The organism is Paenibacillus sp. FSL H7-689 (assembly GCF_000517905.1).
Classification (GTDB): domain Bacteria; phylum Bacillota; class Bacilli; order Paenibacillales; family Paenibacillaceae; genus Paenibacillus; species Paenibacillus amylolyticus.
This window is the reverse complement of record NZ_ASPU01000059.1, coordinates 115,344-167,811: the sequence shown is the minus strand read 5'-3', so window position 1 is coordinate 167,811 and position 52,468 is coordinate 115,344. Positions and strand designations below refer to the sequence as shown.

Genomic DNA, 52,468 nt, shown 5'->3' with positions numbered 1-52,468 from the left:
CAAGGCTTGTCTCAAACTTTCGCGTTCATTCTGCAAGCAGAATGTTTACTCACTCGTTGTTCAGTTTTCAAAGATCAAGCTTGTTTTCGTTACCGAGTGTTGTTCTCCTCAGCAACTTTTATATCATAACACTTCCGAACCAACTTAGCAAGCTCTTTTTTTAAGTTTCTTTCGAAGCTTATTTGTTTTGCCTGCGGCACTTTGTTTTTTGTGTTTTTTTGGCCGGAAATAGAATATATCATATACACAATACAATTACTACTTGTAAAATATCCCATCTGAAACTGATTATATAATCGATTCAGTCTCTTCATAATCTCTTTTTCCAATGGCAATATCCTCTTACTATACCCTATATACACTCACCGGTCTAATCTATCTCAATATAGGTTGTGAACAGACTCATTCAACATCATTACAATCGTTCTATAAATTAAGAAACATAATGCCTCTACTCAATAACCCTGCTATCTGTTATGTCGGTATCAAATCTAATAATTAAACTCCATAAGCTGTGGGCTTATATAGTTTGTGCTTTTCACTTTTTATACTATTAGTCTTTGAACCTGCCCATCACTATCGTGTCGTGATACTGTCCATCCGTGTGTCGCCGATCCTTTTTCAAAGTCCCTTCGATCTCGAAGCCACTAATTTGGTATAACTCGATTGCCTTTTCATTGGATGCCAGCACGTTCAACGTCATCTTCTCTACACCAGTCTGGTCTGCCCATTCTATCGACTTCTCCAGCAAGTTCTTGCCAATCCCATGTCCCCAGAACTCTCGGGCTACACACACGCCGAACTCAACCTTATGGCAAAAGCGCTTCAACTCTGTACCTTCACATCGGGAGTATCCCACAATCTCACCCGCTACTACAGCAACAAGGAACAGATTCCGTGACTTCTCAGTGTCTAAATGGATGATCCGCCTAAACCCGGCTGCGTCGATATACGCCTCGCCCTCTTCACGATCCATGTTCTCGGTTTCCCCATCGATTTGTACACGTAGTGAAGACAAGGCCTCAGCATCCTTTTCCTCTGCCGATCTAATGGAGTAAGACAAGCCTTTAATGTAATATTCCTGCTGATCGATCATCATAAGAACCGTACCTCCTCTTCCACTTTATTTAATTACTGTAACTGTATCGCTCTACCCCACCTCAGACGGACTCTTGCCCGTAAGCATTTTGAACACCTGGCTAAAATACGTTGCATTACGGAACCCCGTCATCTCGCTCACCTCATATACCATGTAATGTCCCGACTGCAACAGTTCCAACGCTCTCTGAATCCGGTACCCGTTCAAATAACTCACGAAATTCTCACCGGTCACCCTTTTGAAAAGTTGACTCAGATACTTCGGATGTACAAACAGCCCCTTGGCGATCGCTTCAAAACTAATCTCTTCGGCGTAATGAAGCTCTACATACTGTTTCACCTGCTCGATAAGTTTATTGCTTTTCTTCTCGCCCATCTCCTTACGTATCTGTTCCAGCCAGTCGCAGATAATACGATCCATCCAGTTTACCAGATCATGCAAAGCATATTTCGATTGAATTTCACGCAAAAAATCACTCATCGCCAGCGGCGGCGCTAACATAGGATGAAGTCGGTTCCAGCTATGCATCAACGTGTCAAACAGACTAACGGCCACAACCTGTACATCCTGTATCCCAACACATTTCCCCTCTTTCAGCAAAAGGCAAATATGATGCCATACCTCTTCGGCCAGGTCAGGTCGAATATCCGCCCAAGCCTCATTCCATTGACGAAGCAATAATGAATAATCGGTCACACTTGGTTCTGTTTCCTCTGATGTTTCATAGTGGTAGATACGACTTCCACCTTGGAACTCTGCTGTTTCCACCGCTTCCCTGCTCTCGAGATAGGAATCTATCACCTCACATGGGTGACTTTTGGATCTTCCGATTCCAGCACTCACTTCAATTTTCAGATACGTAAAGATCTGATCGATCATCCTCTCCACGAGTGGCAGGCATTCCTCCAGATGATCTTTATCTCCTAATAGAAGCAACACAAATACCTGATCCGAATAATCAACAATCTCTAACTGACCATTCATGCGCGCCGCTTGCTCCTTCACCGTCTCCTGAATAATATCGGCTGCACCATAACGGAGAAGCTGCCAATCCCGTTCTTTCATCCGTGTCAAAAATACGGGGCGATTCAGTTGCAGACTAATGGCGCGTGTCTGGGAGGACATGTGAATGCCTATATAGTCCATGCGTTCTTTGGGCAGCTCGTCTGCCCGATATCGCGTAGTCAGCAGTTCGTGAAGAAATTGTTTGCGCAAATACGGAAGTACCCGTCCGACCTCCTGCTTGTATGTCCGCTCCAGCCGCTCATGCCGCTCTCGCACATCTTGTTCCAGTAACACCTCCCGCAGCACAGACTCAATCTCCTCAACCTCTGCCGGCTTCAGCAAAAAGTGATTCACCCCCCAGCGCATGGCTGCCCGGGCGTTCTCGAATTCGTCATATCCACTAAGAATGATGATCGGCAAGTGGGGATGATCACGTCGCAACGTCTGTGTGATCTCAAGCCCGGTCATCCCCGGCAGGTAGACGTCAGTCATAACGACATCTGGATGCATGCGGCGAAACAGCTCCAGCGCATCCAAGCCATTGGAAGCAGTGCCTGCAATGCTGAGGCCCAGAGAAGGCCAATCGATATGATCCGTTAATGCCTTTACAATATGAGGATCGTCATCAACAAGCATAATGGTCTTCATCATTTTTCACCGTCCAGCCATAGATTTAATTGCTCGTCGGTCTCAATACGCGGCAGCGTAATGGTCACTTCCACGCCACCTGACTCTCTATCGCTCAGTTGAACGCCATACCTCTTCCCGCAATAAAGCTGAATGCGCTGATGTACATTCCGCACACCGATGCCACACGTCTCTTCGAGTTTCCACCCCTCCGGCAAACCCCGCCCATTATCCGTGATACGAATGACGATATCCTGATGCGGGGCTTCCACTTCGTGCATATGCACCTGAATTCGAAGTGTGCCTTCTTCAGGGTGCCCGTGCATAACGGCATTTTCGATAAAGGGCTGCAAAATGATCTTGGGAATGTAACAACCGCGAATATGCGGATCGATCCGCTCCTGATATTGAATGGAGAACGGTAGCCGCTCTGACTGGATGTTAACGTAGCAACGGGCATGTTCCAACTCATCACGAACCCGTATAAACAGTCTCCCTCCACTCAGTCCGATCCGTAACAGCTTACTGAGCTGTACAATCATGCGACTGATATCCTTGGCTTCGTAATCAAGTGCGCGCCAGTGGATCATGTCGAGGGTATTGTATAAAAAATGGGGTTTGATCTGGGCCTCAAGCAATCCCGTCTGGGCTTCACGCTTGGCCCGGCTCTCATCCTTCACCTGTTCCATCAGCGTTGTGAGCTGTGAAGCCATGTGATTAAAGCCATAAGCCAAGTGGGCATATTCCTCCGTAAACGAAAGTTGGACCCGGGTATCGAAGTCCCCTTTCTCCAGTTGTCTCATTCTCTTGATTAATTGTCGCAAAGGTCGGATGATCTGCCTTACAAACAGGTACGCCAGCACAGCCGAGCATAATAGTCCCAGCACGGCGATGCCGAGGATCTGCCAGCCTGCTTGTCTGAGCGGAGATAACAGTGTATATACCGGAATAGTCTGTACGAGGCGCCACTGAAGCATCGCTGGCCTGGAGTACAGCACCAATTGAGCACCTCCGGGTTGGCCGGAAACTACTTCGTACCCGTCTGCACCATGCTGGACATGTTCCTGAATCCATGCACTATCTATAATAGAAGAAGATGAATTTACAGCTTCACCCGTTTCCTGTACTTTACTCGCTTCATTTCTTCGATCCGCTCGTTCCTTCTCCCCTGTTGGATCAACTCTCCCCATCTGCATTACGACATTACCAGCCGTATCCACCAACAGAACTTTTCCATCAAGCACCATGGGTACATCGGCAAACCTGCGTACGATGTCGGCTCTACTCAGTCGAATGAGTACATAGGCAACCGTCCCGCCACGACTGTCGAAAATCCGTTGGGCGTATCCGACCAGGGATTGGCCTGATTCGTTCTCACGCAGCGGAACCCAAGCCGCATCAGCCTTTTCCAGCGTAGCAAACCAAGAGTCGTGTTCGATGGTGTCCACCGGAAATATGCGATCAGCCATAGTCACTGTCACTTCATTAAAGGCATCCGTATACAGTTCGATGGAAGTGATGCCTTCACTCACGACCATGGTATGATCCAGAGTTCGAGAGACCTCTCTCCGCTGGTGAATCTGTGCAAGCCTGCCCGTATCAGCCGTTTCGAGCAGACTGGACAGTTCCCGATTGCTTGCCAAGGCATAAGCGGTTCCAGTTACCCCTGTGATAAAATCAAATCCCCGACGTGTGCTTTCGTTCAGAAGAGCCAGGCGTGCTTTGCTAATCTCGGCAAAGGTGACTGCTGAGAAAGACTGATATGCCAGCCACACCACAACTGAGACGAGCAGGAGGTTAAACGCAATAAAGCAAGTCACCATCAACGTGGAGAGCTTGCTTTGTTGCAGCTTTTGATTAATGAATAAAGACCATCTTCCTTTCCTCATGGAAAAATCAACTCGTTTCGTCTTGGAATTACCCTTTGAGCCCAGAGGTCGCGATTCCTTCCACGAAGTACTTTTGACACACGATAAATACGATAAAACATGGCACCAGCGACAATACCGACATCGCAAACATCGGACCCCAATCGGATTGAGAGCTGGAATCAAGGAACAGGCGTAGACCCAGCGGCACGGTATATTTGCTCACGTCACTCAGGTAGATCAACTGACTGAAGAAGTCGTCCCATGTCCACAAAAACGTAAAGATCATCGTAGTGACCAGTGCCGGAAAAGCAAGTGGGATGATGATTTTGGTGTATATTTTCACAGGACCGCATCCATCAATGGTAGCCGCCTCATCCAGCTCTTTGGGCAGTCCCCGGAAGAACTGTACCATGAGAAAAATGAAGAAGGCGTCGGTCGCCAGCCATTTTGGCACCACAAGCGGCAGATACGTATTCACCCACTCCAGGTGGTTGAAGAGAATATACTGCGGGATCAGCGTCACATGATGGGGCAGCATGATCGTCATAAGCATCAGTCCGAAGCAGATGGCTTTGAAACGAAAATTTAGTCGGGCGAAGGCATATGCCGCCATAGAGCAGGAGATGACATTGCCCAGTACGGCGCCAAGCGACAGGATGACAGAGTTGGTCAGAAAGCGGGAGAACGGATTGCCCTGAATACCGGACCAGCCATTCATGTAATTTTGCCAATTCCATTCCTGTGGCCAGAACCAGGTCTCTGTAAAGATCATATGTCCCGGTTTGAATGAGCTGCCCAGCATCCAGAGGATCGGGTAGAGCATGACAAAGGCGATGCCTGAGATCAACACATGTTTGCTGACGACCCATGCTGTAGAGTTCCGTTGTCCAATCATGATTTCCCACCATCCTCATAGTGCACCCACAGCTTGCTACTGCGGAATACGAGCAATGTAAATACGCCAATCAGGATGACCAGCACCCAGGCCATCGCAGAAGCATAGCCCATCTGAAAGAATGAAAATCCTTTTTTGTACAGATACAGAGAATACATTAGGGTTGAGTTCACTGGCCCTCCGCTACCATTACTGATAACAAAAGCCTGCGTGAACGATTGAAAGGACGTAATCAGCTGCATGACAAGATTGAAGAAGATAACGGGTGACAGAATCGGCAACGTTATATAGAAGAATCTCCGCAGAGGACCTGCACCATCTACCGCTGAGGCTTCATCATACTCGGGTGGAATCTGCTTCAGGCCTGCCAGGAAAATAATCATCGACGATCCGAACTGCCACACGGATAACAGCACGATGGAGTACAGAGCATATTTCGGATTCGCTACCCAATCGGGCGCCTTAATGCCCACCATGGCAAGCACACTATTGAGTAGCCCGTCCCCACCCAGCATTTTACGCCACAACATTGCAATCGCCACGCTACCTCCAAGCAATGTCGGGATGTAATACACCGTACGGTAAATACCGAGTCCTCGAATCCCTTTGTTCAGCAACATCGCTACAAGCAGCGCGAAAATCAATTTGACCGGTACGGATACAGCGACATACGTGAAGGTGACTTTGAGCGACTGGGTGAACAGTTTATCCGATGTAAACATCGTGGTGTAGTTATCCAGACCGACCCAGGAAGGGGCGGCCAAGATACTGTAATCGGTGAACGAGATGTATAACGATACCAACATTGGACCTAGGGTAAGGAATAACAATCCGACAAGCCATGGGGCGAGAAATAGAAGCGCGGCTCCATTATGCGCATATCTCCGTTTGACCCGCCGTGTAGTTACACGCTCGATTCGGGCTTGACTGACCTGTGATGTCGTCATCTTCGCAACCTCCCCGCAGAATTAGAAGTGTGAGACAGTTTCAATCATTATTGACTCGATCCAAGCGTAGCCTTGGCTCCTTCAATAAACTGGGCAATGACATCTGGAGTATCGCCTTGACCGAAGGCGATCTGCTCGCTTGCGCTCTTGAAACTTGTGTCCACTTCAGCAAATCCTTGCGGGTATGGCGGGTCAATCTCGCTGGAGTTCTTCGATACAGTATCGATAAATTGGAAAATGGTTTGCTCCGCTTCCGGCAGCGTAGGCTGCATCTGTTCACGAATGCTGGAATTGACCGGCACCCCACGTTCAGAACCAAGAATAGCGGTTGCTTCTGGATCATTGACCATGAAATCAATGAACATGGCAACTTCCTTTGGATGTTTGGTTTTACCATAACCGGAGAGGAACTGGCCTGGTTTCAGATATTCACCGATTTGATTTTCACCTACACCATGCGGAAGCACTTGTATGCCAAGCTTATGATCCTGGTTTTTGTTCACCTGCTGGAATGTCAGCAATTGATTGGACCATGCAAAGTCCATGGCGGCTGTGCCCAGTGAGATCGGTCGTGTCTCCAGCGCATTGGTTGTGGATGCGGTTATCTCCGCTGTAGTCACTCCACCATTCTCGCGTAGTGCGCTCCACATATCGAACCATTGTTGAAGCTCCTCGCTGGTAGCTGTCATTGTGCCACCATCAAACAATCCTTTCCCGGATTGCCGAATAAACACTTCAAACATGTTCGTTGTACCGGAAATGTCTGCCGATCCATAGAACCCCTCACCTTTGGCTGCGGCGATCTTGGTCGCAATATCCCCAAAATCCTTCCATGTCCAGCTCTCTTGTGGTTCTTCTATACCTAATTCCTGAAATACGGTGGCGTCATAGATGACACCTGGTGCGTTAACTCCAAGGGTAATTGCATATAATTTATCGTCAATCGAACCGGCTGTAATCATGCTCTGATCATGATCCTCTGTCCGCAGCTCTTTGCTCTCTGCAAACGGAGTCAGGTCAAGCAAGGCACCACGCCGGGCAAAGTCAGTCAAAAAGGCGTAATCCATCTGGATGATATCTGGTGCATTTGAACCGGCTACCTGTGTAGTCAACTTGTCAAAGTAACCGTCCCAACCAGAATATTCAGGTTTAATGGTGATTCCCGGATGTTTCTCTTCAAACAATTGGATCACTTTGGTCGTCAGATCATGTCTGGTCTGTGATCCCCACCAGGTCATGCGCAGTTCAATCTTGCCTGATGAATCTCCTTCACTTCCACTTGCTTCCCCAGAAGAAGATGATGTATCGGTGGCCCCTCCAGAACAGGCTGTAGCGAACAATAACAGGGACAGACAGAACAGGGTTACCCACTTTTTTGTAATCATCATAAATGAATTTCCTCCCCTTCTTGCATTTATAGAATCGCTTACAAAACCTATTGTATCGGTCTATTACTGTACATGACATAAACAAAAGTAAGCTTTCCTGTCAAAAAAGTAAGGAGTTACAGGAATCAAAAACCACCAGGAATGATATTCCCGGCGGTGATGATCCCGTCTCAAATATGATTACGGATATACAACCGTATTACGTGGAGCAGAAGACTGTTGTATAGAAACGATAGTATGAAAATCAGACCTCGGTGGTCTGTCAGGAATGTGAGACGGCAGGTGAAGACACCCTGTGCTCAGCCAGATGTTTCTTCATTTTTGCTACTTCAGTTCCTGCCAGCATCATAATGCCTATTCCGTGATTGTCATTGGTGACGGTACGCAAGTCCTGATCATAATACTCTGCCGTAAACGCATATCGTGATCCGCTGCACACGCCATGGACATTCCCTTGACGATCAATGGCTTTGCAGATGAGTCCTTTCCAAGCCCGCTCGGCAGCCGTGACGTAAACTTCAGGGTCTTTGAACCAGCCAAAGCGTACACCTCTCGCAAAACCATAGGCAAACATCGCCGTGCAGGAGGCTTCTTCATACGTCTGTGGAACATTCAACACCTGATGCCATAACCCACTCTCCCCTTGAAGCGCTGCGTACCCTTCACACAGCTCATTGAAGAATTCTATTAAAGCTGGACGCTCGGGATGCTCTGCTGGCAAAGCTTCCAATACCTCTGTCAAGGAAAACAGTGTCCAGCCATTTCCCCGTCCCCATGGAATCTGCGTTGCCTGTCCGTATTTGAAATCATACACATGGGACATGATCTTGAACTCAGGCATAAACAGATACTTCCGATACAGTGAAAATTGTCTGGCGGCTTCATCCAATGCGGCAGAGTTGCCTGTCACCCGTGCATAACGAACGAGAAACGGCGTGCTCATATAGAGGTCATCTGCCCACATGGTATTCTCGGCATACTCCCCTACACATGTGCGATAAAATGCACCATCCTCCTGCCGTTCCAGGCGGGAAAGCATGAAATCTGCAATCCGTTCAGCAATCGGAAGAAACGTTGGTTCATGACACTCTGAATACGCTTCTAGCATGGCCGAACCAAAAGAACCACAGTTATCCAGCATTTTCAGCATGACCAATTGTTGATTGACTGCCGGGAAACCATACTGCTCCCGATCCCATAAGGAGTACTCATACATCTGGGTACATGCCTGAACATGCTCAGCCGCATAACGTGTAATGTCCGGTCTTTGCAAATAACGCCCCGTCCGTAATAGACCATATACAGTGACACCCAATGGATAATCCCAGCGACCATAATTGGTCACACTGCCCACTGTCCATTTGTTGCTTAACATCGCGTTCTCATAATAAGGTCTGATCCAAGCATCCGGTCGATCTAAGCGCCAATACGTCAGTTCTAGACCCGTTTGATACACTCGGTCCGTTCGAGTCAGATCCGCCAAGTCCGGTTCAACCTCCGACTCAAAAGGTCCAACATATAACCAAGACTCTCCATTAGCTCCGTGCACACGCTGAGGAAGTTCCAGTGAGAGCGGCTTGCCCGACACGGTTGCGTTCAAATTTAAATGCCAAGGTCCCGCCGTATCGTCATATTCACTTCGGACAAGCAGGTCACTCCGCCCAAAAGAGGCTGGTACATTCACTTCGAACGGACCCGCTTCTTTCACTTGCGCCACAGGCTTGCCGCTAATCCATATACTTAGAGAACCGGAAGATTGACCTGACAATCGCACTGCATTCCCGGTTGAATCGTTATTGTTCAGATGGGTCCAAGCATAAGCATGCTTACCAGTAAGATTTCCGAATATTCGTTCGAAAGCTGGCTTGGTTTTATCTACATCAGACCAGCCTGTCTCAGGCAGCCAATTCAAGCTGACGTCTGATTCTTTTCCAAGCAGGTCTGGTTGCTTACTGGCAGCCAGGTTCGGTTGGGAGAACACCCACCCCGCTTGCCCCTGTCTCTCCTGAAATGGAGCAAATACATTCAAAATGCGCACTTTTCCTTCATCTGACCCAAATTGGCAGCCAAATCCGGCAGGGGTGTTTTTCATCTCCAGCCAAATGGTGTTCCAACCAGGCTTGATATCGATGCTGAGCTTCACCGTTGCGTCTGGACTAATCTCATCCATTACGGTTGAGCGATAGACCATCTGCTCATTGAAATAGAAACGAACAGGCCCATAACAGCGGACCAACACGTCCAGATTCCGGTCCTCGTCCCCCCAAACCAGTGCAGCTGCGTAGGATATATGGTCTTTAGGTGCATCAGGAAAGCGTTTACCTAAATTCAGATCATAAAGCCCTTTTTCATTTTGCAAAATACCAGACTTCTGGAATACCCGATATACAAAATCAGCCTGTGCATTGGCTCCAATATACCTCTCGGCCAGTACCTTTAATACCTGATCCTGATCTTCTCCAAATCGGTAATACATGCTCTGTGGTTCACTGAAATAGGTCGTCATCGATGGCACACATCCTTCTCTCGTTGAAATAAAGTCTTATATCATAGCATTCATACCGTCCACACTAGAGCACCAAACTAATATGCAGTGATTAAGTATAGCGCTTAACCTAGGTGGGTAATCCCCTTACCGGGAAATAGGTATGTCCCTTGGTTATCTTCTGAATAGCCGAATAATAATCCCAGTATAACTGACATGTTCGGTGGTGGCTACAGATTTTTGATTACGCTTACAAAAAATCAGAAGATTTGGTTTTTACTTCGCCAATTACACCTTCATTGGGACATTAATTCAAAAAAACGGAAAATGTTACCGATATAGAAACTATATATGTTGAACTAATCATTTACACAGAAACGTAGAGGACAGAAAAAACTGAAAAAGCGAAGCGTTCGCCTAAAAGATTTCTGAAAGAAAGCTGCATCGTAAGCATACGCTATCACCGGATTTTTCCCTTGAGAAAAGGGAATCAAAAAAATCTGGGGATAACAGCGATTGGAAGGTTATTCTGTCATCGGAGTGTACGTGTGAATATATCTTTAGTTCAACTTATATAGATTGAAAAATTCCACTTTTTGTATCGGGAAGGAAAGATGCACATTGAATACTCTTGAATCTCTGGTAAATGCTATGCCTTTTGTTAGCCAAATGTTCCGTGACGACATATCCATATCCATTAATGATCATGAGAAAGTATTGTATTTTTCCGAAGCAAAAAGTCTGGAGATTGGCGTGAAGGTTGGGGATGAGCTGCATGATGATTATAAACATTTCAAAATGCTGACTAACAGAGATTCCCGTACCGTGGCACGCATGCCTGGTGATCTGCAGGGCAGACCTTTTGATGCCATTCTAATCCCTATTAAAGAGAACGATCAGGTCGTGGGTATATTGGGTGTGAACTACGCGCTGGATAGTCACATGACACTGGAAACGCTGATCCGTGAAAATGAAACAACCATTAATGCGCTCGTCGGCGGCATTCAGCAGATTGCTGCACATTCCGAGGAACTCTCTGCGACATCGGAAGAGATTCTGCGCAACTCCAAAAAAGCTTCAGAGAACTCGGTCAGTGTAAGTAAAGTAACAAACGTCATTCGTGAAGTATCGGAACAAACCAACCTGCTTGGACTCAACGCCATGATTGAGGCAGCTCGTGTTGGCGATCAGGGGGCCGGATTCGGTGTGGTTGCCAGTGAAGTACGTAAGCTGTCAGATCATACGAAGCAAGCAGCAGCTGATATCGAATCATCCCTAGGCAGCGTGCAAGATTCCATGAAACATATGGAGCAGGAGATCGGTCAGATTACAACCGCAACAGTGGATCAGGCCAAGCTTGTTACCGAGTTCATGGAAAGTATCGAACAGCTTAGTGAGACAAGCGCGAATCTGAAAAAGTTCGTACATCAGATGCTGGCGCTCGAATAACAATAGAGTTCCACAACAGAAAGAACAAACGATATGAAATGTACATAACAAATGATTTAGAATGTGAAAAGCCTCCGGCCACTTCCCTTTCCAGGAAGTCAGCGGAGGCTTTGTTTCGTATTTGCGGTGATATCACCTTTATGGTTTGTGGTCACACGGCTGTTATATCTCTACAGCGACGCCAAAATGGTCAGACACGACCGGTCCATTTTTACCGTTCAAGACCACGGTAGAAGATTTAGCCTGAATCGGACGATTGGAGAAAATATAGTCGATCCTAAGATCGCGTTTGTTATCTGCCCAGCCGGCAATGGCCTTCACCACGGTTGCTCCTTCATCCTTTTGCAATGCTGTGGTGTACAGGTCATTCCAGCCCTTGCTCATCATATAATCATAGCCTTCACCACGCACTTCCGCGACATTATTGAAATCACCCATTATATATAACGACTGGTCCATGTAGGGGGCAAGCTTGCTCTCCGTCAACTCCCACTGTCCCTTGAAAGGTTCCTGCGCATCATCCCACCAGTTATAATGTCCGTTCACAAACCAGGTTGCTTCACCTTGGACGACCGTCTGAATTCCCACAATCTTGCGTGTACGATAGTTGTTATAATCCCGCATGTGAGACACGTATTCCCCAAAAGCCTGCTTAATCGGCGTCCGGCTAAGGATCGCCAGTCCTTCATCGTATTTTTGAAACCCAACATGCGCGGGAATCCACGTCCAGTAATATTGCTCTGTCAGCTGCTGAAGCAGGACGTAGGCATAGTTGTCTTTTTTAATCACTGCATCGGGTTCAGTAGCATAATACATCTTCAGTTCTTCTTCAGAAAGCACCGCTTCCTGCATGGACTGGTTAACCTCTTGCATGGAGATTACATCGAATTGATGTGTATTAATAAAATCAGCCAGCTGACTGATCTTGCTCAGTTGATCCTCTTCCGCCCAAGCGTGTGTGTTTAACGTAAGTATTTTCATATGCTCTCTCCTGTTGTGTGTAATATGGCCGCTTCCCCGGCCTGCATCGTTCCTGAAAGGAATACATACCATAAGCATACACAATATGGTGCAATCATGCATTCCGTCCGCCAGCAGAACCGACGTGTTCATCCTGATTCCAGTTGGTCTAAAATAACTTCAAATTCTTCATAACCCATGCACGGATTGGCTCATAACTGATATGATGGATACAACAAATTTACAACATCACGTCATAGACGTGGTGATTACTGAACCTATGTTTACCCCAGGAGATGGAATGATGAACATACCGAATAACATGAGGATGGATGATGCGCAGTGGCAACAGTTGATCAGGCAGGTTGCAGAGCATTTTAATAACCTGACGATCATGCGCGGATTCCAATATTATAAACAGAAACGTGTCGGACCATTAACCTATTCCGAACAACAAGGGATCTCGGCCGTTGTACAAGGATCGGAAGAGTACGAGGTCACACTAAGCATGCAATCCCTGACTACAAGTCATTGTACCTGCCCGGTGAGTTCCGTATGCAAACATATGACGGCTGTATTAATGAGTTATGCCGAGCAACTGGAGCGACCTGTGCATGCGATTGTGAATGCACACTCCAGTACTGCACTCAAACAAACGACCAAACCCGTCGGGGCCATGTCCGCAGGAATATCCAGCTATGCAGATGCCGATGAACAACAGGATATGGACATTCCGGACAACCAATACAGCCAGATCAAGGAACGTGCAACAGAGCTTGCTGATCTCGAAATCTCGGAATGGCACGAACTATTCCACTCCTGTCTGAGACGGCTGGGTACTGGCACAGCAAGCACATCCTACGTACAGGAAGCAACGGACGAGCTGTATGCCATTAAACCAAGGCTGTCCGCTGCAATGGACCAACTTTTTGAACTACATGTGCAGCTGCACCTCATCCGATTCTGCGTGCCGCCGGCTCGTAATTCAATCACTCATACCCCCGTGTACTTGAGCTACCCTGCCCAGCTCGCGGTGGATGCACTTCAGAAAGACATTGAACGGATCTTTAACCATCCGCTAGACCTGTCAGGTCTAAAGGGAAACAAGCTTGAACAACTTTGGAACAAACTGTCTGAAACCTCAGCTTATTTACGTAAACAGATGATGCCTGAGACAGCCAGCATGATGTTCTTCACTCCGATCTATCGACAACTGTGGTTGAACTGGATCGTACCTGAGCTGCAAGGGTCGCGGGACATGTTAGTGTCGGAACAGGCCATCTTAGATGATATAGAACGCAATATAACCGCCGCTTCGTCACCTTCCCAGTCAGGTGGGAGTGTCTTGGGTAGCGCTCAAAATAATGGAAGTAGTAGTGATAGACCAGGCAAAGCCGTAACACTGCCTTTACCACTCATACTCGCGCAGAGCTGGATGCACTTCCATCTGGGGCAAGATGATCAGGCATGGCAGCGACTCATCCATGGAAGCTCGGCCTACGGTTTCCCGCCAGAACAACTGTTGCATTTTCTCCATGTACTCGCAGATTCGGCTGAATGGAAGCGACTTGGGGATTGGTTGGTACAACTTGGCCCCCTTCTGGCGAATCGGCGTAATACACCTTTGAATGATTACATGCATCTATGGGATACGGCCATTCAACATCTGCCCGATGCAGAGAACCGTATGTGGGACACACTTGTCAGTATGCTTCCCCACTCCCGCCCTGCCTACGAGGATGCTATGCATTCGCGTGGACAGTGGCGCAGATGGATTGATTTTCAGCTGAGTACGGGAACGGAACCTCTCGAATTCCGCGTAGCGATGCTGCAACCAATCGAAAAAGATGCACCTGAGCTGCTGCTTCCCTTCTATCATCAGGCAGTGGAGCGTTATATCGGACACAAAAACAGGGACGGATACAAAGCAGCGGTGAAGCTGTTGAAACGTCTGTCCAAAATCTATAAAAAAATGAAGCAAGAAGCGCACTGGGAGCAATTCATCACCACACTCGCCGTTCGTAACAGTCGGCTGCGCGCCCTGCAGGAAGAGCTTCGGAAAGGTAAACTGATCTCATGAGCTTAATTCATCCTTACACTGAAACGATTGAGGTTCACGTCGCTTTAACCGGATATGGCGATGCTTTGTTTTACGGAGCACTCAACACACACCACTTTGTACCGGGACAGTCGCTTAAGCAGCGATTGTTCGCTTGGCATGCGCCTTCCTTCTACGGGACCGAACTGGAAGTTCGGCAGATTGAGGAGATTGAGCTGGTTGTTCTGCCTGCGGAAGAAGTGATTCCCTTTTTTGCCGAGATGCATACGCTGCTTCATATTGAATGGAAGTGGGACGAGCAAGCGGAACATCTGATTCGACTAGCTCCAGCACTGGAATCCTCCATAGAGAAACGAAAATACGTACCTAGCTTCGAGGCATACCGTGCAGGACAGCTTCAGTGGACCTGGGACCCGGATAGCTTGAAAAAGCAGGAGCGGGCATCGCTTACCAAGGCGATTCAACAAACGGACGAGAGTTATGCCGAAGGACTTGGGGCGGCCTACTCCGCCTTCGTATTCCAACGCTGGTACAGTTCGGAAGAAGCGGCAACCGATCTGCGGCGTGAATTCCCGCAGTTGTTCCCAGAGCGCGGCACTCTACCCAAGACAGCCGGGATGGATGCTCAGTCCTGGCTCGTATCCATTGGCTGGAAAGCAGATGCCGCACCATTCAGACCCATGCTGCAATTGCAGGAGCCGGACGAGGATGAGCCATCTTGGCGGCTGCGATTGGTGTTGCAGAACAAGCTGGATGCCGCTGGATTGGTGCCCGTCATGCTGGATTCACGGGGCAGACTTGAAGGCGAATGGCCAGAGGTATGGACACCGTTCATTCTGGATCGCTCCGCCGGATGGCTGGATCAGCTGCGTGCACATCTGCCCCGTCTTGGAAGCTCCATTAGCGGTAGGCGGGATGTGCTGAGTGATCCTTTGGGAGATCAGGAAGCCTGGCAGTTCCTGACGCAGGATAGCGGCAGGTTGCTCGCAGCGGGCTGGCAAGTTCTGCTGCCGGGTTGGTGGGAAGCAGCCCGTAAGAAGAAACCAAAGCTGCGTGCTAAGGTGCAGCCGGAGGAAGGCAGTGAACGGGGACAGTCGTTCTTTGGACTGGACTCGATTATTCATTTTGACTGGCGCATTGCGATTGGTGACACGGATCTTAGCGAAGATGAATTTGCCGACCTTGTTGCCCGTAATGAACGACTGGTTCGCTTCCGTGGAGAATGGGTTCCTCTCGACCCCGACCTGCTGGAACAGATACGTCGTGCCATGGGCGGTGTAGATCGGGAACAGGGACTCTCATTCCAGGATATTCTACACCTGCATCTGCTGCATAATGAGCAACGAGAATATCGCAACCAGAAATGGAAGGAAGGACAACAAACCGAGGAAGAGCAGCCACCACAGGATGATCAGAACATTCGGCTGGAAGTAGAACTGAATGAGCACCTGAATCGGGTTATTGCACAACTCGGGGGCGGACAAGGCGGCGCACCTTCCCTTCCCATTCCGACAGGGCTTCATGCCGAACTGCGATCGTATCAGAAGGAAGGTTTTGCATGGCTTGGTTTCCTGCGCAGATTCGGACTTGGGGCATGTCTTGCCGATGATATGGGTCTCGGGAAAACCATTCAGTTCATCACGTATCTGTTACACATCAAGGATCATGAACCACGCAAGCCGGGACAAGCCCCGGTACTTCTGATCTGCCCAACTTCCGTACTGGGCAACTGGCAAAAGGAAATTAGCCGCTTCGCACCCTCCATTAATGTCAGTCTGCATTATGGCGCACGCCGATTAAGTGGAGAAGAATTCCGGGAGCAGACCGAGCAGGTGGATATTATTATCACGTCCTTTGCTACGGCTACACTGGATCAAGAGATGTTACAAACCTACACCTGGGCATGCATCTGTCTCGATGAAGCGCAGAATATCAAAAACGCCCAGACCAAACAGTCCTTGGCGGTCCGCAGTTTCCCGGCGAAACACCGCATTGCCATGACAGGTACGCCGATCGAGAATCGGTTGTCCGAGCTGTGGTCGATCTATGACTTTATCAATCCAGGATATCTGGGCAACGCCCGGGCATTCCAGACTCGCTTCATCAGTGCCATAGAGAAAGACAAGGACGAGCAACGGATGCAGGATCTGCAGCAATTGGTGAAACCATTCATGCTACGCCGTAAGAAAAAAGATCCCAATATCCAGCTTGATCTGCCGGACAAAAACGAGATGAAAACCTATATTCACCTTACGGGCGAACAAAGTGCATTGTATGACCAGTCCGTACAGGCCCTGATGGATAAAATGAAAGAACTGGAAGGCATCAAGCGTAAAGGTGCAATTCTATCGGCGTTAACCCAGCTCAAGCAGCTGTGTGACCACCCTCTGCTGTTGACCAAAGAGGCTTTGCCGGAGGAACTTCCCGAAGACGGTGCACTGACATCTGCTTATGACATGTACAGTCCGCAAGATATGGCGATGCTGATTAGTCGCTCCGCGAAGCTGGAACGACTGATGGAACTTGTCCGCGAATTACGGGACGAGGGCGAGCGATGCCTGATTTTCACCCAATATATCGGTATGGGACAGATACTGCAACAGGTACTGCGTCAGGAGTTGCAGGAGCCTGTGCTGTATCTGCACGGGGGCACATCCAAGACGGCAAGGGATCGTATGATTGAGGAATTCCAATCCCGTACATTGCCTGAGGACAAGCAACCGTCCGTCTTCATTCTGTCCATCAAGGCAGGCGGTGTGGGGTTGAATCTGACCGCAGCCAATCATGTCTTCCATTTTGACCGCTGGTGGAACCCTGCTGTTGAGAATCAAGCCACCGACCGGGCTTATCGGATGGGTCAGACCAAAGATGTTCAGGTGCATAAGTTCATCTCTCTTGGCACATTGGAGGAGCGGATCGACGAGATGTTGGAGAGTAAACAGCAGCTCAGCGATAACATCATCACAAGCTCTGAGAACTGGATTACCGAATTGTCCACGGATGAGTTGCAGGATCTGTTCACTCGGCGTCGTGACTGGTCGGGCTAACTTGGATTAGATGAGATATATCATAAAAAAGAGAAATACAAAAAGAGCGAAGTTTCGGAATTTGAATTCCGACTTCGCTCTTTTTGTATTGTTGCAGCAGATAATCATCCGTTCTTAACGCATGTTACCGATGATGGATGATCTTGAATCCTGCATTTTTTTGACAAAGTTTGTCATGACATCAAACGCTTCATTGCGCTTGTTGGACATGGACTGCAGACGAAGCATGTCCATCTGTTGCGAGTTGCTTGCAGCATCAATTTGACCTTTCAGCTTTTGAACAGCTGCTTCATCCCCGTTTTGCTGGGCTACCTGCAATTGAGAGTTCAACTCCGCGATCTGTTGATTACGGTTCTGTACTTCCTGGATTTGCGTTTGCAATTGCGCATCCAGCAATTTGGCGCGTTCGCTCTGGACCATCATCAAAGCCGTTTCGATATCCATACTGCTAATGTTGATAGGTGTTACGCCAGAGATATTGGAGACTGAAACTGTGCTCGCTGAAGCTGAAGAGACGATGGATACTGCAGCAACAGCAGCAACCACTGTTGAAGCGAAAAATTTGCCTGAACGTTTCATGAATGTTCCTCCAAGTATATATGTAATTTGTACCAGTTTTTTGTTGGCATCTTCCGCCATTCTAAATCAAAAGAACTAGTTGTACAATCAAATTAACTTCAAATTTGAATTAATTTCGTTTCCCCTTACACACGCCTACCTCCGCTTACAATTTGAGTAAATTAAGCAGGGCATAATAAGTAAAAGTGCATTCTTACAGGCATATTTACTACGACTAGATTGTTCTATACTCCTACGCTTGAAAGTCACATTGGAGATCGACGATATGCTCATGATTTTACTTTAGAAAATGGTTATGTTATATTCAATAATATATTTTACACAATTTAATTTTGTGATATTTATTATAAATTTATGTTATATATTTTACGGGAGGTTTTAATATGAAAAAGATACTGGTTGTTCTAACAAATGTAGATAAGTACGCAACAAAGGACGAGCCTACTGGCTTGTGGCTGAGCGAAGCAACTCATTTTATTGAAGAGTTTGACCATAATGACAATGTTCAGATCGATCTGGTTAGCCCTAAAGGCGGGAACGTACCTCTTGATCCGAAAAGTCTGGGCGACTCTCTGGATGAGAGCACCAAAGCCTATTTTGAGAACGAAATGTTCATGAACCAATTGAAAAATACGTTGAAACCTAGCGAAGTAAACGCGAGTGACTACGATGCAATCTACTTCACAGGAGGTCACGGTACAATGTGGGATTTCCCGGACAATGCCGAACTTCAAGAGCTTTCTCGTGATATCTATGAAGAAGGTGGCGTTGTATCCGGCGTGTGCCACGGGGTTACAGCCCTGTTGAATGTGAAGCTGTCCAACGGCCTGCTTTTGATCAATGACAAAACCGTTTCCGGCTTCACGAATGAAGAAGAAACATTGGCTCAACAAACCGAGTATGTTCCTTTCCTGCTGGAAGATGCTTTGAGAGAACGAGCTGCACAATATGATAAAGCTGCTGCCTTCAGTTCCTATGTCACAACAGATGGCCGCGTGGTCACAGGACAGAATCCGCAATCTAGCAAAGCTGTAGCTGAAAGTGTTAAACAACTGCTGGGTCTGTAAAATAAACCGATCGATCCCTCTCCTCCCCCAGGAGATCATATAGATGTACAAAGCAAAACAGCACGTGATCCGTCATAATCTGACAGAACACATGCTGTTTTTTTCTAGTGATTTGTCGAAGCAGAAGCTTCCGTTGCTGTTCCTCCAGCCAAACGCTTCACGATGTAAGGCACGGTCACCGACGTCAGGATCACGGCAAACGCAATCTGAGCGATAGCTGTGTCTACATATGGTGCATACGCCGGATTGAACCCGGCAGCCATCGAAGGCACCACCATGGATAATCCAGCAACCGAACATGTCGCAGCCGCTGCGTAACCGGGCCGTCTTAATATCGTGCGATCGATTCCAATGAGCGGCAACATGCAGATCAGCAAAAATAACACGGTGACCAACAAACCGGACAGACTGGACTGAAATGCAATACGCAGATCAATATTGGACCCAAAGCTGGTACCTAGAAAAGGTAGTAGAATCAGTGTTCCCGGAGCGAACATCTTCTGTATGTTGCTATCCAGGTTACCAAGCAGTATCCCGATCAAAAAAGGTACTAGTGTAGCAAGTACACTGAGATAATCGATACCGACACCGCTTGCCGAATTCAATATCATGACCGGAATAACCGGTACGGCGATCAGATTCAGAATGCCAAACGCAGCCCGATCCACATCATCTCCATATGTGTTCATCAAGGCCAGATATAATCCTGGATTACAACTGGTCAGAACGGCAATGAAGGCTACCGCAGAAACTCCCCCGACCCCACTTATGCCAAAAAAGTGCACAAACGCCCAGCCGAACAGACAGCTGATGAGGATACGTGAAATACAGAGCACCCCTGCTCTCTTCAAGGTCACCAGAAGCTGTGACAAGTTAAGCTGTGTTCCTGATATCAGTAAAATCATACCGATCAGCACCATGGTACCTTTCGATGTGAACAGCGCTGTTGTTGGATCTCCGATCTGAAAAAATGATGGAAACACCGTGTTGATGACCGCGGCGGCCAGCATAGGAACAATCAGCAAGCCGCCGGGTATTTTTTTGATACGACCCAAAATGTTCATGGTGCGTTACAGTTCTGCTCCGTTGGTACGGATCACATTCTGATACCAGAAGAAGGAATCCTTACGATATCTTTTCAGCGTACCATTGCCGTAGTCGTCCTGATCGACGTAGATAAATCCGTACCGTTTGCTCATCTCGGAGGTCCCTGAACTGATCATGTCGATTGGTCCCCACATCGTATATCCCAACACCTCGACCCCATCAGCAATGGCGAGTCCCATCTGTTCGATATGTTTGCTCAGGAAATCAATCCGGTAAGGATCGTTGATCGTTCCGTCCTCATTCAGTTTGTCGTAGAAGCCTGAGCTGTTCTCCAGAATAAAGACAGGTTTTTGATACCGATCATAGACGAGATTAAGCGTATACCGCAGGCCAATCGGATCAATCTGCCACCCCCACTCGTTAGCGGGCAGATGCGGGTTTTTATATACGCTGTGTACATTACCTGCCGTTAGTTCGAGTTGTTCGGTATCACTACTGGAAATCATCGAGTTGTAATACGACATCCCCACGAAATCAGCCGTGTGCGCGCGAATGCTATCCAGATCGCCGTCCTCGATATTCAGCTGGATCTCCTTGTTTTTGAAATACGTTTTACTATAGTAAGGGTATTCGCCTTTATTGAGCACATCCAGGTAGAATTGATTTTTCATCTGATCATCCTGTTGCATCTGGAGTGCGTCCTCCGGCTTGCAAGTGTAAGGATACGTTGTAAAATAAGCCACCATACTTCCGATCTGGTTATTCGGATCAATCTCATGAGCCATCTTGGTTGCTCTGGACGCAGCTACAAATTGATGATGCAGCCCCTGGAACAGCATTTCTTCATAATTTGGAGCATCATAATCAATGATTCCCAGCGTTTTGGCCGATGCTTTCACGCTCATGTTGATCTCGTTGAATGTCACCCAATATTTCACTTTGCCCTTGTAGCGATTGAACAGCACATCACAATAGTTCACATACAGATCGATCAATTTGCGGTTATACCATCCTCCGAACTTGTCCATCAGTACAATTGGTGTATCAAAGTGACTGATAGTGATCAAGGGCTCCATACCGTGTTTAAGACATTCATCAATAACCTGATCATAGAACTCTAGTGCCTTTTCGTTCGGAGCGGCATTGTCGCCACCCGGAAATACTCTGGCCCATGAAATGGAATAACGGAATACTTTGAAGCCCATTTCAGCAAACAAGGCGATATCCTCACGGAAGTTATGATAAAAATCGATTCCCCGGCGCTTCGGATATTTCACAGTATCCGGGTCATTCCTGGCCTCTTCAATCATCTCCCAATTCACTCTGATCTGCTTGGTCACTTTGCGGTCGTTCTTCTCGTTAAATTTCATCACTTCAGGGATGGTCAGACTCTTGCCGTCCACATTATAAGCTCCCTCGGCCTGACAGGCAGACAGTGCACCGCCCCATAAAAAATCTTTTGGAAAATTGGAATTTGTCATTTTAGTTTCCTCCTGTTATTACGTATTATTAAGGTCTTATTAAGACCATCTAGCTTGTAACTCGTAGCTGGACCAGTGAAGAGATGGACAGTTCTTACGAAATAAGCTTGATCAAAGGTTCACTCTCCCGGATCGGTCCGCTGGTCGCTGTGGTCAGTACGTCTCCATACTGTTGCATGTTGGTTACCACAATAGATGTAATCGTGTTATAGCCTGCTGAGGTAATGCCTTCTGGATCAAATTCAACCAGTAAATCGCCTGCTTTGATTGTCTGTCCCTGCTCGATATGGGCGTTAAAATATTTCCCTTTCAGACTAACGGTATCCACCCCGATATGAATCAGGATTTCGACTCCATTCGCTGCCTTCAATCCGATGGCGTGTTTGGTGCGATAAAGTGCTTCGACTACCCCGTCAAATGGAGCGTATACCTTGCCATCTGTTGGAACAATCGCAATGCCTTTACCCATTAACTCTTGGGCAAATGCCTGATCTTCTACCTCAGAGATGGGTTTGATCTCCCCTGTCATTGGACTAACGATAAGCATGTCAGAAGAAGTGGATGTCTGTGATGATACGGACGCTGGAGTTACCTCTGTGGCAACGGCTGTCTGATTGCTATTTACTTTATTCGTAGCTTGCTGCTTCGATTTACTTCTATCTGTATCTTCCTTGATGCCCGCCAACAGCGTGAACACAAACCCGAGTACAACGGCGGCAACACAACCAATAACGACATACATGTAACGATCCGATGAATACGTGCCAATTGCCAATACACCTGGCAGTGAAATTGCATTCGCTGTTGTATGCACCAAGCTGTAGAATCCACCGACTAATCCACCTGCCAGGCAACCTGCGAAAAATGGACGCTTGTATTTCAGCGTTACACCATAGATCGCCGGCTCGGTAATCCCGAATAAAGCGGTGAATCCACTCGAAGCAGCCGCTGATTTCATCGTTTTACTCTTCGTTAGGACAAACACACCAAAGGCTGCTCCAGCCTGAGCCAAATTCGCCGCCAGTGCCGTTGGTAACAACACGGTTGCGCCCAGTGTAGCCACTTGTTGAACCTGAATCGGCATGATGGCATAGTGCATACCGAACATAACCATGATCGGTTTGAAAAATCCAAGAATCGCACCAGCAAGAACACCTGCAGTGGAGAACAATGAGTTAATTCCATTCGTCAACCAGTCACCGATATATGAACCTACTGGGCCAAGCACGATTAATTCCACTGGAATCATAATGAACAAAACAATCATTGGGGTAAGCAGGACCTGCAAAAACTTGGGAATTACTCGATTAACAATTGGATACACATAACTCATAATCCATACCGCCAAAATGATTGGAATGACGGAAGAGGAATATTTCATTAACAGAATCGGCATACCGAGAAAATCAATACTGTTTACACCCGTCTCAGCAATCTGAGCCGCAGCGTTCAAAATAGTTGGATGCATTAGTCCCGCAGCAAGAGCTACTGCTAAGTAGGGATTGGTTTTGAAACGGTTTGCTGCACTGACAGCCAGGAAGAACGGCATGAAGTAGAAAATGCAGTCCCCGATCATGTTAATGATTGTTAGGAAACCGGAGCCTTCCAGGTAACCCATGGCAGTTATAACGGTAGCCAAACATTTGATCATCCCGCAACCAACAAGTGCTGGCAGAACAGGCGTGAATATACCTGCGATGGTTTCAAGCACTACATTGACGGGGTTACGTCTCTTTTTCGGCCCACTGTCTGTAGACTCCGTAAGCTCGCCAATCTGGTCAGAAGTTAGATTCTTCACTTCACTGTATACCGCGTCTACTTTGGCACCGATAACAACCTGAACCTGTCCACCGGAATTTTGTGCCTTGAGCACGCCTTCGAGCTGATCCAGCGCCTTGAGGTCTGCTTTGTTATCATCCTTTAATACGAATCTCAAACGGGTTGCACAGTGTGTCAGACCCGATATATTTTGCTCGCCGCCAACGAGATCAAGTACGTTTTTAGCCAAGTCTTTGTTGTTCATGACCCTTCTCCTCCACATGAATAAATTGGATATATAAAAAATGACCAAGCCGGGGAATCGTCATTCCCTACGCTTGGTCATGCCTGATCGAATCAGTAACAGTCCAATATGGATTATTCGGTTAGTTTTTCATTAGGTTCATTCCGTTGGTTCATTCGAAATCAATCGTTGGATATGCAGAATCAGATATAATTTTTCATCATCCGAACAGGTCCAGCCGTAATTATTTTTCAGGAAGTCAGCAATCTTCTCCACACAAGCCAGTTCTTTCGGAAACTTCTCCTTCACCATCAGGAACAGAGATTCATTCTCGTCTTTGAGCGATTTACCGCTCATCTGCCTCAGAATGAAATACCGGATATGTGTGGCAAAGCGCATGAAGTGGATGGAATCCTCCTGAAAGTCAATTTTGAGCGCATATTTGATCACGGACAGAATCTCGCCCGTAACTGTGGTCACCTTGGTGGTATCCGTCATCTCTCCCGATCCAACCTGTGCATTAACAAAATGCAGAGCAATCAGTGTTGTTTCGGCTGTTGGCAGAGCGATATCCGTTTTTTCCTGAATCAGCTTCAGCGCAGCCTCCCCCACCCGGGTCTCGTCCGGATAGAGTGTCCGCACTTCCCATTCCAGCGGGTTTTTGATACGGATACCTTCTCTGGTTCGGGTTAATGCAAAACTGATATGGTCGGACAGGGTGAGAAGCAGATTCGGGTTAAATGTTTTATTCAGGATCTGACTGCCCAGCTTGATGACTTCCTCCGCGAGATAAATATCCTCAATCGGAATACTGTTCAGCAGGTCATACATACGGATGTTCTTTGGTGCTACAAATATTTTCTCCACCAAGTCCGTCTCCGTCAGCTCATAGGGCGTTTTCAGAAATCCTACACCCTTGCCTACGACAAAAACCTCTTCGTTATGTTCATTAATAGCGATGGCTACGTTATTGTTTACCTTCTTGATAACCTTCAATGTTCTCACCCCCCAACAAAAATAAAAAAAAGACCGAAAGCGATTACAGTAAAGCAATCGAATTCGGTCATGCCTGGTTTCCCCAGTAACAGTCCGTGTTATGAATATAAGTTTATTATAGTGCTGTTTTAAAAAAAGTCAATCATCCAATCCTAGGGAATACATCCCTCTCCAAGGCAGATGAAAAAAGCAAAGCGCTGTGGTACAATGAAGGAATTGTGTATTCACAGACAGACATGTGGGTAAAGATGCTGAATCGATTGTGGAACAGTGCTCTTTATCCATGACTATGCTGCCATTCTAGGGAGGCTTATGGAACAACCATGCTCATTATTGGTATCGCCGGAGGAACCGGCTCCGGTAAAACGACGGTAGCTCGCTCCGTCATAGACCGTCTGGGATCAGCTAAAGTTACGTTTATCTCCCAAGACAATTATTACAAAGACCAGTCGCAGCTCACACCTGAGCAACGCCGACTCACCAATTACGATCACCCGTTTGCATTCGATAATGATCTGTTGATTGAGCATCTCACCCTGTTGAAAAAAGGCCAAGCGGCGTATGCCCCCGTATATGACTTCACCATAGATAACCGTGCTGCCAATGAGACGGTTGAACTGGCACCGAACCATATTGTCATTGTAGAAGGACTGCATGTGCTGATTGATGAACATCTTCGCAGTCTGATGGACATCAAAGTATTCGTTGATACCGATTCCGATGTGCGAATTTTGCGGAGAGTACTGCGGGACATTGAAGAACGCGGACGCACGATCCAATCCGTGTACAAACAATATCTCGAAACGGTAAAACCAATGCACGATGCTTTTATCGAGCCATCCAAAAAGTATGCCGATATCATTATTCCAGAAGGCGGACATAATGAAGTAGGTATTCAGATGTTATCCATCCTCACCGAGAAATACCTCACCGGGGAAAATTGGAACGGCGCTTAATTTTCTGCAAGCAATACAACAGAAATCCAGGTTACGATACAGCGTAATCTGGATTTTTTGTTGATTTTTCATTTATAATAATCCCCAATAGTTGAAAGGAGATCTACCCCTATGGCTACTTTTGAAGAGTTCATGCAGCATGACATCCGGGTTGGTACCGTGGTGGAAGCCGAATCCTTCCCCAAGGCTCGCATTCCCGCTATTAAAATGACGATCGACTTCGGACCACTTGGTCTTAAACGCTCTAGTGCTCAGATTACTCAGCGATACACGCCTGACATGATCATTGGCCAACAGGTCGTTGCTGTAGTTAATTTTCCACCTCGCCGGATTGCCGGTTTTGTCTCTGAAGTACTTGTGCTGGGCGGCGTGCCTGGTGAAGGCGATGTTGTCTTGCTCACACCGGATAGTCCATTACCTAATGGAACACCGATAGCCTGACTTTATTTTGAGTAAGAAGAATAGGGCTTTTCAAATGTTTGGAAATCGAGTATTCTTGATTTATTGATTGTTGATGGAATTACATATGTTGGAGACCTTAAAGCATAAGGCTATGAATCTGCGGATTCGTGGCCTTTTTTTGTGTTTTTTGTGGAAAAGTAGGTCTGGAGAAATAGTAAGGATTGAGTGGAGAGGAGGAGTTTTGTTGATAAATCATACCAATAGCCTAGTTATACATGGTAGAATATTGATTATTATTACAAATTTAGTATCTAGTAGCCTGAAAAGTACATATCAAGGAGAAAAATTCACAATTGAGAGGATTAAAATTCATGAGAAAAATGATGATTTCCGGCGTAACGGCACTAGCTTTATTAACAGGGGGTATCGTAGGTTTTGGAGGCGTTGGGAGTTCTGTAGAAGCCGCACAAACTACAACTACATTCAAGGACGTTCCAGCTACACACTGGGCATCTTCAGCGATTAATTCAGCCGTGGAACAAGGGTATTTCAAAGGGTATGCTGACGGAACATTTAAACCAAGCTCACCTGTCACCAAAGCTGAAATGGCAAGTATCCTGGGGCGTCTATCCGACCAGCCTAATGCATCAACACAAGAACAAAACAATTTCACGGACATACCCGAGTGGGCAAAGAGTGGTGTCTCAATTGCTATCGCAAAAGGTTTTATCAACCCTTCTAATTACAAGGGAAAATTGGATGCACAAGGCGCTCTTCAACGAGGCGAAATGGCTACTTGGCTGACGCAAGGGCTAACCGTGGTTGATCCTGATTACAAACAAGCACTCTCTGATGTGACGAACACCGTTGTGCCCGCAAAGGAATATTTCACAGGTAAACTCGCAAGCGCTCAAAAAAATGCAGTAGCCGTTTCCCTGGGAACAGGGCTGATGAGTGTAGCAAACGATAAAACATTTGGCGTTGATCGTACCACCACTCGGGCGGAAGTTGCTGTGTTGATTGCCCGTTATGCAACAGTTGCCAAGGCAAAACCTGCCGATTTTCAGGGTCTGAATGAGCTGCGGGCGGTGGGCTTGACGGGGACGAATTTGAATATTATTGCGCCTAAGTATCAGAAAACACCAAAAAATAAATTCTTTGATTCGTATGATTACAGTAGAGTCACTGATCAATTCTCTCAAGTCAGAAATAAAGAATTAGTTACAGTTACTAGTTATGCAGATGTTAAATTAAAAAATTGGATTATCATAAATCCGTATGTTACAGGATTAAAACGTAGTATCTATTATCCAGTTTTTGTTGATGAGAAAGACACCTTACTGCGTGGATCGTATTATTCTTTTGCTGAATTTGATTTAAATATTAAAAATTCCATGACTCAACTTCAGGCTGGTAGCCTTTTACAATCTCCAAGTATCAATGCTTTAAAATCACCAAATTCTGAATCTTTCTCTAAATACTCAGTACCGCATATTAATGATTTCCTTGGTAGTAAAGGGTTATTTCAGGTTAAGAATCCTACTTACTGGTCGATGGGATTGTTACACTTCGATAAAGAATTAACAACTCAAGTGAAACTTATTACCAAAGAGGGAACCGACTTCAATGTCACATCAAATTAATTTCAAAAGGGTGATTCGCATTGCGTTTCGATTCCGTACTTAAAAAATCATTCATTTCTTTACTCATAATAAGTATATTATCACCTATTCCTTCTATTCTTGCTGGAGGTGGCCCGGGGGTAAAACCCCCTTTGGAGGCTCCACGTTGGGAGCCTTCCACCCCAGCAAAATCTCAAAAGAAAGTTAGTCCTGTCGAAGGTAAAGGTACAAGTAATATCGGCATTTACATATATCAACTAGATAATATGAAGTGGCAAGTAGACGGAGAATGTAATGGACAAGAATTATCAAATAATTCTACGACAAATAAACCCAATTCATCCTTGGTGTGTATCAATCTTCCTTTAGACAAACCAGTCTACAAGCCAACTGTATATACAGATAAGCTTGGTGAACCACATCATAGCTCTGAATTCAATTCTGCTTCACTAAAACCAATGTATATGGACAATAAAGATTACTATACTTCGGGTGAACCTATTTTGGTCAGCGTAGATAGTTTCACAGGTGATGCAGTGAAATTTACGATGCAAATCGGAGGTGCTATTGAACCAACAGCCCACAGACCCTATAATCCACCTAAATTCTCTGCCGACTACATATTCAATACGGATATATATTGGCGGGCCTTTGCCGAAATAACCAAAGAGATCAACCTAACCGCTGGCGGGCAACTTAGCTTGAACCAGTCCAAACAATTGAATGCAACGGTCAAAACGAAAACTGGAGATGGAAACTTTGGTGCAGAAACCAATGTAAACACCGGTAGCGGTGGTACAACTACATGGGAATCATCCAATCCTGGTGTCGCTACCGTTAGTAACTCCGGAGTAGTCCAAGCCGTCAGCAGAGGAACAACAACCATCACCGTACTGTGGAAGAAAGATGGATTTCAGTTAACTACCACTACAAACATTGGTGTTGAAGAGAACCCAGGTACTGGCGAGGGCGACGGTAACGGGGGCGGTGGTGGTGGTTGCACGCCAACGATTGGACCACCTTCTGCTGGAACCATCATGAGCATGAATGATCTCGATCCAAATGCCAACGGTGTTATTAAGTCAGATAACAGAGATAATGAGACATTCAATGTGTTAAGAGGAATCCCTACTTCCGAGTCACTCTACACAAATGCCTTTGCTGACAATTATCTGTTTAAACAAGCTTGGGCGAAAATGAGCGGTAAAGTTACATACAACTGTAATGTCACAATCTCGTACGACAGAGAGTGGACAGTACCTGGACCAGAGGAATGTGATGATGATGGTTGTACACCAGGGCCACCTGTACCCGCGAACGACACGGTACCCAAGCCATACAACTTCCAGATCACAAGAGACTACTCCTACTGGAAAATTAACAATCTGGAAGTATACAAGATCGCTAAAGCAACCATGAATAATTACGCTTTGCCCGGTGAGACCGTTACGATGAATCCAACAGGATACACACCACCAACACTAGAGTCTAAAAATGATGAATCCGTAGAAAGCCATGTACGACCAGGGCAAACCACTTCAATCTCATATACTCCACCCAAATTAACAGGTGGTTTGAACCAACCTCCCAGTGTGCCAGATGATACATCACGGTTAAAAGGGATGGCTGAGTCCAACACACCTCAAAGTAAAGTGAATAATGATCTAGTAAAATTCAATAGCACAACCATTATGAATGATGTGGAAGCAACCAAAGATGGACCAACGCCATCCAATATTCCTAATCCAACAACGATTGGGCGTGATGTGCTGTACAAACCGGGTAATATGATCAGCAATTCCCTGCTTAATAAAGCAAACACCACAAGCTCTGGTGAGATCTATTATGATTTGCTACCGGGTAACGTGAATGGCGGCACCAATAAAATATTACCGATTAACGGCATCAACACGGTCACGGTACACACCCCTGTCGTCAACTACGCCTGGGTATCGGATGATCAGCCGCATAATCAGAAAACCGTACCGGACCCAACCAGCGCTGCACTCATTCTGGAACGCCCGTTCATTGTGCGAATTCCCACATCGGGACAGCACTTGGACGCAGCGAGTTATCCCGGTTATGGAAATCGGGACTATGCCAAATATTTTCGAATCAAACAGGTGCAATTCCCGTTTGATGTCTATAACGCAGATCGGAGCCAGTTTATCCCTGCTAAGACATGGGTGGATATTCCGGTCAATCAACTGGACACCACATTCTATCTCCCTGTATGGGTAGACGAAGGCAAATACCATATTGTATTCCGCAATATTGCAGAGAATGCACCTGCAAACTTTACTGAGCAACAGGATGCCAATACCAATCTGGCATATCATGTCGCAGCAGACACTGTACCGGTAGATGTCATCGGAAGGTTATATGATTTTCACGTCACTGATATCTCTGATTACAACTGGGAAAGTGTATTTCGCAAGCGGTTGGGTAGTCCCGAACCAACGGGCTATAGCTACTGGACCGGGATGAATAGCATTGATGGTGATCCGCGAGGTAACCTGGCTCCATTTGTATTGCCTATTCGACCAGGAAGCCATCCGGTACAGGGATTCGCTAACGCAACTGTGAAGACAGGGTACCATTTCAAGTTCGATCTGAAGACCAAGGGCAATATGTTTGGCAAACAGGATGGTATTCGAATTACACCCACTTTTGCTTTTGTGAGTAAAGACGGGTCCTCCCATCAAGAAGTGGATCTGTACTACCATCGCGGTCAGGAACGCCTGATCCGTATCGGATCGGTGCAGGATCTGGAGAAACGCTTTGTTGTCCTGAACTCACGTCTTCGAAATGTACCCGGCACAGAGTTAGGTGATACAGCACGTTATCAGTATACTTATGAACTGACAGCGGAAGAACGCAGCCAGCGTACGTTGGCAGAACATATGGTTCGCCTGGTCGATCAGACTTCTCATCAAAAAACATGGGTAGGTCGTTATGATTGGATGATCCTTTCCGCTCCGATTAGGACACTCATTGGACCTAAAACGGACATTCCTTCCGGGGTCAACGTGGACCGGGCCAATGCATCAATCCAGCGCTGGTACGGGGAGTACAGCTTGCCGGCCGATGTATATGCCGTACCAAAAGGTACAGATCTCGAACCCCTTGCCCAACAAAATCAACTGGATGAGAAATCGAATGTTTTTCTAAAGAATGGTTATATCGTAGTCAACTTCAACATGGAGAGCCTGCGGAATGGAAATACAGAGGCGCCCCATCTGCAATACATTCATGCACCACTGATGAATCAATGGCAGATGGAAGGTTTCAACAAAACGCCAACAGACAGTCAAGGTAGAAACTGGCCGCTGAAGGATGGCGACATTGTCTTTTACCATGCTGATCAGTCCAGCCGGAATGACTTCCAATCCCAAGTACCACACTAGTTTGAATCTCTCATGTCAGTACGACTGGCTAAGCAGATGTAGCCAACTACATGTGGACAGAAGAGTCTATATGCGGAGTACCTCTCCAAAATAGACTGACTGTCTTTATAGCGATAATCACCCAATGAAGCAATCAATAAATATATGATGAAATAGCCATGAAGTGCCAGACTGAGTACTATACAGCCTGCGCAAAACTATGGTGTACTGAATGACATAGGTGCACCGAACCACATACGATAAAGCATTCACAAGTGATTCCGGTGTCACATCCCAACTACACACAACATGCCTGTTATACAACAAAAGGGTTATCCTGAAAGTCATCTATGGACTTCTGGGGTAACCCTTCTTGCATCATTCTCTTTTTATAACCTTACTTAGACTATAAAGAAAACCCGCACATTAGTATTATCCTGACAGACTTTCTCCAGGAGACAGGTAGGTTAGCAGGAACGTGATGCCGAACAATACGACTACGAGTTGTAATAATCGTTTAACGATATATCTGCTCAAGTGCTCTAACGTCCTTCCCCAAAACTTTATTTATGTGCCATGATGTTCTTCATCCACAGCTCCGCTGAAAACTTATAAATTCTATCAAAAAAAGCGTCCATCTCCGTGTTACTGGATGAGGACGCCTTAAACAAACAGATTTTCAGAAAAAATCATGCTTTCTAAACACCTTCCTATCTCCCGTAGGGTACTACTGTGTTTCCTAAACCTGGCAGGTCTCCTGGCTCCAGAATCATCGTCACTTGCAGCTCCTTCCCGGCTTAAACCAGTGGATTATCGCTACTTGACTCCTCTGTTACAGTGGCGGGACCGCGCCGGTATAACACCGGACTTCCCTATTAAGCTTCCACCCTGACGGGCAAAGCACCAACTTCCACATATTCAATTACACTTCTGTATCAGTAACGCGGGACAACATTTAATGATCAAAACTTTTCTTTTAAATTTGAATCACTAGGTGCGTCTAATCTCGATTTCTCGAACCCTTTGGAGACACACCCTTCACTCGCTTAAACATCTTGGAAAACAGTAATGGGTCTGTATAGCCGACAGAATGGGCCACTTCACTGACCGACAGCCCTGGATTCTGAAGAAGTCCGGCTGCCCGATTCATACGGTACTCCAGAAAAAAGGACTGTAGCGACATGCCATATCGCTCTTTGAACAATCCCGACAGATACGTGCGATCCAGTCCTACAGCTTGGGCAATATCCAGAATGGAGGTTCGCTGGCTGTACCTGTTCTCCATAAACTGCACCGCCTGCCGGATATACGTCTCTTTGTTCGAAAGGAGCTGCCCTATTTCTTCCTCTAAAGGAGAAGAAGAGATTAATTCTGCCATCAAGCGGTACAAGAGACTCTGATTCATCACATCGCCTCCCGGACGCGTAGAAGCCTGGACCATCTCCGTATACAACTTTTCCATCGTATTTGTATCATGGGCATTATATATCGGGTGCTCCGGGCTCAATTGGGCACGTTGCATGAATGCTTTGGCTTGTATGCCTTTAAAACCAAACCACGAATACGTCCAGGGCTCCTTCGGATCCGCCTCATAATGAATAAGTGTGTCCGGGAGAATGACAAAACCCTGTCCCTCGCTAAGCTTGTATTCCTGATCTCCCATGTACACGGTGCCCCGTCCTTCATGGATGTAATGAACAATGTAAGAATCACGTACACCGGGTCCCCAATAATGCGCAGGATCACATGCCTCCCACCCGAAAAACAACAACATCAGCTCCATCTGTGTCCAGCCTGCGGGAACCACATTCATCTCAATGCGACTCATTTTTCGCCCTCCATCCTGACTTCGTTCCGCTTACCTCTTCATTTCGTCTATTTATATTATAACAGCTAAAGTGCTTCCATATTAGTTTAAAGCGGGAACAAAAATGGGATTATGACATGTTTGAAAGGGGTTGAGCCATAGTTATATGTGCCGAATCGGCCTATAGTTGGGGTACAACATTTTTCAGGGAGGCTGAATTTAAGATGAATAAAATTACGTTTCTCGGTGCAGGCAGCACCGTCTTTGTCAAAAATGTATTGGGTGATGTCATGATGACCGAAGCACTGCAGGATTTTGAGCTGGCATTGTTTGATATCGATGCTGAACGTTTGAGCGATTCAGAGCGTTTGCTGACCAGTCTGGCCCGTTCACTCGGAAGTCGTTGCGTCGTGAACGTATATCATGACCGCAAAGAAGCGCTGCGCGGGGCCAAGTATGTCATCAACGCCATCCAGGTCGGTGGATATGATCCATGTACCATTACGGACTTCGAGATTCCGAAGAAATACGGATTGCGTCAAACAATTGCAGATACACTCGGTATTGGCGGAATTTTCCGTAATCTGCGTACGATTCCGGTTATGCTGGATTTCGCCCGAGATATGCAGGAAGTATGTCCGGATGCGTGGTTCCTGAACTACACTAACCCGATGGCTGTGCTTACCAACGTCATGAACGTACATGGTGGGATCAAAACCGTAGGATTGTGTCATAGTGTACAGGTATGTGTACCACATCTGTTTGATGCACTGGGGATCGATCAGACAGGTGTTGTGGCGAAGATTGCAGGGATCAACCACATGGCGTGGCTACTCGAAGTTACCAAAGACGGGCAGGATCTGTACCCCGAGATTAAACGTTTGGCGAAGGAAAAACAGAAAGAACAGCATGACGACATGGTTCGTTTTGAGTTGATGCAGCGTTTTGGCTATTATGTAACGGAATCCTCCGAACACAATGCCGAGTACCACCCTTACTTCATCAAGCGGAATTATCCGGAGCTGATTGAACGCTTCAATATTCCACTGGATGAATATCCCCGCCGCTGTGTGAACCAGATTGAAGGCTGGAAAGAAATGCGTACCAAGCTGTTTGCCAGCGAAAATATTGAACATACCCGCAGCCGTGAATACGCATCGCATATTATCGAAGCGATGGAGACGAATAACCCTTACAAGATTGGCGGAAACGTTATGAACAACGGACTGATTACAAACCTGCCGCGTGAGGCATGTGTCGAGGTACCTTGTCTGGTCGATGGATCAGGAATCAGCCCTACGTACATTGGTGATCTGCCTCCACAACTCGCGGCATTGAACCGGACAAACATCAACACGCAACTGCTGACAATCGAAGCGGCAATTACTGGAAAAAAAGAGCATATCTATCATGCCGCCATGCTTGATCCACACACAGCTGCAGAACTGTCTATCGATGACATCGTAGCCATGTGTGATGAGTTGATTGAGGCTCACGGCGACTGGTTGCCAAAATACACATCATAATACAAAAGCACCGTTTCCTTTGCTGTTAAAGGGGATGGTGTTTTGTTCGTTCCATGGCGCTCACGAACTGAAATCGTGCATCACATCATGGTTAAGAAATGTCTCGCTCCCTTGGACCTTATTCGGCAGGGAGCAAAAAGCGATAACCAATGCCAGGCTCCGTTTGAATATATCGGGGATTCGTCGGATCTTCCTTTAATTTTTTACGCAAATGTCCCACATATACCCGGAGGTAATGACTGTCAGACTCATGATGATGCCCTCCCCATACTTGCTGCAAAAGCTGACGCTGAGTGATGATTTTCCCTGCATTGGAGGCAAGCACCTTCAGCATCTCATATTCCGTTGGAGTTAATTTCACCAAAGCCCCCTCCAGTTCAACCTGCCTTTGGGCCAGATCAACCGTCAGTGATCCGAAACGCAATATGGGTTCATCTGTCGTTTTGGCTACATGACGTAGCGCCACCCGAATACGGGCGACCAACTCACCCATTCCGAATGGTTTGGTTATATAATCATCTGCACCACCATCCAACGCGGCAATTTTGTCTCCCTCCTGATCCTTCGCTGTCAGCACAATAATCGGTACCTGTGACCATTCGCGAATCCGGCGAAGTACCTCCATGCCAGACATGCCCGGCAAACCAAGATCAAGGATGATCAGATCCGGATGTACAATACTGGCCTGAATAACGCCCTCTTCGCCATCCCCACACTCGTGGAGTTCGAATTGGTGTGCCTGAAGGGTGACCTTGAGCAATTTGCGAATCTGCGGCTCATCATCGATCACCAGTATGCGAGCCCCTAGTGGTGCGTTCATGTTATTCTTCAACCTCTCCTTGTTCTGAATAGGGAAACCGTGATCCCTGAGCCTCCATGGGGATATCTATGCGCATTCTCGTTCCCCCGCCCGGATTCGGCTCTGCCACAATGGTACCTCCGTGCACTTCCACAATGCCTTTGCAGATCGCCAGACCAAGCCCCGTCCCTGTGACATGCTGAGTCGACTCTGAGCGATAGAACTTATCAAATATACGTATTCTTTCTGCTTCTGGTATACCGATGCCTTGATCAGCAACCATGATCGTCAATTGATTCGGACTTCTGTCACTCGCCACAATGATGACAATCTGGGTCTCGTCGGGCGAATATTTGATGGCGTTGCTGACGATATTGACCAGCACCTGCTCCAGCAATACTTCATCTCCATAAATGAACACCGGATCATCAGGAAGTTCAACTTGAATGTTACGATGCGGACTGAATTCCCGAACTTGTGTCAGTACAACGCTGATTATATCTTCCACGTCACACCATTTCCGGTTCAGTTGCAACATGCCACTCTCCAGCCGAACCATACCTAAAAGATTTGTGACGAGACGATTCATACGCAAGGCTCCATCCCGAATGTTGCCTGTTAATTCTCTCCGATCCTCGGGTGTAAAAAGCGTATCATTCTCCAACAATCCTGTAGCCGAGCCGATAATGGCGGTTAGGGGCGTACGCAATTCATGAGAGACAGAATCCAGCAGCGCTGTGCGTATGCGCTCTGATTCAGCAGTAATCTGCGCTAATCTGGCCTCTTCCGCCAGCTTCACTCGGGCAATAGCACCTGCGGCCAGTCCTCCGCATGCCTCCAACAGACGAAGCTCTTCTTGCTGCTCATGAATCTCGCCAGCGTCCATGCTTACGGCGAGCACGCCATGAATCTGCTCCTCTGTGCGTAACGGCACGTAAAGTCCGGGAGATTCGCGCAGAGTAGATGATCCTTTACCGGCGATCTGTCCGTGATGATATACCCATTTGGCAATGGCAATCTCCGACTCTCCATCTCCCCAGCCATCCTTTTCCCCTTCTGATGCGGGTGCAGAAGAGCTTGTAACCAGCAGATCCCCCTGCCCATTCGGAAGATACACAGCTGCTGGCTTACCCAGGGTAAGCGATACTTGGGTTGCAATGTTAACCAGCAACGTATTCAGATCCGTAATAGCTGTCATCTGACGACTCAATGCGTACAGGGAGTTCGTCGTGGCCTCGCGTGCTTTTACCCTCTCCAACTGTTGTCGCAAACGACCTGCAAGACTTGCTGTCAGGATCGCTACTGCAAGATACACAACAAAGGAGATGAGATATCTCAAATCCTCAACCGTAAAGCTCAGATATGGCGGCACAAAGAAGAAGTCAAACATAATGACGCTAAAACTCGCGGCATATACAGCTGGCCCCATTCCCCAATACACGGCACTCACCAGGACGGGAAACAGATATATAAGCGCTACATTAACCAAATCACCACTCATGCCGATGGCATGAAGCAGTAAAGTTAGCAGCGTCACCCCGAGGGTCACCCATACATATGCCGGAACCCGTTTCCCGTGGGCTGCCTGCGTTTCTTTTTTTATTTGTTCAGACAATATCCATTCACATCCCGCTCAGTTCATAATCATAATCTGCAACGATTAATACATCCAGATGCCGCGACAAGCGTACAAGTCGGTTGACCACCGACCCTGAGCCGCGGTAGCCATTCAGCCACCACACCCGTCTTGCCTGCCCGACCACCAGCTGGGTTGCTCTTGCCCCCGATGCCTTTCTTGCCAAAATCTCAGGTACATCGCACAGCCTTGGACTGTGATGAATATGAAATTGGCCACCAAGCCGAATCGTCAGCTGCTCCAACGCTTCCAGATGGCACTTCACTTCGTCACTCATGGACTCACCGATGTGGATATGATGTACATGCCAGATGGCTTTTAGACGATAAGCCATGCGGAATCCGCGCCGGATCAGCCGCTCGGCATGACGATCACTGCTTACACATACAAAGACCGCTTCCTGTCTGCGCCAAGGTCCTCGAAGTGCAATTTTGGCCTGCTGTGTTTCAAGCCGTTCATCGACATCGTCCGCCAGTTCGCGCAGGGCAAGTTCTCGCAAGGCAATCAGATTACCGATTTTGAAGAAATTCGCAAGGGCTTGCTCGACCTTGGCAGTTGCATAGATTTTACCCTCCCTCATGCGCTGCCGCAAGGCCTGGGGCGCGACATCAATCAACTGCACCTCATCCGCCATCTGAATGATCCGATCGGGTACGGTCTCGCGGACACGAACACCGGTAATATGTTCAACGGCATCATTCAGACTTTCGAGATGCTGTACGTTCATTGTGGTAATCACCGAGATGCCTGCATTCAGCAGGAGCAGGACATCTTCATAACGCTTTTGCCGGACACTTCCGGGCACATTCGTATGCGCCAGTTCATCCACAAGCACCACTTCCGGACAAAGTTGCAGAATACCCTCCGTGTCCATCTCTTCCAGACGAGTCTCCTGATAAACGCGCTTCGCGCGAGGGATCACAGACAGGTGACCCATCTGCTCCACGGTTTCCGCCCTGCCATGTGTCTCCAGCAAACCGATTTGCACATCGATGCCCTTACGGAGCAAATCATTGCCTTCCCGAAGCATCATGTAGGTTTTGCCTACACCTGGTGCGGCTCCGATATATATTTTGAATGTACCGCGCTGAATCTGGCCAATCTGTTCCTTCATTTCCTGCTCGCTTAGTCTGCGGTATGTCAGCGACTCCACATCGTTAACTTTAGCCGGAACCACACGTTCACCCTCCCGGGCCGCTCGATCAGCAACCAGAAACAGATCGACACCACGTAATCTGCGCAGCAGCGAGTTAACAACGGACCCTTGCCACAGTTCCTGCCAGCGTGTACGCCGGGAGTGTCCCATCACAATCCGGGTAATCTGGTGCTCCATGGCGTAACGCGCCAGCGTAGACGGGATGTTGCGACGGTGTAATACGGACAGTTCCTCCATATGGCCGCCAAACTTCTCCACCAACTTGATCATATTGCGCCGAAATACGGTTGCCTCCTTGGTTAATGGCTGCTTCATATTCCGAAAAACCACGGCGCACAGATCACCATTCAGCCGTTTGGCAATCTGTTGTCCACGCCGGATATAGATGGAGCCATTCCAATGATATTGCGTGGACACCAGAATCCGTTCCATGATGCCTGTTGTGACGGTAATTCCCATCTCCTCCCGATGCTCACGCAGGGATTCATTCACCCCTTCTGCAACCAATCTCAGGGCCAGTTCGCGCAGAATACCCAGATTGCCTTGACGAAAAACTGCTTCTCCCTCATGCCCCTTCAGATGACCTTCTGCCAGACGGCTCAGTAAGGTTTCTGGTGTGACGTCTATCAGCTTCACTTCATCCGCAAGCTCCAATGTATCGGCAGGCACCGTATATTCTGCTGCGATCCCCGTAAGTTGTCGTGCCAGCTCTGTATAGCCTTCCAGCTCATACACATTCACCGTTGTCATGACACTGATGTTGTTTCGGAGCAAAAACTGAATATCCTCCAGCCGGGTAGCATACCGAGCACCTTCTCTGTTGCGATGTGCCAAACCATCCACCAGTACAACCTCCGGATTACGCGCCAATAGTGCATCCAAGTTCAGATCCTTCATCTCTACATCATCACTCTGGCGTACCCAGTGAATGCTTGGAATCCTTTCGAGTGCCCCAAGTTGCTCCACCGTTTCCGGTCTACGCATCGTGGAGACGGCGCATATGACCACATCAATGCCCTGTTGGCGTAACGTGTTCCCTTCCCGCAGCATGTGATACGTCTTGCCCGATCCGCTGACTGGGCCGATGTAGATTTTGAGCGTACCCTGCTGAAGCTTCGTAATCATCTTCAGCATCTCTTCCGGTGATTTGCGCTTGAAGCTGTCTTCCATCCGTCCTCTCCCCCTTTCTTGTTTACTATGAAGATAAAAATGGAGAAAGCCCCTCCCGATATATCGTGAGCAGGCTAATATGTTCGTTCGTTACTTCAGTTCTGCTGTCAGCGCCAGATTCAGAGCCGTTACATTCACACGAGGTTCCCCGAATATACCCATCTGACGACCTTCCGTCTGCTCTTTTACAAGTTGCATAAGCTGCTGTTCACTAAGCCCTGTAGCTTTGCTAATTCGCGGCATCTGTGCCTCAGCGGCTTCGGGAGAGAGATCCGGGTCAAGTCCAGAGCCTGAACCCGTCACGAGATCAGCAGGGATCTGCTTCAATCCCGGATTTTCCTGCCTAAGCTGAGCAATCTTTTCTTTCATCTCGCCGATATACTCCTCTGAGGCTACAGCGCGATTGGAACCGGCCGAAGCCGTTGGATCATAATTGGCATTTGATGCCCGGGGCTGGAACAGCCCCGGCGATTGGATTTCCTGCGCCAGCAGGGACGAGCCGATGATTTTCTCATTTTGCGTAATCAGACTGCCGTTCGCCTGCGCAGGAAAGAGAAGTTGAGCTACGCCAGTCGTTACGAGAGGATAGATTAGGCCACATATCAGCATAAGCACAACGGATAACCGTACGGCGGTCAAGAACATGTTCATACAGATCACTTCCTGATTTCATTAGGATAGAAGGACAATATTGATATGGGTTGTTATCTCGTTAAAAAAATCCCGACAGAACCATGTCAATCAGCTTAATGCCGATGAAAGGTACAATCACACCACCTACGCCATAGATGAACACATTGCGACCAAGCAGTCGTTCGGCTGACATCGCCCGATACTTAACCCCTTTCATCGCGATGGGAATAAGCAGCGGAATAATAATAGCGTTGAAGATGAGCGCCGACAGGATCGCGGACTGCGGCGAAGCCAGATTCATAATATTCAGCGCCTGAAGCTGCGGCATAGCGAGAATGAACATGGCTGGAATGATCGCAAAATACTTCGCGATATCATTGGATATCGAAAAGGTTGTCAGTGCGCCGCGTGTAATCAGCAACTGTTTGCCAATGGAGACAACCGACAATAACTTAGTCGGGTCGGAATCCAAGTCAATCATGTTGGCCGCTTCTTTGGCCGCCATGGTGCCCGAATTCATCGCCAGGCCCACATCGGCCTGCGCCAGAGCAGGAGCATCATTGGTACCGTCGCCCGTCATGGCGACAAGTTTGCCCTCCTGCTGCTCTTTTTTGATCGCCGCAATCTTGTCCTCGGGCTTCGCTTCGGCAATAAAATCATCCACGCCCGCTTCCAGCGCTATGGTTGCTGCGGTCAGCGGATTGTCGCCTGTACACATAATGGTCTTGATGCCCATGGCGCGCATCTCAGCGAACTTCTCCTTCAGCCCTGGCTTCACAGTGTCTTTCAGATAGATCACACCGTAGATTCGTTCATCGATGGCCACAGCAAGTGGCGTACCTCCAGCCTTTGCAATACGATTTGCAATCTCATCCAGATCACCAGGTATGCTACCTCCTGAGGAAGTAATATATCTTTTGATCGCATCCACCGCACCTTTGCGGATCTTCATTCCGCTACTCAGATTCAGACCGGACATCCGGGTCTCTGCCGTGAATTCCACATTTTCCGCATTGGCATACTCCGTCTCAGACCAACTTTGGCCTTGTTTGCCTCCCAATTCCACAACAGAACGCCCTTCCGGGGTCTCATCTCGCACAGAAGCCTGTAAAGCAGCCCGCGTCATCTCTGATGAAGTAATGCCCTGAACTGGAATGAATTCAGATGCCATACGGTTTCCGTATGTGATCGTCCCCGTTTTGTCCAGAATCAACGTATCGATATCCCCGGCTGCTTCCACCGCTTTACCCGACATGGCGAGCACATTAAACTGCGTAACACGGTCCATCCCGGCAATACCAATGGCCGATAACAATCCACCAATTGTGGTTGGGATCAGGCAGACGAGCAGTGCGATCAATGTCGCCAGATCCAGTCGAATACCCAGGTAATTCGCCATTGGAACCATCGTGAGTATGACAATCAGAAAAATCAGAGTTAATACGGCGAGCAGGGTTGTCAGCGCGATTTCGTTTGGTGTTTTCTGGCGCTGTGCCCCCTCAACCAGAGAGATCATTCGGTCAAGAAATGACTCCCCCGGATCGGTCTGAACACGCATGACGATGTAGTCGGACACGACACGTGTCCCCCCGGTAACGGAGGAGAAATCTCCCCCTGCTTCCTTGATGACCGGGGCGGATTCTCCCGTAATGGCCGATTCATCAATGGAGGCCAAGCCTTCCATAATCTCACCGTCCGTCGGGATCAGTTCACCAACTTCCACACGGACCATATCGCCTTTTTTCAACTGGGTCGAAGACACTTGCCGGATTGTTCCATCCTTCTGCACCAGATTGGCCAGGGTGTCCGACTTCGTCTTGCGTAACGTATCCGCCTGAGCCTTACCTCTGCCTTCTGCAAGTGCCTCCGCGAAGTTGGCGAACAGCAGCGTGAACAGCAAAATGAAAAACACGGCAATGTTGTACCCGCACCCAGCCTCGGATGCGGTGAATAGATCGGGATTGATGCAGAGTAAGAGCGTAATGAATGTACCAACCTCGACAATAAACATGACCGGATTTTTGATCATGAACATCGGATTTAGTTTCTTGAACGCATCGAGTGAAGCCTGAAGTATCATATCCTTGCTTAACGACCGTTTCGATCCGGGATCACGTTGAATATTACCTCGGTTGTTATCCGGCTCATTGCCCTTCGTTCTAAACATTTCTGTATCCATGTGTTGCATCGTCTGCTCCTTCTTTCGTTCGACTGCATTCATCGTGCACTGCCACCTCCGTACGTTACGTCCTTATACCAATTCCTCTGTTGCTCCCCTGTCATATTTCTCATTGAATCATTGCCAGATGCTCTGCGATCGGTCCAAGGGCAAGCGACGGGAAGAACGTAAGCGCACCAACTACAATGATCATCATGACCAAAATGCCAGCAAATAGAGGTGTGTGTGTCCGCAACGTGCCCGTAGTTACAGGCACAACCCGTTTGGTGGCGAGTGAACCCGCAATAGCCAGCATGGCGATCATCGAAACGTACCTTCCCAGCAGCATAACGATACCAATCGCGATGTTGTAAAAGTCTGTATTGGCATTTAGTCCTGCAAAGGCCGATCCATTATTGGCTGCACCCGAGGCAAAAGCATAGAGAACTTCGGTCAGGCCATGCATCCCCCCGTTCGAGATGGACGCAACGGTTTCGGGCCGCATAAGCGCGATTGCCGTTGGCCCCAGAATAATCAAAGGATGAATGAGCAAGGCGATGGATGCGAGCTTCATTTCTTTGCCCTCGATTTTTTTGCCCAGAAACTCAGGTGTCCGTCCCACCATTAATCCACAGATAAACACAGCCAGAATCACATACAGCAGTCCGTTGATCAGTCCTACCCCTTTGCCCCCAAACACGTTATTGAGCATCATCTGAGCCAGTGACACAAGACCTCCAAGCGGAGTGAGCGACTCGTGCATATTGTTGACTGAACCTGTTGTAGCCGCCGTCGTGACCGCTGTGAATAAGGCCGACTCCGGTATGCCGAACCTAACCTCTTTCCCCTCCATATTGCCTTGAAGACCTACTGCATCCAGCGCGGGTACACCGCGATATTCGGAGACAAATACGGTGGTCAACATCACTAGGAAAAGAAAACTCATCGCTGCGAACAATGCCCAACCCTGCTTCCGGTTATTGACCATCAAGCCGAAGGCGTATACCAGTGCAGTGGGTAACAGCATCATACAGACGATATGCACCAGATTGCTCAGGGCCGTCGGATTCTCGAATGGATGTGCAGCATTGGTTCCAAACCAGCCGCCACCATTCGTTCCGATGTGTTTGATCGACTCCAGTGAGGCGACCAGTCCACGTGAGATCGTCTGCTGCGCGCCTTCCAGCGTGGTTGCGTTCACCGCTCCCGCGAGTGTCTGAGGCACCCCCTGGAACACGAGGAACAAGGCCACGATGAAGCTCAGCGGTAAAAAAATTCTCGTAATCGACCGTACAAGGTCGACGTAAAAGTTCCCCAGTTCATCCCGGCGGCCTATCAGCCCGCGAATGAACACAATAGCCACTGCAAATCCCGTTGCTGCCGACGTAAACATCGGAAACGTCACGGCCAGCATCTGTGACAGATACGACAAGGCGTTCTCGCCCGTATACGACTGCCAGTTCGTGTTGGTCATGAAGGATACGGCCGTATTAAATGCCTGCGCCGCTGGCATATTGCCGATGCCATCCGGATTGAGCGGTAAATACTTTTGCAGCCGTAGCACCAGAAACATCAACACCAACATTACAAAGTTGGAGAGGAGAACAGCCGTGAGGTACTTTTTCCACCCCATCGATTCGTTCTCGCGTACTCCCATTACTCGATAGAGCAGTCGCTCCGGTCCGCCAAAAATCCGATCCAACCCCGTTCGCTGTCCATCAAACACGTTCACTATATATTTTCCCACCGGTTTCACCAGCAGTAGGATGATAAGTAGCGTCACCGCTACTTGCACTACACCGATACCCATATCCGCATTTCCTCCCTATTCGACGTTCACTTGTTCGTGCATTACGCACATTGTCAGCATCAGAATTTCTCCGGCTTCACCAGCACATAACCGAGATATATCACCAGTGCGAGTACAATCATGCCGATGACAATCATTTGGCATCCCCCTCTCTACCCTCAAGCCTTCTCGCAGAATTTCACGAATCCCCAAAACACCGCAAACAGCAGCACAACCAATCCAATCATCGTGGCATCATTCACCATGTGCCCTTCCTCCCTCTCGCTACCGTTCTCTGCACCTGCTACATGTAAAATCGTAATATGAAACGCTGTAAAAAAGGGGTAAAGAAATGCCTCCATGGGTGTAAAAAAAACGTAAAAAAGACCCGCTCTCCTCAGCAATGGGCTGAAAAGAACGGGTCTATAAGATTTACTATTTATCCAAATGGATTCTGTGCCCACTGCAATAATCTCTTTTTTGTGATTTTGCCATGAGAGGTATGATGGATGACTTGCCCCTGATCGAGCAGAAGTACCTGGGGTGACTCATGGTGAACCTCTGTTTCCTCTGCAATATGGCGGGACAACGAACGATTTTCAATCACTTTGACGATGCGGTAGTCCATAGGTTGTTTGGGATCTGATGCATGGGTGCCTACAAACGCCATAAACTCTCTGTACGCTCTCGCACTGGTTGGACAAGTCGTGCTGTGTTTCAGGATAAGCACCGGATGATCCTGCGAGCAATGCAGCGCGTCTTCCCAGTCATCTGGTTTGTGCAATTCCCGGACATGCTCGCTGAGCATATGTTCCGAGTCTGACCCTGCACGTTTGCTAACCACCGAACCAATCACAATGCCAAGCGCCACGCCAAAAGCAATCCCGAGTCCAAGCTGCTGTGTAGCCGTACCAATGCTGACTCCCATGGCAACACCTATAGCAAGCCATACAGCTTGATGATTTACCTTCTTCTCCATGCATATCTTCCCTTCATGATATATGTATATCAAGGCTATATAAGTTCAACTAATCATTTACACAATAACGGAGAGGACAGAAAAAACCTGAAAAAGCGAAGCTAAAAGTTTTCTGCAAGAAAGCTACTTCGGGAGCATAAGCTTCGCGTTTATCACCGGATTTTCCCTTAGTAAAAGGGAATCGAAAAAATCTGGGGATAACAGCGATTGGAAGGTTGTTCTGTCATCGTAGTGTCTGTGTAAATAATCTTTAGTTCAACATATATAGTAACAACTTCCCACCATATATTCTGATCAAATTATAGCATAGGCCTCTGTGAGCAGGCTTTGATAATCTTCATCTTCGAGTACAGATTTCAGCGTTTCGATTTATGCAAAATGCTCATTTGTGATACACTGGTTGTAATTTGGAAACGATGAACATGAAGAATGGATTGGAAGGGCGGAAATTCCATATGACATACGCATTTATGATTGAACCGCAGGATTTTATTGCGCTGGATAACGAAGATGAACTGATTGAGAAATGTCAGGAGTGGGGCCTGCTTTCCGGTAAAGCGACCAAACTCAAAACGTTCTATTATAAAGGAAACGGATTAAACATGCCGTGCACCATCATTGGATATGTCGATCACATGGCAGCCGTTATTCAACTGGATAATGGTCAAAAGCATTGTATTCACCCGTCTTATCTGAAGGAAATGCAAGCGTCCAGTTACAGTGCCAGAAGCATAAGTAATGCCGGGTCAGATCGCAGCACAGAATCGACAACTTCGGATACAGTCGTACCAGTTACCCCTGCTGAACTTACGCAAACTCCAGATGCCTTGGTTAACCTGGATGAAATTCCGCCGGATCTGGATGATTCGGACGACACGGACACAGATGAATTCTCCTCGGGGATGAAGGGTGATCCGGATGGGCTTGTAGAAGAGTATGTTGGACCTCAGTCTGGAGCAACCAGTGAAGCCAAACCCAAAGCCAAAACAGCAAGCAAAGCTAAGAGCGTCAAGATTGATCTGCCCGAAGGCAAAGTGAAGATGAGTGCCGTTGTCAAAGAATTCACCACCGTACCGAATCATTTCTCTGACAATGATGATGAAGTCATCATCTACGAAGCAGTTACCATAACGGAGCCAGACGTCATCGATGTTGGGGAAGCCTGGTCCAGCCACAGTGCTACGGTTAAGAAACAGGAACTGGAAGTGGGAGATGTTATCACGTTTGAAGCGAAAATTATCAAGAAGAAGCTGACACGTAACCCGGTTCCCTATAAAATCAACAATCCTTCCAAGATTCAGAAGGAAGACTAATCAAGGAAGATTAATCACGAGTCATTACAAAAAAAAGCAAAAAACCTCCACAACTGCTCAAAGCAGACCGCGGAGGTTTTTGCCATTTGAAGTTTATATTAGTGAAGAGTACACTCTTAAGCTTGTCCCGGCGTAGCACTGATCTGAAACTGTACGCCAAACTTATCGACAACCGAACCGTAGGCTGGACTCCAGAACGTTTCTTGTATCGGCATTTTCACTTCGCCACCGTCTTGCAACTGGTTGAAAATCGCTTTGGCTTCATCCGTCGTATCCGTGTTCACAGTAACCGTAACATGATTACCTACAGTGTACGGCATACCTGGAAACGTATCAGACAACATTAATACTGAGCTACCAATCTGCAAAGAAGCATGCATAATACGGTCTTTCGCTTCTGGCGGGATGGGGTGATTCGGGTCAGATGGACCGTCGCCAAATGTTTGAAGCGCGAGCACTTCGGCTCCAAATGCCTTTTGATAAAAATCTACCGCTTCACGTCCATTACCGTCTGTAACCAGATACACATTCAAGCTGATCGACATGCGTTCTTCATCTCCTTGGGCTCTTGTAATTATACGATTCACGCCACTTGCGACATGAGTATATATGAACAGGTTGTCCTTTGACAAGCGTATATTTCTGCACTCATCACTGCGGACCTTTACACGATTAGGGTTACCAACATATTCTTAATCCATCCCTCGCTCCACTACTTCTTACGCTTGCGTATATAATAGAGAGCAGTGATCAGAACACCCGGAACCAGTGCTGCAAAACTGGCATAGATCAGACACCATTTCAACAGGGTAAATAGCGGAGTGAGTTCAGCAAGCACAGACGTACGTTCAGGATAACGATACATGATCAGGGATGCACCTATATTTTCAAGCATGTCCATAACCCAACCTAAGATCGGAATCAGATTCACCCAACGCCAGCGACTCTTTACCGGAAGCACACGATAGAGTATCGATAACAGAACAACTAAGAGGGACAGATAGGCCAAAGGCCATATGAGATCAAATGTGAACCGTGCCTGAATATAGGCGCTTCGCCCTGCTTCTCCATACTGCTCAGCCATCTGATAAAGATCATCCGCCGTGTACAGAAACGATGAATCCGGGGACTGTCCACCACCTGTGGCTTCCTCCGACTTTGCCGCCTGCGAGGGCAGAATGAATGCAATAAAACAGGCAAAAACAACAACCGCAGCTGCAAACCATTTCCAATTCACCCGCTGATAGAACCAATTTGACACTTTATTCAGCACGTTCCGTCCCCTTTCAGATAAAAAAAAGACCACTCTCCCGAATCCTATCGGTAAAATGGTTGTGTTCAATCCTATGAAGTTATCGAGCTTGAACGATGTTATCTATTTCACTTTTCAATAAGAGGTATCGGTGAACACTTCTCATGATCGGGACCTTCGTTAGTTTGTTCTTGTCCACGTACAGTTTCATCTGGTCTTTGGTCAAACCAAGCAAACTTCCAGCTTCCGATACCGTCAATACTACCTCTGGGTTCGTAGCATTAAACGTCCTCTTTACTTTCTGATTCCAGTCCTCGAATACCTGCATAGATCAGTGACATCTCCTATCCATAGCCAGTTATTATCAGGCTGAATATATCCAGTATACCACACTTGTGCTGCTCGTAACTTAATCCTTGCGCAGAACCATATTCTGATAGGCATATTTCCTGCTTGACCCTGACGTTAACTCGAGGGTTTATACTGGCTTCAGGAGGGGATTAGCATGAGTATGTCACCTGAACATGTAACCAAGAAACGACGCAGCAGTGGAATATCCATTATTGGAATGAGTTGGTTGACGATGACATTGGGTCTGTTTTTTGCTACACTCGCAGGGGAGTTTGTCAGCACTATTGGTGTTGCTGAATGGATGGTTCATCTCATCCAGGCTGTTGTCATTATTAGTATCGTCTTGCCCGTACTATTCGTCATTCGAAGACACTTCCATATGAAGTCCATTCTTCTTCCTCTGACAGGAAAAAGCATAATTCACTTGCTCTTTGGCGCATTATTTGCCACTTCTCTGGCCTTCATCGGGTTAGCGATAGCTAGTATGAACAACTGGATTACGATTACGGAGTGGCACTTCTCAGCCGAGTTCTTGCTTGCTGTTGCACTTAATAGTTGTATTGCTTTCTTGTATGAAGCTTTGCCAGAGGAACTATCCATGCGAGGCATGGTCTATGATGGATTACGCTCCAGACTGCGACTTCCTGTGTTTTTCGCTTATGTAACTCAAATCATACTCTTTCTGCTGGTTCCGATGAGTGTCAGCCTATTGCAAGAGCTCGTCGGTATGGATGCCGGAAACCGGATAACCTTGGATTATATGATCCTACTCTTGACCTATGGAATTACGTTACAGCTTCTGCGCAGTTTGACCGGTTCTCTATGGGCCTCCATCGGATTTCATATCGCTTACCTGGAAGTAGCCAGATTCGTTGTTATGCCAGGTGATAGACCGGCATTGTTAAGCTATACCGCGCAAGATAACGGGTTGGCCGAAATATTTATTTTGTATATGATGATAATCTTCGTCGGTGGGATCATTCTGGCGGTGCTCAATGCATGGCGCTGGTGGAGAATACATAAATCATGAGGGAGGGATCTGCCTGTTGTATACCGTTGGACAACTATCCAAACATACCGGAGTATCCATCCGAACACTGCATTATTATGAGAAGCTGGGTTTACTGCGACCGGCCCGTAATGAGAACAATCAGTATCGCTTATATGGTGAAAAGGATATTTTACGGCTTCAGCAGATTACCATTCTGAAGAAAATGCATTTTAAATTGAATGAGATTGGAGAATTCCTTGATCAGGATGCTACTCGCTCTGAACCAGAGAGTAATCTCACTTTATGGAATAATACGTTGGAACAACAACTGGCCGTCGTTAAGGAACAGCAGGAGAGATTAAGCAAGGTCGAGCATCTTCTTTTTTCAACTATATATGCCATCAGAGCCTCCGGTAAAATCAGTCTGGATGAGATGCTGGGTTTCATCCGTGAACTGGATCAACCTCCGGGCAAGTTCCGTCAAGATGTTTTTACACCTGAAGAAATGGAATCGTTACCTCTGAATAATCAGAACAATTCAATATCCATGGAATGGGCTGATATTCTTAAAGATGTTCATACATGCAAGATGGAACCTCCGGATTCCGAAGCCTCACGGTTACTGGCCATCCGAATCTCTGATTATGCTGAAAGGGCTTTTCAAGGGAATGCAGAATTGGCAGAAAAATATTGGGATTATATCACCCCAGGGGATGATCGGTCAGCTCGTGTATATGGTATGACAACGGAAACCATGCGTTACATCGAAATGATCCTGGACCGATGGACAGTCCAGAATCCTAATGATCAAAAATAAGAGCCACTTCGAAAAGTGGCCCTTGATCCATTCCCTTATTATGTTTCATCATGCTTCGTTACGCCTCTTCCCAGAAGCGGCGCAGGTTGTCCATGGCGATTTTGGATGCGGATTTGCATTCCTCCATGCCTTCGAACTCCACCGTAATGTTTCCATCATAGCCGGAGTCTTTGATCAGCTTTACAATTTTACGAATTGGAATGTCACCTTGTCCAACGATGGCCCCACGCAGGAAGTTACCGTTGGCCGTCGTAAACCATTCACCCTCACCTGGATGCTCATCATAAGGACGGAAGTAAAAATCTTTGAAGTGGACCAGAGAAGCGTACGGCAGATTTTTCATGACACCAATGATCGGATTCTCATCCACACACATGAAGTTTCCAATATCGAGTGTTGTTTTGAAGTTCGGACGATCCACAGCATGCAGTACACGCTGCACCCGGTCACTCGCCTGCACACTGAAGCCGTGATTCTCAATGGTTGTCGTGATGTCAAACTGCGCGGCGTAGTCCGCAATGATCTGGCTTCCCCGCACCATCAGCGGCAGATTTTGCTCAAACCAGGTGATGGTCATCTTCTCCTTTGGCAGGGTAAACGCCGTGACGTCATGACGCAGATGTTTTACACCCATCCGGTGTACGACATCCACATGTCTTTTGACCCGAGCCATCTCCTCTTCAAACGCCTCTTCCGTCTCCTGCACGAAGTTCGCTGGCATTGAGTAGTTGGACAGTTCAATACCCGCAGACGCTGCCCGTTCCCGAATCGCATCCGCCAGATCGTGATTATCCTCCACGGTATAACCGTAAGGTACCATCTCCATATGCTCGCCGCCGTTCGCCGCAATCCAGTCGATCACATCCAGCACCGTCATCTCACCCGAATTCAAATCGTTCAACAAACTATACGTGCTCAGGCCCACTTTCATCTGCTCAGCTCCCTATCGATATTGTTGGATAAATTGAACCGCTTTGCGAATGTCCTGCTCCGGTTGATGGCCTACTTCACGTTCAATCGTCAGATAACCGGTGTAACCAATCTCCTGAAGCGCTGCAAAGTATCCATCAAAATCAACGCCACCCTCACCCAGAGGAACCTCGCGGAAGAAGGTTCCGGAAGAGACCATCTCGGCAATCTTATCGTGATCCATAGGGGCATAACCGACTGCTCCGTATACGTCTCGTGGGTCAACTTCCTTCAGCCGCACACCATCCTTCACATGGGTATGTACGATGTAATCCTTGAGCAGATGAACACCCCGCGCCGGATCATCTCCGGTCACCATCACCATATTCGCCGGGTCAAAATTCACCGATACTCCGTTGGTCGATAACGTATCCAGGAATCCTTTCAAGTCAGCAGCCGTTTCCGGTCCTGTCTCAATGGCAAAGTATGCGCCAACGCTTTTGGCGTATTGGCCCAACTCCTCACAAGCAGCATGCAGCGCAGCGTAGACTTCCGATGAAGGGTCGTGTGGAACAATACCGATATGTGTTGTGACGATGTTGGTGCCCAGATCCAAAGCGAGATCCACGATCCGCTTCGACTTCTCCACTTTCCACGGATTATCTTCCTTGACCTGAAACCCATGTCCACCCAGATCGCCAACCAGTGCTGAAATTTCAAGACCCAGAGAATCGATGTAACCCTTTAACTCTTTGCGCGCCGCAGGTGACAAGTTTTCAGGGTCCATCTCTCCCTTGACGGCGTAGATCTGCACACCTTCTGCACCTACGTCTTTGGCTTTGTTCAACCCTTCCCGTACACCTACGCCAAAGCTATCCACGATGACACCGATCTTATTCGTTAATTTCATGTCATACCTCCTGTGATTGAGTGAGTAACTCTACGTTCTCATGTAAATGTAAGGTTCGACTCATTACTGATATCAACAAGTTTCACCGACTTGATCTCATACGGTTTGAATGTCAGTTCAATTGTGCCGTTTGAACAAGCCAACGGATGGATCTCATCCTCCAGAAGATTAATGATGGACGCTTTGATTTCCTTTTCAGCCCACTGAACCTGCACCGTTTCCCGACCTCCTGATGATTCGTAGAAACGCAGCACCGTTCCCGAGCCGTCTTCCGCGGGCTTGATTGCGTCCAGAATGACATGCTCACTGTTGAACTGAACCCAAACGTGTTCAGCTGGCAAGTGACCCGAAGACTGACTCGCTGCCACAACCTCCACCGGATGATTAAGCTCCATCGCCCGGCGAACGACGGCGGCTTGTCGCCAATCGCCCTGATGGGGCAGGATAGAATACGTGAATTCATGATCGCCCTGATCGGCATGTTCATCCGGCCATTTCGGGGCACGAAGCAGGGACAGGCGGATCGTCCGATCCTTGATGTCATACCCGTACTTGCAATCATTCAGCAAACTCACACCGCTGTTGCCCTCCGAGATATCCGCCCAACGATGTCCACAGACCTCGAACTGCGCCTGCTCCCAACTGGTGTTGTTATGAGTTGGACGCTCCAACGCTCCAAACGGAATTTCATAAGCCGCTTTGGCTGCCACCAGGTCCACCGGAAATGCCACCTTGAGCAGTTTATGGCTCTCATTCCAGTTCACTTTTGTACGGAAATCAACACGCCGCTGGTAACGATGCAAAATGATATCCTGACTGATCTCCGATTGATTCAACTTCCAGACAAAGCGTAGTACATCTCGCGTAGCCCCGCGCTGTACAATCTCTCTGGAGATCAACTG

The 52,468-nt window shown here is 47.5% G+C and carries 40 protein-coding genes and 1 riboswitch (1 of these 41 running past the window's edge); of the genes, 12 read left to right on the top strand and 28 right to left on the bottom strand.

The features are described from left to right. Positions 1–553: 553 nt before the first annotated feature. From C170_RS27350 to C170_RS27320, 7 genes are all read right to left on the bottom strand, one after another. The gene (locus tag C170_RS27350) at positions 554–1,099 is read right to left on the bottom strand and encodes a GNAT family N-acetyltransferase (protein WP_036616404.1); all 546 of its coding nucleotides are present in this window, start codon (positions 1,097–1,099) and stop codon (positions 554–556) included. A gap of 51 nt (positions 1,100–1,150) precedes the next feature. Beyond that, positions 1,151–2,755 carry a response regulator gene (locus C170_RS27345; RefSeq protein ID WP_036616402.1) on the bottom strand — a complete coding sequence of 535 codons (1,605 nt, stop codon included), beginning with the start codon at positions 2,753–2,755 and terminating at the stop codon, positions 1,151–1,153. After that, positions 2,752–4,620 carry a cache domain-containing sensor histidine kinase gene (locus C170_RS30265; RefSeq protein WP_051447431.1) on the bottom strand — a complete coding sequence of 623 codons (1,869 nt, stop codon included), beginning with the start codon at positions 4,618–4,620 and terminating at the stop codon, positions 2,752–2,754. Before C170_RS30265 ends, C170_RS27345 begins: the two co-directional genes overlap by 4 nt. A 28-nt stretch (positions 4,621–4,648) precedes the next feature. Next, on the bottom strand, positions 4,649–5,497 hold the full coding sequence (locus C170_RS27335; protein ID WP_036616400.1) for a carbohydrate ABC transporter permease: 849 nt from the start codon (positions 5,495–5,497) through the stop codon (positions 4,649–4,651). Then, positions 5,494–6,444 (bottom strand): carbohydrate ABC transporter permease, encoded by a 951-nt coding sequence (locus tag C170_RS27330; protein ID WP_036616398.1) that lies wholly within the window; start codon positions 6,442–6,444, stop codon positions 5,494–5,496. The genes C170_RS27335 and C170_RS27330 overlap by 4 nt, the downstream gene beginning before the upstream one ends. Positions 6,445–6,491: 47 nt before the next feature. Continuing rightward, a complete protein-coding gene (locus C170_RS27325; protein WP_051447430.1) occupies positions 6,492–7,832 on the bottom strand; it encodes an ABC transporter substrate-binding protein in 1,341 nt (446 codons plus the stop codon). A gap of 262 nt (positions 7,833–8,094) precedes the next feature. Then, on the bottom strand, positions 8,095–10,338 hold the full coding sequence (locus C170_RS27320; RefSeq protein WP_051447429.1) for a glycoside hydrolase family 88/105 protein: 2,244 nt from the start codon (positions 10,336–10,338) through the stop codon (positions 8,095–8,097). A gap of 600 nt (positions 10,339–10,938) precedes the next feature. Between C170_RS27320 and C170_RS27315 the strand changes: the two genes are divergently transcribed. Continuing rightward, positions 10,939–11,766, top strand: a complete 828-nt coding sequence (locus C170_RS27315) for a methyl-accepting chemotaxis protein (RefSeq protein WP_017691152.1) — start codon at positions 10,939–10,941, stop codon at positions 11,764–11,766. A 162-nt stretch (positions 11,767–11,928) separates the two neighbouring features. Here the strand turns inward: C170_RS27315 and C170_RS27310 are convergent, their stop codons facing one another. Further along, a complete protein-coding gene (locus C170_RS27310; protein WP_036616395.1) occupies positions 11,929–12,747 on the bottom strand; it encodes an endonuclease/exonuclease/phosphatase family protein in 819 nt (272 codons plus the stop codon). A 280-nt stretch (positions 12,748–13,027) separates the two neighbouring features. On the opposite strand from C170_RS27310, the gene C170_RS27305 reads away from it, so the two are divergent. After that, a complete protein-coding gene (locus C170_RS27305) occupies positions 13,028–14,806 on the top strand; it encodes an SWIM zinc finger family protein (protein WP_036616393.1) in 1,779 nt (592 codons plus the stop codon). 5 nt (positions 14,807–14,811) lie between these two features. Next, positions 14,812–17,832: a DEAD/DEAH box helicase gene (locus C170_RS27300; RefSeq protein ID WP_155985141.1), complete on the top strand. Its 3,021-nt coding sequence runs from the start codon at positions 14,812–14,814 to the stop codon at positions 17,830–17,832. 114 nt (positions 17,833–17,946) lie between these two features. Here the strand turns inward: C170_RS27300 and C170_RS27295 are convergent, their stop codons facing one another. Continuing rightward, on the bottom strand, positions 17,947–18,411 hold the full coding sequence (locus tag C170_RS27295; RefSeq protein WP_051447427.1) for a hypothetical protein: 465 nt from the start codon (positions 18,409–18,411) through the stop codon (positions 17,947–17,949). A gap of 383 nt (positions 18,412–18,794) precedes the next feature. On the opposite strand from C170_RS27295, the gene C170_RS27290 reads away from it, so the two are divergent. Then, complete coding sequence (locus C170_RS27290; protein WP_036616388.1) at positions 18,795–19,478, top strand: type 1 glutamine amidotransferase domain-containing protein; 684 nt, start codon at positions 18,795–18,797, stop codon at positions 19,476–19,478. Between the two features lie 104 nt (positions 19,479–19,582). Here the strand turns inward: C170_RS27290 and C170_RS27285 are convergent, their stop codons facing one another. The 4 genes from C170_RS27285 to C170_RS27270 all read right to left on the bottom strand — a co-directional run bounded on the left by C170_RS27285 (position 19,583) and on the right by C170_RS27270 (position 25,013). Next, entirely contained in the window at positions 19,583–20,542 is a 960-nt protein-coding gene (locus tag C170_RS27285; protein ID WP_036616387.1) for a 2-keto-3-deoxygluconate permease, read from the bottom strand. Positions 20,543–20,548: 6 nt separating this feature from the next. After that, the gene (locus C170_RS27280) at positions 20,549–22,006 is read right to left on the bottom strand and encodes a glycoside hydrolase family 1 protein (RefSeq protein ID WP_036616385.1); all 1,458 of its coding nucleotides are present in this window, start codon (positions 22,004–22,006) and stop codon (positions 20,549–20,551) included. A 94-nt stretch (positions 22,007–22,100) separates the two neighbouring features. Then, positions 22,101–24,029 (bottom strand): beta-glucoside-specific PTS transporter subunit IIABC, encoded by a 1,929-nt coding sequence (locus C170_RS27275; RefSeq protein WP_036616382.1) that lies wholly within the window; start codon positions 24,027–24,029, stop codon positions 22,101–22,103. Between the two features lie 138 nt (positions 24,030–24,167). Continuing rightward, the gene (locus tag C170_RS27270) at positions 24,168–25,013 is read right to left on the bottom strand and encodes a PRD domain-containing protein (RefSeq protein ID WP_235200849.1); all 846 of its coding nucleotides are present in this window, start codon (positions 25,011–25,013) and stop codon (positions 24,168–24,170) included. A 314-nt stretch (positions 25,014–25,327) separates the two neighbouring features. Between C170_RS27270 and udk the strand changes: the two genes are divergently transcribed. The 4 genes from udk (at position 25,328) to C170_RS27250 (ending at position 31,391) form a co-directional block, all read left to right on the top strand. Next, the gene (gene udk / locus C170_RS27265; protein WP_036616377.1) at positions 25,328–25,960 is read left to right on the top strand and encodes a uridine kinase; all 633 of its coding nucleotides are present in this window, start codon (positions 25,328–25,330) and stop codon (positions 25,958–25,960) included. 111 nt (positions 25,961–26,071) lie between these two features. Next, the gene (gene csaA, locus C170_RS27260) at positions 26,072–26,401 is read left to right on the top strand and encodes a chaperone CsaA (RefSeq protein ID WP_036616373.1); all 330 of its coding nucleotides are present in this window, start codon (positions 26,072–26,074) and stop codon (positions 26,399–26,401) included. Positions 26,402–26,733: 332 nt separating this feature from the next. Further along, complete coding sequence (locus tag C170_RS27255) at positions 26,734–28,005, top strand: S-layer homology domain-containing protein (protein WP_036616370.1); 1,272 nt, start codon at positions 26,734–26,736, stop codon at positions 28,003–28,005. Between the two features lie 482 nt (positions 28,006–28,487). Next, entirely contained in the window at positions 28,488–31,391 is a 2,904-nt protein-coding gene (locus C170_RS27250) for a DUF5704 domain-containing protein (protein ID WP_235200848.1), read from the top strand. 709 nt (positions 31,392–32,100) lie between these two features. Next, positions 32,101–32,293: riboswitch (cobalamin riboswitch) on the bottom strand. A gap of 77 nt (positions 32,294–32,370) precedes the next feature. On the opposite strand, the gene C170_RS27245 is transcribed toward C170_RS27250, so the two are convergent. Further along, positions 32,371–33,198, bottom strand: a complete 828-nt coding sequence (locus C170_RS27245; RefSeq protein WP_051447426.1) for an AraC family transcriptional regulator — start codon at positions 33,196–33,198, stop codon at positions 32,371–32,373. A 203-nt stretch (positions 33,199–33,401) separates the two neighbouring features. On the opposite strand from C170_RS27245, the gene C170_RS27240 reads away from it, so the two are divergent. Further along, entirely contained in the window at positions 33,402–34,703 is a 1,302-nt protein-coding gene (locus tag C170_RS27240; protein ID WP_036616368.1) for an alpha-glucosidase/alpha-galactosidase, read from the top strand. 118 nt (positions 34,704–34,821) lie between these two features. Here the strand turns inward: C170_RS27240 and C170_RS27235 are convergent, their stop codons facing one another. The 8 genes from C170_RS27235 to ytxJ form a co-directional block, all read right to left on the bottom strand. Then, on the bottom strand, positions 34,822–35,523 hold the full coding sequence (locus C170_RS27235) for a response regulator (RefSeq protein WP_036616366.1): 702 nt from the start codon (positions 35,521–35,523) through the stop codon (positions 34,822–34,824). Position 35,524: 1 nt separating this feature from the next. After that, positions 35,525–37,117: an ATP-binding protein gene (locus C170_RS27230; RefSeq protein WP_235200847.1), complete on the bottom strand. Its 1,593-nt coding sequence runs from the start codon at positions 37,115–37,117 to the stop codon at positions 35,525–35,527. Between the two features lie 7 nt (positions 37,118–37,124). Beyond that, on the bottom strand, positions 37,125–39,464 hold the full coding sequence (locus C170_RS27225) for a histidine kinase (RefSeq protein WP_036616360.1): 2,340 nt from the start codon (positions 39,462–39,464) through the stop codon (positions 37,125–37,127). Positions 39,465–39,554: 90 nt separating this feature from the next. Next, positions 39,555–40,115, bottom strand: coding sequence for a potassium-transporting ATPase subunit KdpC (gene kdpC / locus C170_RS27220; RefSeq protein ID WP_036616357.1), 561 nt, complete (start codon positions 40,113–40,115; stop codon positions 39,555–39,557). A gap of 61 nt (positions 40,116–40,176) precedes the next feature. Beyond that, positions 40,177–42,177: a potassium-transporting ATPase subunit KdpB gene (gene kdpB, locus C170_RS27215; protein WP_051447432.1), complete on the bottom strand. Its 2,001-nt coding sequence runs from the start codon at positions 42,175–42,177 to the stop codon at positions 40,177–40,179. 208 nt (positions 42,178–42,385) lie between these two features. Further along, positions 42,386–44,065 carry a potassium-transporting ATPase subunit KdpA gene (gene kdpA / locus C170_RS27210; RefSeq protein ID WP_370739118.1) on the bottom strand — a complete coding sequence of 560 codons (1,680 nt, stop codon included), beginning with the start codon at positions 44,063–44,065 and terminating at the stop codon, positions 42,386–42,388. A gap of 59 nt (positions 44,066–44,124) precedes the next feature. After that, a complete protein-coding gene (locus C170_RS31715) occupies positions 44,125–44,187 on the bottom strand; it encodes a potassium-transporting ATPase subunit F (RefSeq protein WP_353884092.1) in 63 nt (20 codons plus the stop codon). Positions 44,188–44,483: 296 nt separating this feature from the next. Further along, positions 44,484–45,023 (bottom strand): bacillithiol system redox-active protein YtxJ, encoded by a 540-nt coding sequence (gene ytxJ / locus C170_RS27200; protein ID WP_051447425.1) that lies wholly within the window; start codon positions 45,021–45,023, stop codon positions 44,484–44,486. Between the two features lie 455 nt (positions 45,024–45,478). On the opposite strand from ytxJ, the gene C170_RS27195 reads away from it, so the two are divergent. Beyond that, on the top strand, positions 45,479–46,336 hold the full coding sequence (locus tag C170_RS27195; RefSeq protein ID WP_036616428.1) for a hypothetical protein: 858 nt from the start codon (positions 45,479–45,481) through the stop codon (positions 46,334–46,336). Between the two features lie 116 nt (positions 46,337–46,452). On the opposite strand, the gene C170_RS27190 is transcribed toward C170_RS27195, so the two are convergent. The 3 genes from C170_RS27190 to C170_RS27180 form a co-directional block, all read right to left on the bottom strand. Continuing rightward, positions 46,453–46,881: a VOC family protein gene (locus C170_RS27190; RefSeq protein ID WP_036616351.1), complete on the bottom strand. Its 429-nt coding sequence runs from the start codon at positions 46,879–46,881 to the stop codon at positions 46,453–46,455. 167 nt (positions 46,882–47,048) lie between these two features. Beyond that, a complete protein-coding gene (locus C170_RS30260; protein WP_051447424.1) occupies positions 47,049–47,609 on the bottom strand; it encodes a hypothetical protein in 561 nt (186 codons plus the stop codon). 79 nt (positions 47,610–47,688) lie between these two features. Beyond that, entirely contained in the window at positions 47,689–47,916 is a 228-nt protein-coding gene (locus C170_RS27180) for a hypothetical protein (RefSeq protein WP_017691180.1), read from the bottom strand. Between the two features lie 177 nt (positions 47,917–48,093). Here C170_RS27180 and C170_RS27175 point away from each other — a divergent pair, with 177 nt between their 5' ends. Beyond that, positions 48,094–48,969: a CPBP family glutamic-type intramembrane protease gene (locus C170_RS27175; protein ID WP_051447423.1), complete on the top strand. Its 876-nt coding sequence runs from the start codon at positions 48,094–48,096 to the stop codon at positions 48,967–48,969. Positions 48,970–48,985: 16 nt separating this feature from the next. Continuing rightward, a complete protein-coding gene (locus tag C170_RS27170) occupies positions 48,986–49,747 on the top strand; it encodes a MerR family transcriptional regulator (protein WP_036616348.1) in 762 nt (253 codons plus the stop codon). 58 nt (positions 49,748–49,805) lie between these two features. Here C170_RS27170 and C170_RS27165 read toward each other — a convergent pair whose 3' ends face one another. The 3 genes in view from C170_RS27165 to C170_RS27155 are tightly spaced (at most 38 nt apart) and all read right to left on the bottom strand, a layout consistent with a single transcriptional unit that may run on beyond the window. Further along, positions 49,806–50,678, bottom strand: coding sequence for a sugar phosphate isomerase/epimerase family protein (locus C170_RS27165; protein ID WP_036616345.1), 873 nt, complete (start codon positions 50,676–50,678; stop codon positions 49,806–49,808). 12 nt (positions 50,679–50,690) lie between these two features. After that, positions 50,691–51,566 carry a sugar phosphate isomerase/epimerase family protein gene (locus C170_RS27160; RefSeq protein WP_036616343.1) on the bottom strand — a complete coding sequence of 292 codons (876 nt, stop codon included), beginning with the start codon at positions 51,564–51,566 and terminating at the stop codon, positions 50,691–50,693. A gap of 38 nt (positions 51,567–51,604) precedes the next feature. Further along, positions 51,605–52,468, bottom strand: partial view of an alpha-mannosidase gene (locus C170_RS27155; protein WP_036616341.1) — the 3' portion only. 2,283 nt of this gene lie beyond the right edge of the window; only the last 864 of its 3,147 coding nucleotides appear in the window; the start codon falls outside the window, past its right edge — the gene reads right to left on this strand; the stop codon is at positions 51,605–51,607.

Excerpts from the sequence above, each read along its gene's own strand:
- C170_RS27350 (WP_036616404.1), bottom strand. The coding sequence starts at position 1,099 with ATGATGATCGATCAGCAGGAATATTACATTAAAGGCTTGTCTTACTCC.
- C170_RS27345 (WP_036616402.1), bottom strand. The coding sequence starts at position 2,755 with ATGATGAAGACCATTATGCTTGTTGATGACGATCCTCATATTGTAAAG.
- C170_RS30265 (WP_051447431.1), bottom strand. The coding sequence starts at position 4,620 with ATGAGGAAAGGAAGATGGTCTTTATTCATTAATCAAAAGCTGCAACAA.
- C170_RS27335 (WP_036616400.1), bottom strand. The coding sequence starts at position 5,497 with ATGATTGGACAACGGAACTCTACAGCATGGGTCGTCAGCAAACATGTG.
- C170_RS27330 (WP_036616398.1), bottom strand. The coding sequence starts at position 6,444 with ATGACGACATCACAGGTCAGTCAAGCCCGAATCGAGCGTGTAACTACA.
- C170_RS27325 (WP_051447430.1), bottom strand. The coding sequence starts at position 7,832 with ATGATGATTACAAAAAAGTGGGTAACCCTGTTCTGTCTGTCCCTGTTA.
- C170_RS27320 (WP_051447429.1), bottom strand. The coding sequence starts at position 10,338 with ATGACGACCTATTTCAGTGAACCACAGAGCATGTATTACCGATTTGGA.
- C170_RS27310 (WP_036616395.1), bottom strand. The coding sequence starts at position 12,747 with ATGAAAATACTTACGTTAAACACACACGCTTGGGCGGAAGAGGATCAA.
- C170_RS27305 (WP_036616393.1), top strand. The coding sequence starts at position 13,028 with ATGATGAACATACCGAATAACATGAGGATGGATGATGCGCAGTGGCAA.
- C170_RS27295 (WP_051447427.1), bottom strand. The coding sequence starts at position 18,411 with ATGAAACGTTCAGGCAAATTTTTCGCTTCAACAGTGGTTGCTGCTGTT.
- C170_RS27290 (WP_036616388.1), top strand. The coding sequence starts at position 18,795 with ATGAAAAAGATACTGGTTGTTCTAACAAATGTAGATAAGTACGCAACA.
- C170_RS27285 (WP_036616387.1), bottom strand. The coding sequence starts at position 20,542 with ATGAACATTTTGGGTCGTATCAAAAAAATACCCGGCGGCTTGCTGATT.
- C170_RS27280 (WP_036616385.1), bottom strand. The coding sequence starts at position 22,006 with ATGACAAATTCCAATTTTCCAAAAGATTTTTTATGGGGCGGTGCACTG.
- C170_RS27275 (WP_036616382.1), bottom strand. The coding sequence starts at position 24,029 with ATGAACAACAAAGACTTGGCTAAAAACGTACTTGATCTCGTTGGCGGC.
- udk (WP_036616377.1), top strand. The coding sequence starts at position 25,328 with ATGCTCATTATTGGTATCGCCGGAGGAACCGGCTCCGGTAAAACGACG.
- csaA (WP_036616373.1), top strand. The coding sequence starts at position 26,072 with ATGGCTACTTTTGAAGAGTTCATGCAGCATGACATCCGGGTTGGTACC.
- C170_RS27255 (WP_036616370.1), top strand. The coding sequence starts at position 26,734 with ATGAGAAAAATGATGATTTCCGGCGTAACGGCACTAGCTTTATTAACA.
- C170_RS27245 (WP_051447426.1), bottom strand. The coding sequence starts at position 33,198 with ATGAGTCGCATTGAGATGAATGTGGTTCCCGCAGGCTGGACACAGATG.
- C170_RS27240 (WP_036616368.1), top strand. The coding sequence starts at position 33,402 with ATGAATAAAATTACGTTTCTCGGTGCAGGCAGCACCGTCTTTGTCAAA.
- C170_RS27235 (WP_036616366.1), bottom strand. The coding sequence starts at position 35,523 with ATGAACGCACCACTAGGGGCTCGCATACTGGTGATCGATGATGAGCCG.
- C170_RS27225 (WP_036616360.1), bottom strand. The coding sequence starts at position 39,464 with ATGGAAGACAGCTTCAAGCGCAAATCACCGGAAGAGATGCTGAAGATG.
- kdpC (WP_036616357.1), bottom strand. The coding sequence starts at position 40,115 with ATGAACATGTTCTTGACCGCCGTACGGTTATCCGTTGTGCTTATGCTG.
- kdpB (WP_051447432.1), bottom strand. The coding sequence starts at position 42,177 with ATGATACTTCAGGCTTCACTCGATGCGTTCAAGAAACTAAATCCGATG.
- kdpA (WP_370739118.1), bottom strand. The coding sequence starts at position 44,065 with ATGGGTATCGGTGTAGTGCAAGTAGCGGTGACGCTACTTATCATCCTA.
- ytxJ (WP_051447425.1), bottom strand. The coding sequence starts at position 45,023 with ATGGAGAAGAAGGTAAATCATCAAGCTGTATGGCTTGCTATAGGTGTT.
- C170_RS27195 (WP_036616428.1), top strand. The coding sequence starts at position 45,479 with ATGACATACGCATTTATGATTGAACCGCAGGATTTTATTGCGCTGGAT.
- C170_RS27190 (WP_036616351.1), bottom strand. The coding sequence starts at position 46,881 with ATGTCGATCAGCTTGAATGTGTATCTGGTTACAGACGGTAATGGACGT.
- C170_RS27180 (WP_017691180.1), bottom strand. The coding sequence starts at position 47,916 with ATGCAGGTATTCGAGGACTGGAATCAGAAAGTAAAGAGGACGTTTAAT.
- C170_RS27175 (WP_051447423.1), top strand. The coding sequence starts at position 48,094 with ATGAGTATGTCACCTGAACATGTAACCAAGAAACGACGCAGCAGTGGA.
- C170_RS27165 (WP_036616345.1), bottom strand. The coding sequence starts at position 50,678 with ATGAAAGTGGGCCTGAGCACGTATAGTTTGTTGAACGATTTGAATTCG.
- C170_RS27160 (WP_036616343.1), bottom strand. The coding sequence starts at position 51,566 with ATGAAATTAACGAATAAGATCGGTGTCATCGTGGATAGCTTTGGCGTA.